The organism is Candidatus Alcyoniella australis (genome assembly GCA_030765605.1).
Lineage (GTDB): Bacteria > Lernaellota > Lernaellaia > JAVCCG01 > Alcyoniellaceae > Alcyoniella > Alcyoniella australis.
In genome coordinates this window covers 1-57671 of the sequence record JAVCCG010000072.1, presented here as the reverse complement: position 1 = coordinate 57671, position 57671 = coordinate 1, and the positions used below count along the sequence as shown (strand labels likewise).

46 protein-coding genes (1 of these 46 running past the window's edge) are annotated in these 57671 nt (G+C 64.3%); 32 read left to right on the top strand and 14 right to left on the bottom strand.

Annotated features, from left to right (window positions below; all coding sequences use genetic code 11):
- The 3 genes in view from P9M14_08175 to P9M14_08165 are tightly spaced (at most 42 nt apart) and all read right to left on the bottom strand, a layout consistent with a single transcriptional unit that may run on beyond the window.
- On the bottom strand, window positions 1–190 hold the 5' end (the start) of the coding sequence (locus tag P9M14_08175; protein MDP8255710.1) for a glycosyltransferase family 2 protein. Its footprint begins 542 nt before the window's first position; only the first 190 of its 732 coding nucleotides appear in the window; it begins with the start codon at window positions 188–190; its stop codon lies off the left edge, out of view.
- Window positions 187–1602 carry a radical SAM protein gene (locus P9M14_08170; GenBank protein ID MDP8255709.1) on the bottom strand — a complete coding sequence of 472 codons (1416 nt, stop codon included), beginning with the start codon at window positions 1600–1602 and terminating at the stop codon, window positions 187–189. The genes P9M14_08175 and P9M14_08170 overlap by 4 nt, the downstream gene beginning before the upstream one ends.
- 42 nt (window positions 1603–1644) lie before the next feature.
- The gene (locus P9M14_08165) at window positions 1645–3360 is read right to left on the bottom strand and encodes a hypothetical protein (GenBank protein ID MDP8255708.1); all 1716 of its coding nucleotides are present in this window, start codon (window positions 3358–3360) and stop codon (window positions 1645–1647) included.
- A gap of 85 nt (window positions 3361–3445) precedes the next feature.
- Here P9M14_08165 and P9M14_08160 point away from each other — a divergent pair, with 85 nt between their 5' ends.
- Entirely contained in the window at window positions 3446–4768 is a 1323-nt protein-coding gene (locus tag P9M14_08160) for a radical SAM protein (GenBank protein ID MDP8255707.1), read from the top strand.
- Window positions 4769–4770: 2 nt separating this feature from the next.
- A complete protein-coding gene (locus P9M14_08155; protein ID MDP8255706.1) occupies window positions 4771–6234 on the top strand; it encodes a radical SAM protein in 1464 nt (487 codons plus the stop codon).
- Here P9M14_08155 and P9M14_08150 read toward each other — a convergent pair.
- The 7 genes from P9M14_08150 to P9M14_08120 all read right to left on the bottom strand — a co-directional run bounded on the left by P9M14_08150 (window position 6228) and on the right by P9M14_08120 (window position 17171).
- On the bottom strand, window positions 6228–6947 hold the full coding sequence (locus tag P9M14_08150) for a PHP domain-containing protein (protein ID MDP8255705.1): 720 nt from the start codon (window positions 6945–6947) through the stop codon (window positions 6228–6230). The two genes, P9M14_08155 and P9M14_08150, sit on opposite strands and share 7 nt — an antisense overlap.
- Window positions 6948–6963: 16 nt before the next feature.
- The gene (locus tag P9M14_08145) at window positions 6964–8091 is read right to left on the bottom strand and encodes a hypothetical protein (protein ID MDP8255704.1); all 1128 of its coding nucleotides are present in this window, start codon (window positions 8089–8091) and stop codon (window positions 6964–6966) included.
- Window positions 8088–8579, bottom strand: coding sequence for a hypothetical protein (locus P9M14_08140; GenBank protein MDP8255703.1), 492 nt, complete (start codon window positions 8577–8579; stop codon window positions 8088–8090). Before P9M14_08140 ends, P9M14_08145 begins: the two co-directional genes overlap by 4 nt.
- A gap of 21 nt (window positions 8580–8600) precedes the next feature.
- Complete coding sequence (locus P9M14_08135) at window positions 8601–11129, bottom strand: AAA family ATPase (GenBank protein MDP8255702.1); 2529 nt, start codon at window positions 11127–11129, stop codon at window positions 8601–8603.
- A gap of 64 nt (window positions 11130–11193) precedes the next feature.
- Window positions 11194–13212, bottom strand: coding sequence for an alpha-galactosidase (locus P9M14_08130; protein ID MDP8255701.1), 2019 nt, complete (start codon window positions 13210–13212; stop codon window positions 11194–11196).
- A complete protein-coding gene (locus P9M14_08125) occupies window positions 13209–15623 on the bottom strand; it encodes a penicillin acylase family protein (protein MDP8255700.1) in 2415 nt (804 codons plus the stop codon). Before P9M14_08125 ends, P9M14_08130 begins: the two co-directional genes overlap by 4 nt.
- Window positions 15624–15764: 141 nt before the next feature.
- Window positions 15765–17171: a pentapeptide repeat-containing protein gene (locus P9M14_08120; GenBank protein MDP8255699.1), complete on the bottom strand. Its 1407-nt coding sequence runs from the start codon at window positions 17169–17171 to the stop codon at window positions 15765–15767.
- 164 nt (window positions 17172–17335) lie between these two features.
- On the opposite strand from P9M14_08120, the gene P9M14_08115 reads away from it, so the two are divergent.
- The 4 genes from P9M14_08115 (at window position 17336) to P9M14_08100 (ending at window position 21331) form a co-directional block, all read left to right on the top strand.
- Window positions 17336–19456: a glycoside hydrolase family 2 TIM barrel-domain containing protein gene (locus tag P9M14_08115; protein MDP8255698.1), complete on the top strand. Its 2121-nt coding sequence runs from the start codon at window positions 17336–17338 to the stop codon at window positions 19454–19456.
- 56 nt (window positions 19457–19512) lie between these two features.
- The gene (locus P9M14_08110; protein ID MDP8255697.1) at window positions 19513–20262 is read left to right on the top strand and encodes a protein-L-isoaspartate(D-aspartate) O-methyltransferase; all 750 of its coding nucleotides are present in this window, start codon (window positions 19513–19515) and stop codon (window positions 20260–20262) included.
- Window positions 20255–20974, top strand: a complete 720-nt coding sequence (locus P9M14_08105; protein MDP8255696.1) for a DNA alkylation repair protein — start codon at window positions 20255–20257, stop codon at window positions 20972–20974. The genes P9M14_08110 and P9M14_08105 overlap by 8 nt, the downstream gene beginning before the upstream one ends.
- 117 nt (window positions 20975–21091) lie before the next feature.
- Entirely contained in the window at window positions 21092–21331 is a 240-nt protein-coding gene (locus P9M14_08100; protein MDP8255695.1) for a hypothetical protein, read from the top strand.
- A gap of 27 nt (window positions 21332–21358) precedes the next feature.
- On the opposite strand, the gene P9M14_08095 is transcribed toward P9M14_08100, so the two are convergent.
- The 3 genes from P9M14_08095 to P9M14_08085 form a co-directional block, all read right to left on the bottom strand.
- Complete coding sequence (locus tag P9M14_08095) at window positions 21359–22948, bottom strand: glycosyltransferase family 39 protein (GenBank protein ID MDP8255694.1); 1590 nt, start codon at window positions 22946–22948, stop codon at window positions 21359–21361.
- 36 nt (window positions 22949–22984) lie between these two features.
- Window positions 22985–24295, bottom strand: a complete 1311-nt coding sequence (gene pcnB / locus P9M14_08090) for a polynucleotide adenylyltransferase PcnB (GenBank protein MDP8255693.1) — start codon at window positions 24293–24295, stop codon at window positions 22985–22987.
- A gap of 66 nt (window positions 24296–24361) precedes the next feature.
- Window positions 24362–25666, bottom strand: coding sequence for an FAD-dependent oxidoreductase (locus P9M14_08085; protein ID MDP8255692.1), 1305 nt, complete (start codon window positions 25664–25666; stop codon window positions 24362–24364).
- 143 nt (window positions 25667–25809) lie between these two features.
- Here P9M14_08085 and P9M14_08080 point away from each other — a divergent pair, with 143 nt between their 5' ends.
- The 15 genes from P9M14_08080 to P9M14_08010 are packed head-to-tail and all read left to right on the top strand — an operon-like array spanning window position 25810 to window position 43713.
- The gene (locus tag P9M14_08080) at window positions 25810–26523 is read left to right on the top strand and encodes a polyprenol monophosphomannose synthase (protein ID MDP8255691.1); all 714 of its coding nucleotides are present in this window, start codon (window positions 25810–25812) and stop codon (window positions 26521–26523) included.
- Complete coding sequence (locus P9M14_08075) at window positions 26496–27500, top strand: glycosyltransferase family 2 protein (protein ID MDP8255690.1); 1005 nt, start codon at window positions 26496–26498, stop codon at window positions 27498–27500. Before P9M14_08080 ends, P9M14_08075 begins: the two co-directional genes overlap by 28 nt.
- A 55-nt stretch (window positions 27501–27555) precedes the next feature.
- Window positions 27556–29121, top strand: a complete 1566-nt coding sequence (locus P9M14_08070) for a Gfo/Idh/MocA family oxidoreductase (GenBank protein ID MDP8255689.1) — start codon at window positions 27556–27558, stop codon at window positions 29119–29121.
- Window positions 29114–30238 (top strand): UDP-N-acetylglucosamine 2-epimerase (non-hydrolyzing), encoded by a 1125-nt coding sequence (wecB, locus tag P9M14_08065; protein MDP8255688.1) that lies wholly within the window; start codon window positions 29114–29116, stop codon window positions 30236–30238. Before P9M14_08070 ends, wecB begins: the two co-directional genes overlap by 8 nt.
- A complete protein-coding gene (locus P9M14_08060) occupies window positions 30235–31704 on the top strand; it encodes an oligosaccharide flippase family protein (GenBank protein MDP8255687.1) in 1470 nt (489 codons plus the stop codon). Before wecB ends, P9M14_08060 begins: the two co-directional genes overlap by 4 nt.
- Window positions 31701–32486: a phosphotransferase gene (locus tag P9M14_08055; GenBank protein ID MDP8255686.1), complete on the top strand. Its 786-nt coding sequence runs from the start codon at window positions 31701–31703 to the stop codon at window positions 32484–32486. The genes P9M14_08060 and P9M14_08055 overlap by 4 nt, the downstream gene beginning before the upstream one ends.
- On the top strand, window positions 32483–33637 hold the full coding sequence (locus P9M14_08050; protein ID MDP8255685.1) for a glycosyltransferase family 4 protein: 1155 nt from the start codon (window positions 32483–32485) through the stop codon (window positions 33635–33637). The genes P9M14_08055 and P9M14_08050 overlap by 4 nt, the downstream gene beginning before the upstream one ends.
- Entirely contained in the window at window positions 33621–34805 is a 1185-nt protein-coding gene (locus P9M14_08045; protein MDP8255684.1) for a glycosyltransferase, read from the top strand. Before P9M14_08050 ends, P9M14_08045 begins: the two co-directional genes overlap by 17 nt.
- 51 nt (window positions 34806–34856) lie before the next feature.
- Complete coding sequence (locus P9M14_08040) at window positions 34857–36053, top strand: glycosyltransferase (protein MDP8255683.1); 1197 nt, start codon at window positions 34857–34859, stop codon at window positions 36051–36053.
- Window positions 36050–37219 carry a glycosyltransferase gene (locus tag P9M14_08035; protein ID MDP8255682.1) on the top strand — a complete coding sequence of 390 codons (1170 nt, stop codon included), beginning with the start codon at window positions 36050–36052 and terminating at the stop codon, window positions 37217–37219. Before P9M14_08040 ends, P9M14_08035 begins: the two co-directional genes overlap by 4 nt.
- Window positions 37219–38358: a glycosyltransferase family 1 protein gene (locus P9M14_08030; GenBank protein ID MDP8255681.1), complete on the top strand. Its 1140-nt coding sequence runs from the start codon at window positions 37219–37221 to the stop codon at window positions 38356–38358. The genes P9M14_08035 and P9M14_08030 overlap by 1 nt, the downstream gene beginning before the upstream one ends.
- Complete coding sequence (locus tag P9M14_08025) at window positions 38355–39545, top strand: glycosyltransferase (GenBank protein ID MDP8255680.1); 1191 nt, start codon at window positions 38355–38357, stop codon at window positions 39543–39545. Before P9M14_08030 ends, P9M14_08025 begins: the two co-directional genes overlap by 4 nt.
- A gap of 11 nt (window positions 39546–39556) precedes the next feature.
- The gene (locus P9M14_08020; protein ID MDP8255679.1) at window positions 39557–41158 is read left to right on the top strand and encodes an O-antigen ligase family protein; all 1602 of its coding nucleotides are present in this window, start codon (window positions 39557–39559) and stop codon (window positions 41156–41158) included.
- Window positions 41159–41197: 39 nt separating this feature from the next.
- Complete coding sequence (locus P9M14_08015) at window positions 41198–42310, top strand: glycosyltransferase family 1 protein (GenBank protein ID MDP8255678.1); 1113 nt, start codon at window positions 41198–41200, stop codon at window positions 42308–42310.
- On the top strand, window positions 42307–43713 hold the full coding sequence (locus P9M14_08010; protein ID MDP8255677.1) for an undecaprenyl-phosphate glucose phosphotransferase: 1407 nt from the start codon (window positions 42307–42309) through the stop codon (window positions 43711–43713). Before P9M14_08015 ends, P9M14_08010 begins: the two co-directional genes overlap by 4 nt.
- A 19-nt stretch (window positions 43714–43732) precedes the next feature.
- On the opposite strand, the gene P9M14_08005 is transcribed toward P9M14_08010, so the two are convergent.
- Window positions 43733–45019, bottom strand: coding sequence for a CHASE2 domain-containing protein (locus tag P9M14_08005; GenBank protein ID MDP8255676.1), 1287 nt, complete (start codon window positions 45017–45019; stop codon window positions 43733–43735).
- Between the two features lie 89 nt (window positions 45020–45108).
- Between P9M14_08005 and P9M14_08000 the strand changes: the two genes are divergently transcribed.
- The 11 genes from P9M14_08000 to P9M14_07950 form a co-directional block, all read left to right on the top strand.
- Window positions 45109–45990, top strand: a complete 882-nt coding sequence (locus P9M14_08000) for an LEA type 2 family protein (protein ID MDP8255675.1) — start codon at window positions 45109–45111, stop codon at window positions 45988–45990.
- Between the two features lie 125 nt (window positions 45991–46115).
- Window positions 46116–47675 carry an L-glutamate gamma-semialdehyde dehydrogenase gene (locus P9M14_07995; protein ID MDP8255674.1) on the top strand — a complete coding sequence of 520 codons (1560 nt, stop codon included), beginning with the start codon at window positions 46116–46118 and terminating at the stop codon, window positions 47673–47675.
- A gap of 18 nt (window positions 47676–47693) precedes the next feature.
- The gene (locus P9M14_07990; protein MDP8255673.1) at window positions 47694–49115 is read left to right on the top strand and encodes a 2Fe-2S iron-sulfur cluster-binding protein; all 1422 of its coding nucleotides are present in this window, start codon (window positions 47694–47696) and stop codon (window positions 49113–49115) included.
- A 1-nt stretch (window position 49116) separates the two neighbouring features.
- A complete protein-coding gene (locus tag P9M14_07985; protein MDP8255672.1) occupies window positions 49117–49395 on the top strand; it encodes a (2Fe-2S)-binding protein in 279 nt (92 codons plus the stop codon).
- Between the two features lie 30 nt (window positions 49396–49425).
- On the top strand, window positions 49426–51084 hold the full coding sequence (gene hutU, locus P9M14_07980) for a urocanate hydratase (GenBank protein MDP8255671.1): 1659 nt from the start codon (window positions 49426–49428) through the stop codon (window positions 51082–51084).
- 27 nt (window positions 51085–51111) lie between these two features.
- Window positions 51112–51606: a hypothetical protein gene (locus tag P9M14_07975; GenBank protein ID MDP8255670.1), complete on the top strand. Its 495-nt coding sequence runs from the start codon at window positions 51112–51114 to the stop codon at window positions 51604–51606.
- 161 nt (window positions 51607–51767) lie between these two features.
- Complete coding sequence (locus tag P9M14_07970; protein ID MDP8255669.1) at window positions 51768–53315, top strand: hypothetical protein; 1548 nt, start codon at window positions 51768–51770, stop codon at window positions 53313–53315.
- A 149-nt stretch (window positions 53316–53464) separates the two neighbouring features.
- Window positions 53465–55429, top strand: a complete 1965-nt coding sequence (locus P9M14_07965) for a hypothetical protein (GenBank protein MDP8255668.1) — start codon at window positions 53465–53467, stop codon at window positions 55427–55429.
- Window positions 55426–56010 (top strand): aminodeoxychorismate/anthranilate synthase component II, encoded by a 585-nt coding sequence (locus P9M14_07960; GenBank protein MDP8255667.1) that lies wholly within the window; start codon window positions 55426–55428, stop codon window positions 56008–56010. The genes P9M14_07965 and P9M14_07960 overlap by 4 nt, the downstream gene beginning before the upstream one ends.
- On the top strand, window positions 56007–57428 hold the full coding sequence (pabB, locus tag P9M14_07955; protein MDP8255666.1) for an aminodeoxychorismate synthase component I: 1422 nt from the start codon (window positions 56007–56009) through the stop codon (window positions 57426–57428). Before P9M14_07960 ends, pabB begins: the two co-directional genes overlap by 4 nt.
- The coding region (locus tag P9M14_07950) for an aminotransferase class IV (protein ID MDP8255665.1) at window positions 57425–57671 on the top strand (247 nt) is incomplete at its 3' end. The genes pabB and P9M14_07950, both read left to right, overlap by 4 nt.

Below are 57671 nucleotides of genomic sequence, written 5' to 3'. Positions count from 1 at the left end.
GATGCTCGGCGATGAACGCTTCGATCTGCTCCACCGATCCGTCGCTGGAGCCGTCGTCCACGATCAATACCTCGCGTTGCATGTTCGGCTCGTCCAGATCGACGTGGCAGGCGCGGCGCAGCACCTCGTAGACGTAGAGCTGCTCGTTGTAGCAGGGGATGACGATGCTCAGCTTGCGCGGTTCGCTCATCGGCCGCCCCGGCTGGGCATGAATACCGAGAGTAAATTTTTAAACATGATCCGTAGCGAGGGCCCGCGCACCAGCGCGCCGAACAGCACCCGCGGTCGCAGGTAGAAGCGCAAATAGGCCTTGCGCTGAAAGCGCTTGACCTGGAGCGCGGTCTGCGGGTCCATCGCGGTGGTCGGCCGGTCGTAGTCGATGTTGGCCAGGGTCTCCAGCGCCATCGAGCCCAGCATGCGATCGCCGATTACCGAGCCGGGGAAGGGCTGGAAGATCAGGAAGTCGGCGTAGTCCAGCCGACTGCGCAACGAGCCGCGCAGGGTCTGCTCGCGCTCCTGCTCGGTCTCGCCGGGGAAGCCCAGCACGTGGAAGCCGCAGACGCGGATCGAGCTGACGCGTCGCACCATCGCGATCTTCTCGTAGAGGGTTTGCACGTCGACCCGGCGTTTCATCAGCTCGAGTACCCGCGGCGCGCCGGACTCGATGCCCACCGAGATAAAGCGGCAGCCCGAGCGCTCCATGGCGCGCACCAGCTCCTCGCTGAGCATCTCAGCGCGCACGCCGTTGGACGCGCACTGCCAGCGCAGGCCGATCTGTTCATCGACCAGCCGGTTGCAGAACGCCAGGGCGAACTGCGACTCGGCCAGGAAGTGGTCGTCGATCAGCGAGAAGCTCGACGCGCCGTAGTCGTCGCGCACGCGGCGCAGGTATTCGAGCAGATAGTCCAGCCCGTGCACCCGGCGTTGCCTGCCGCTGATCAGCCGCGCCGCGCAGTAGGTGCAGGGCATGGGGCAGCCGCGGCCGGTCATCAGCGGGATGTACTGGCCGAAGAAGCACGCCGGATGCTTGACGAACCAGCGCAGGTTCATCGCCTCGAAGTCGGGCAGGCCCAGGCTGTCCAGGTCCTCGACCAGCGCGCGCTCGTTGGCCTGCGCTCCGTTGTCGCTGCGATAGACTAGGCCCGGGATCGACGCCAGATCGTCGGCGCGCTCCAGCGCGTCGCGGCCGTGTTCCGCAACCAGGGCGGCCAGCATCGGCAGGCCGCTCTCGGCCTCGCTGACCTGCGCCAGGTCGAGCTGCGGGAATTGCTCGAGCACGCGCACGCCCATTCCCGAGGGATGCGGACCGCCGAGGATACTCACGCTTTGCGGGCTGAGGCTTTTCACGGTTTGCAGACAGTCGACCACGTGCGGGGTCTCGTTGCTAAAGGCCTTGATCCCGACAAGGTCGAAGCACTCCGAGCGCAGTACGTTGGCCAGGGCGTCGGGGCCTAATCCCGGAGCATTGAGATCGACGAAGCACACCCGGTGCTCGTGAGCCTTGAGCGTCGAGCTCAAATAGCCGATGCCCAGGTCGGGCACGAACTTGCGTCGCGACGCAAGTTTGTCGGGACCGGGTCGGAGTAGCAGGACGTTGGCCATCTATCCCCTAATATATCCCAAATCGATTGCCCGGGATGTGTCTCAGGGAGATCGGCCGTCGAACGGGTCGTTGTCGGCGCGCACGCCGACGAAAAAGTCCGGGCCGGGCAATACGTAGTAGCGATAATCGCGGGCCAGAAAATCGGCCACCGTGGGCCAGGCGTTGAGCAGGTTCTCGGCATAGCGATCGTAGATCACCAAGTCAGGCGGGAACAGCTCGAGCTCGGCGCGCATCAGCGCCTCGCCGCCCGGGTCCTCGCCCAGCGCTCGCAGCCGGTCGGAGCACGGCAGTCCGACCTGAGGTTGCAGCAGGCGGCGCGCAGCCACGCTCATACACAGGTCCACGTACTGGACGGTGTTCATGTAAAAGCTGTGCTGGTAGTGCAGCGGCGGTCGGAGGTAGGGCGCGTAGCCCGTGCTGTCCCAGGCGCGCGCGTCAGTGCCGAACGTCTCCAGGCTCCAGCCGACAACCGCCTGCTGATCGGCCTTGGAGTAGGGTACGAAGAAGCTGAACGGCGATGCCTGTGCGCCGCGCTCGGGCTCGGTCAGATCGCGCAGCTGGTTGAGTGTGAACGGACCGCGCATGCCGGGGCTGAAGCTTTCCTGTATCTGCTGATGGTACTTGCCGTTGGCGAACTCGACCTCGCCCAGGCGCTCCATAATCAGCCGCGGTCCGCACAGGCAGATCGTGGTCAGCAGGGCCAGCGAGGCCAGGGCGCCGATCCAACTGCGTGCCAGGCGCGTCAGCAGCCAGCCGGCCCAGAGGCTCGCGGCGAGCATCGGCGTGATGAAGGTGTGCTCCCAGACCTCGGTGCGGCCGAAAATCTGCAGCGGCGAGAGCAAGGTGAAGATCAGCAACAGCCCGGCGCCCGGCAGATCGCGTCGGCCCCGGGCCGCGTACCAGAACCAGATCAGCCCCACCGCGGCCGCGGCCCAGGCCACGAAATCGTACCAGGCGGTGTCGAACACCTCGGGTACCTGGAGCGGCGCGGACGTGACGTAGCTCAGGCCCGAGACGAACATCGCGTGCAGCATCAGCCGTGTGCCGTGGGGAAAGCCGTAGGAGAGCGGCCCGACCATGAACGCGGCCAGCGAGCCCGCGGCCAGACAGGCGATGCGCGCGGCGAATGCTCCAAAGCTGCGGCGGCCGCGCAACAGCAGCGTGATCTCGTACAGCCCTAGAGCCAGGCCGATCAGGCCCGCGTCGTAGTGATGAAACAGCGCCGTGCCCAGCACCAGCCCGATCAGGCCGAAGCGTCGCGGCGTGTCCGGCCGTTCACCGGCGTAAGTTTGGGCTGCCAGCCACAGGCCGATCAGCCCCAGCACCAGGGCCGGAATCACCTGGCGCGCCTCGACGGTTTTCCACAGCAGGTAGCTGAATCCCGAGCCCACGGCCAACGCGGCCCAGCCGCTGCCGCGTCCGAGCAGCAGGTCGGCAATGCGCTTGAGCGCCCAGCCCGCGGGGATCAGCGAAAGCACCCAGGCCAAGCGCAGCAGCCACATCAAATCGTCGCGTGGCCCGAGCAGCCAGTACAGTGCGGCCCCGTAGTAGTACAGTGCGGAGTTGACCGTGGTGTAGAGCAGGACCGGCCACAGCGTGCAATCGGCCCCGAGGCGGGCCACGCCGACCCAGTTGCGCAGCTCGTCCTCGTTTAGCGGCGTTTCCCAGGCCAGGTAAAAACGGACCCCTAGACCAACCAGGGCCACTGCCGCCCAGAGGACGACCAGCAATCGTTTGGGCGCGTGCTGCTCGTTCATATCGAGCAAGCATGGTAGCACGCGCAAGAGGGCCGGGGCACGTGCGCGGTTATCATGCGCCGCGACACTCTGCTAGAATTCGTGCATGTCCAGAGACAGGCTGCTGCTGCTCAATCCACCGGCCGACAGGCCGACCATGCGCGATTACTATTGCTCGTCCTCGAGCAAAGGACGCACGGTCTGGCAGCCGCTGGACCTAGTGGTGCAAAGCGGCTGGCTGCGCGGCGCGCGTGAACTGACGTTGATCGACGCGGCAATCAGCGGACAAACCGCGCAAAAGGTGCTCCGGGAGATCGAGCGCCTCAAACCGCAGGCCACGTTGGGATTGATCGGTGCGGCGGCGCTGGACTCGGACGTGCAATTTTACAACGAGTTGGGCGCGGCCGCGGGCAGGCTGTTTCTCTCGGGTGACGTGGCGCGCTTTCGGCCCCAGGAGGTGTTTACCGCAATCCCCACGGCCGAGGGGATCCTGCGCGACCTGGCCTCCGATGGCCTGGCGCGAAGGCTCGCCGACGAAGAGCCGGGCCAGGGGCTGTGGCTGCGAGGGGGACCGTTGGACGATGGTCCGCTCAAAGGAGAGTTTCGCTATCCGTTGCCCCTGCACGAACTGTTCTGGCCGCTGCCCTATCGACATCCGTTCCTTGGTTGGCCCTTCGCCTCGCTGCTGACCGATCATGGCTGCCCCTTTGGCTGCGCGTTTTGCAACTCGGGTCGCCCGGGCTGGATGCAACGCGAACCCGACGATCTGTTTGCCGAGCTCGAGGCCCTGGCCGAGCGCGGATTGCGCTGGCTGTTCATCAAGGACATGACGTTCAACGCCGATCCCAAGCGTTGCGCTGATCTGTTGCAGCGGATGATTGCCGGCAACTACGGTTTTCGTTTCGCCGCGTATCTGCGCCCCGACCGCATCGACGACGGGCTGGCGCGGCTGCTCCGGAAGGCCGGATGCGTTGTGGCCCAGCTCGGGATCGAGAGCGGGTCGGACGAGCTGCTCGCGGGCCAGGGCAAGGGGATCGACTTGGCGGCGATCAGGCGCGGCTGTGCGCAGTTGGATCGCGCGGGCGTGCCTATCGGCGGGCACTTCGTGGTCGGACTGCCCGGCGAGAGCGACGCCCAGCGCGCGGCCACGTTGCGGCTGGCGCTGGAGTTGCCCCTGGTCTACGCCTCGTTCAACCTGGCCACGCCGCGCTACGGCTCGCGGCTCGAGCCCGGCGGAGGACTGGAACAGATGGACGGATCGCACGCAGTGCAACCCATGTTGCCGCAGGTGCTCGAGTTCGTGCGCCGGGCCAATCGACGCTTCTATTTACGGCCGCGGACCTGGCGCCGTGCGGCCGCGACATCACCCGCCGGAGCGCGGGGGCTGCTGCGCGGCGGCCTGGCGCTGCTGACAGGCAAGGGGGCTTGACCGTGGCCGAGCGCTTCGTGCTGATCTTCCCGCGTACCACGCTGCTCGACCGTTTCAAGCAGGCGCCCACGGTTCCGTTGCCGATTCTCGCGGCCTGCCGCGGGTTGCCGCCGGACGTGGAGCCGCTGCTGATCGACCAGCGTTTCGAGCCCGACTGGCGCGCCCGGCTGGCCGCAATCCTCGAGCGTGGGGACGTGATCGGCGTGGGGCTTTCGGTGCTCACCGGTCATCCGATTGCGCCGGCGCTGGAGATCTCGCGCTTTGTGCGTCAACGCGCGCCGGGCGTAAGCGTAGTCTGGGGTGGCAAGCATCCCACGCTGTTCCCCGAGCAGACCGCGCGTTCCCCGCACGTGGACGTGGCCGTGCGCAGGGAGGCCGAGGCCGTGCTCCCCTCGCTGATCGAGGCGCTGCGCGGACAATGCGATTTGGCCGACGTGCCCGGCGTGGCGTTCAAGCGAGGCAACGAGGTGGTGCGCAACCCCGACGCGCCCTACGTCGATCTGAACGAGCTGCCCCAGGTGCCCTACAACCTTCTGGATAAGGCGATCTACAGCCCGCCGGGCAAGAGCACCACGGTGTTTGTCGAGACCAGCCGCGGCTGTCTCAAGCGCTGCGGCTATTGCTACCACTCAGGCGCGGGCACCACCAAGTGGCGCGCGCTGGAGCCCGAGCGCGCGGTGGAGCAGATGCTGGCGGTGCAGCGCGAGTTTCCAAACCTCGGTCTGCTCGAGGTGGTCGACGATTCGTTTTTCCACGATCTGCAGCGCGGGCTGCGGATCATGGAACTCAAGATAGAGCGCGGGCCGCAGGTGCCGATGCAACTGCAAGGGGTCGAGGTGCGCAACGTTGCGCTCATGAATGACGAGCAGCTGGCGCTGCTGGCGCGCGCCGGGGTCAGGCGCGTGGACCTCGGAGTCGAGAGCGGCTCGGACCGCGTGCAGAAGCTGATCAACAAGGGAGTCGACCTGGAGTCGGCCCGAACGCAACTTGTCCGTCTGCGGCGCGCCGGGATTATCCCCTGGTGCAACTTGATCCTCGGCTTTCCCGACGAGACCGCGCAGGAGCGACGCTCCACCGTGCTCTTTGCTCGCGACGCGCTACGGATCAACCCGCAGACCCAGATCAGCCCGATCTACTCCTACACGCCATACCCCGGCACCAAGCTCTTTGAGCGTGCGCGCGAGCTCGGCGCGAGCTACCCCGAGGACATCGAGGGGATGGCCGGATTCCACTGGTCCAACCCCCAGGTTCCCTGGATCGACGAGCGCACGCGGCGCGAGTTGGGACGGCTGTACTTCTATTCGATCTTCATCGACGGCAAAATTGCCCACTACCATTCCAACACGCTGGTGCGCCTGGCCGCGCGCCTGTTTCGGCCCGTGGCGCGCTATAGGCTGTTTCGCCACCGGCTGGGACTGCCGCTGGCCAAGTGGGCCTTTGAGCTGGCGTTCGGCAAAGATTACTGAGGCGGGGGCGTCTCGGGCCTGACCGGCGAGCGGCCGTAAAGCATGCGATAGAGCCTGCGGTACCACAGGTTGGGGTAGAGGTAGAGCACGGTCAGCGCCGTGTACAACGGGTTGGCGCGACGCTCGATCACCAGCTGGGCTCGCTGCATTTTATCGAGAAAATCGGCCGGACCCTCGAAGGGCTCGATGCGCTGGTAGATCCGGCCCAATGCGTTGGACGTGTGGGCGTCGGTGGACGCGGCGAGAGCCTTTTGTGCGGCCGCGCCCCAGGCCCAGGCCATGGCGTCGTGGCGCGGGATGAAGTTGCGGCCGTTGACCGCTTCGACAATGTCGACCAGGTCGATGATCCGACCGTGGTCGCGGCGCTTGACCCGGTCCCAGGCCAGCATTGCCATCGGGTGCGGCAGATAGACTAGGCCGCCCTGTTCGCGGATTAGCTCGGCTGTGTCTCGCAGCTCAAGGCCGGAGGGCACCTCTTGCTGGAGGAACAGCCCGAGCAGCTCGCCTTGGCGCGTGCTGGTCTCCTGGCCGACGATCAGCCGCAAGCGGCCATCGGCCCAGGCCGCGGCCTCCAGCGCGCCGTCGATAGTGTTGTGGTCGGTGATTGCCAGGCCGCCCAGTCCGGCTGCAAGCGCCTGCTCCACACGCTGACGCGGGCTGGTCCAGCAATCGGGGCTGTGGTGCGTGTGGCAGTGAAGGTCGACTTTAATCATTAGTGCCGAAACGGGATCAGGGTAAATCGGTTTGATAGACGCGCCAGGTGCGATAGCGACGGCCGCCCATCAGGATGATCGCGCGGTTCATCGCGTCGTTGTCCTCGATAATCCAGCCCATGTCTCCCCATTGGTAGCCTAGGCGGCGTCCTGCCTCAAGGGTGCGCAGGTAAAATACGGCGCCGATGCCCAGCCGTCTGTAAGGCCGTTTGACCCCGAGGGTTGTCACGCGGCACGAGCGGACGCGGTGGCCTTTGATCATCCAGAGCATGGTCAGCCAACCCAGTGGGAACAGCCGCCCGCGGTTGCGGATCAGCACCTCGTTGATGTTGGGGATCGTCAGCGCGGCTCCGGCCAACTCGCCGTCGACATGGGCGAACATCATCAACTCGGGGTCGATCACGTATTTGAGCAGCGCCGCGTGGTGCCGGAACTCTTTGGGGGTCATCGGCGAGAAGCCCCAGTTGCGCGCCCAGGCCTCGTTGTAGACCTCGACCCAACGATCTAGCTCGTTGTTCCAGTCGCGCAGGTTCACCGGCCGCACCACGACCTCGGGCCGCGCCAGGCACTCTTCGGCGACCTGATGCACGATCTCCGGCGCCTGAGCCGTGGTGTCCATGCGATAGCCGTAGACGTCCCGGGCCTTGGTCAGGCCACAGCCCTCGAGCAGGTCGGCGTACCACGGCGGGTTGTAGCTGTACATCATTACCGGCGGGCCGTCGAAGCCGTCGATCAGGCAGCCGTAGTCGTTGTCGTTGCCGTTGTAGGCCAGCGGACCCGTGGCGCGTTCCATGCCCTGATCGCGCAGCCAGTTGCGGGCCGCCTCGATTAGCGCCGCGGCCACTTGTGGATCGCGGATCGACTCGAAAAAGCCGAACTGGCCGGTCTTGGTCTGCTGGAACTCGACGAAGTTATCGTCGACCGAGGCACTGATGCGGCCCAGGACCATGTCGTGGCGCCGGGCGAGGAAATACGCGGTGCGGCCGTGGTCGAGGAACGGATTTTTTTTCGGATCGATCCGCTCGCGCATCTCCATCAGTAGCGGCGGCACCCAGTGCGGATCGTCGCGGTAAAAATCGAAAGGCAGGCGGATGAAAGCCCGGCGCTGGGCGCAGGTGCGCACCGGAACGATTTCGACGCTCACCCTGCGTCGGTCCTGAACAGACGGCGCGTCAACAGCAGCGCGGCCAGGCCGATCAGCAGAGCTCCGAGCTCGAGGCTCAAACTCCGCGGGGGCAGGGCGACCGCCGAGGTCAGCCCCAGCGCCGCGTCGCCGTCGCGGCAGGCGTCGCCCACGCCATCGCCCAGCGAGTCGGCCTGATCCTGGTTGGCAATCCGCGGGCAGTTGTCGTCGGCGTCGGGAACGCCGTCGTTGTCGTCGTCCGGATCGTCGATGTCGGGCAGGCCGTCGCCGTCGTTGTCCAGCTGAACCAGCATCATGCTGTAGTCGTAGGCCTGTTCGCCGCAGGCGATCTCACCATCGTCGTCGTCATCGTCGTCGTCGCCAAGGTCGTCGGAGGGCTCGCCCACAGGGTACTCGATCACCTCGGCGGGCTCCCCCTCCTCGCAGGCCAGGCCCAGCAGCAGGCCCAGCAGCCCGAGCATCAGGAAGATTGTCAGTGTACGCCTCACTCGATCCCTCCGTGCCGGTGGCTATTCGGCGTTGTCCTTACTCTGATTGTTGTCGGCGTTTGATTTGGATTTATTGTTCTTGCCCGACTTGGTGCGCTCGAAATCGCGCAGCCCGCGCGCCAGTTTAACCAGCCGTTGGTCGACCTTGGCCATGATCGAACCGTTGGTCCACGAGCCGTCGCGTTCGCGTTTGCCCGCGGGTACGCCGGTGAGGATCTCGATCCCCTGGTCGACGTGCTCCACCGGCCAAATGTGGAAGCGGCCCTTGGCCACCGCGTCGACCACCTGCTGCTTGAGCATCAGGTCGCCGGCGTTGCTACGCGGGATCATCACCCCCTGGCGACCGCTGAGTCCGCGGGCCTTACAGGTGTCGAAGAAGCCCTCGATCTTCTCGTTGGCCCCGCCGATCGCCTGGACGTTGCCGTATTGATCGACCGAGCCGGTGACCGCGATCGATTGCTTGATCGACCTGCCGGACAGCGCGGAGAGCAGGGCGTAGAGCTCGGTGCTGCTCGCCGAGTCGCCGTCGATGTGCGAGTAGCTCTGCTCGAAGCAGATCGAGGCGCTGATCGCCAGCGGCTTGTCCTGGCAGAAGCGGCTGCGCAGGAACCCGGAGAGGATCAGCACGCCCTTGTCGTGCGTGCTGCCCGAGAGCTTGGCCTCGCGCTCAATGTTGGTCAGGCCGCCGCGCCCCATTCCGACCTGGGCCGTGACCCGGCCGGGCTTGCCGAAGCGCATGCTGCCCACCTGGTAGACCGCCAGGCTGTTGACCTGCCCCGCGACCTTGCCCTTGACCTCGACGCGGATGATCCCTTCGTCGATGTACTCCTGCATCTTTTCCTCGATCAGCGAGGATCGAAAGCGTCGAGCCTCGATCGCCGTTTCTAGGTGTTTGGTGCTCACGACTTTGCTGCGTGCGCGCGCGGCAAAGGCGTCGGCCTCGCGGATGATGTCGGCCAGCACGGTGAAGCGCGCGGTCATCTTCTTTTGGCGTCCGGACATCCGCACGCCTTCCTCGACCAACAGGGCCACGGCCTGGCGGTTAAAGTGCCGCAGCTCCTCGTCCTCGACGATTTTCTTGACAAAGCCGGCGTACTTGGCGATCTCGATTTTGGAGCGGTCGAGCTCGTGGTCGAACTCGGCCTTGATCTTGAAGATCTTCTTAAAATCTTCGTCCCAGGCGTAGAATTGGTTGTACAGGTGGTTGTCGCCCACGACCACGATTTTGAGGTCGATTCCCAGCGGCTCGGGCTTCATCGCCGAGGCCGAGAGGAAATAGTAGGGGTCGTATCCCTCGATTTCGAGCTTGCGTGTCTTGAGCGTGCGTTTGAGGCTCTTCCATACTCCGGGCTCGGTCACGGCGTCGAGCAGATTGATCACCAGGTAGCCGCCGTCGGCCTTGAGGATGCTGCCGGCGCGGATCTTGGTGAAGTCGGTCATCCAGATCCCGCCGCGTGAGATCGTCTTTTCGATCGTGCCGAACAGGTTGCTGTAGGTCGGCACGTTCTCGACGATCACCGGCGGACCGCTCTCGCCGTCGCGGTCCACGAGTACGTTGACCGCGAACTCGGTGAACAGATCCTCGGCCGCCTGCCCCTGCATCATCATCGCGGCCATCGGGTTGGCCGGGGTCTGCTGCTCGCCCTCGCGGAAGCGGTCGAGGTTGTCCAGGATGAACTCGAACGCCGCGTCGAGGTACTGCTTGATCTGGCCGTTGACGAACTTCTCTGCGATTTCCGCGATCAGCCGCTGGATCATCTCGTGCATGTACGAGCGTTCGAGGGTTTTAAGGTCGGTCTTGATCTGTTTCTCGATGTTGCGCGCCTGGGTCATCACGGTCTCGAGATGGACGTGCAGCTCCTGGTGCTTGTTCTTGAGCTCGTCGAATTTTTTTCTGGGGAAGTTCCCCTGCTCGACCAGCGATTCGAGCTTGTCAAAGGCAACTGGCTGTTCCTCGATTACCGGCATCACCATCGGCTGGACCATCGTTCCCATCTGTACCTGGACCAGCACGAAGTTCTCGGCCTTGATTTTGGTCTCCAGCTCTTTAAAAAGCTGCTTCTGCGCCTCGCGGTGGGCCGAGACCAGGCCGTCGCGTTTGGTCTTGAAGTCGTCCGACTCGAAGATCTCGGGCACGGTCTTTTTAAGGAAGTCCACCAGCTCGGCCATCTCGCGCTTGAGCAGCTTGCCCTTGCCCGCCGGGAGCTTGAGTACGCAGGGCTTGTTCTGGTCCTTGAAGTTGTTGACGTAGCAGATGTCCTGCAGGTTCACGTCGGATCGCGCACGATTGGCCAGCAGCGCGCGGATCGTGGTCATCTTGCCGGTGCCGGCCATGCCCGCGACGTAGATGTTGTATCCCGGGCTCCACAGGTCCAGCCCCAGATCGAGAGCCTCCACCGCGCGCTTCTGACCGAGGATCCCGTCCAGCGGCTCGGCCTTGGCCGTGGTGGTGAAATCCAGGCAAGTGTGATCGCAGCGCCAGCGCAACTGTTCGGTGGTCAGCTCGGGATGATCGACGGACGGCTTTTTGGAAACTTTTTTGCCCGGCATGAATACCTCCGGTTCAGTTGAAGATGACCGCACTCATTCTAGCTGCGCCCCCCAAGCCGTACAACTAGCGATCAAATACCACGGCCAGGCAGGCGTGCGGCTCGAGCTTTGCGCGCAGCACTCCGCCCGGCGCGCGGACCTCGCGGCCGTCGAACAACTCGCGACCGCAAAGCTCGCGCCCGGAGCAGCCCAGCTGGGTCGCCACATCGAAACTCAGCTCGCGGCTGCGCTCCTCGAAGTTGGCCAGCACGGCCAGCGGACCCTCGGGAGTTTGCGCCAACATCAGCTCGGGTCTGCGACGTGCGAACAGGTCGACCGCGAGGAAGTTCTCGCTTTGCAGTGCAGCCGCGGCAATCGCCAGCTCGAGACGGTCGGGATCGACCTTGGACATGTTGTCCGAGACCAGCAGCATTCCGCCCGAGGCGGCGATGATCGCGGCCAGGGTCCGCGTTTCGTCCTCGCTCAGTTTGTTGTCCACGCGGCGGATCATCAGGCAGTCCGGGTCGTTGAACCACAGGCGGCGATGCATGAACGCGCGCGTGATCGTGTTGCGCAGCGCGTTGTTGGCCGAGAGCATGTGTCGGTCGCTGAGCAGTCTGCGCACCAGCGGCCGGTCCCACAGCGGCGTGACGTCCGGGCCGATGCGCATGCAGTCGACAATCCCCACCGCGGGCAGCAGCGGGCAGCCGCAGCCGAGCAGAAATCCGTCGCCAATGGCGCGTCGCACTGCCTCGAGACCGCGACGTAGGGCGTCGGCGCGCGTGCTGGTCGGGTCGTGGCGCACTCCGTCGAGGCAGGCGCAGAACAGGAAGTCGATCTTGAAGAAGCGGAATCCCCATTGCCGCATCTGCCCCAGGCAGCGCTCCACGTACTCCAGCGCGCCGGGATGGGTCATGTCCAGGCCGTAGTAGCGCCCGCCCCACATTGGGTTGATCCCGCCGCTGATCGGTTTGCCGCGCGCGTCGCGCAGCACCCATTCGGGATGCTCGCGGAACACGCGGCTTTTACGCATGCACGAGAAGGGCGCGGTCCAGATGCCCGGCGTGAACCCGGCCTGGTCGATGCGTTGCGCCAGATCGTCGAGGCCTGCGGGGAACTTGTCGTTGATCTCCAGCCAGTCGCCCAGGCGGTCCTGGTAGCCGTCGTCGAGCTGAATGATCTCGATCGGCAGCCGGTCGCGCAACGCGGCGATACGTTCGATGTTCAGCCGCATCTCTTGCTCGTCGATATTGCGAAAATAGTGGTACCACGAGCACCAGCCCACGGGTTTACGCTTAGGCACGCGCGCCGCCATCCGCTCGCCGCACAGCTCGGCCCACAGCTCCAGCGGCTGCGCGCCCGGGCCGAAAAACCCGAGCATCAGCGTCTCGGAGCGCACGCTGCGCCCTGGCTCGAGCAGCATGCCGTCGAAACGCAACGTGGCCCTCAGCCGTTTGAGCAGCAGCCGCGGACGCCCCAGCTCGAGCAGCATGTCGCCGAACTGGCGCGCACCGCTGATAAAGCCCAGCAGCAGGCCGCAGCCGCTTTGGCGATCGACGATTGCGGTCACGCCGTCCGAGCGCACACGCCCGGGCTTGGCCGCGCCGGGGTTGAGGTAGTCCTCCTCCTGTACGCGGATCAGGCCGATGCGCGGGCTGGTGTCCGCGTCATCCATGGAGAGCGTCTCGGACGCGGACCACGACTGCCAGCCGTTTTGGAACACGGCCCAATCATTGCGCGATTCGCCGAGCACCAGGTCGGCCCCGTGATCGCCGTCCAGGTGCAGCAGGTCAAGGCTTTGCAGGCGCAGGGACGCGTCGGAATCGTTGTGTACCTGGGCTTCGATCAGCAGGCAGTTGCGCTGTTCGTCGATGCGCAGTTTGGCGTCCACCCGCACTCCGCAATTCTCGAAACACCAGCGCTGCATGCCATCGATCGGGTCCTGGGCCGCGTCCGGACTGCGCAACTCCACGCGGCCGTGTTCGGTCTGGTAGGTCAGCCTGATCTGCGGGAACTGGATGTAGGCTGCCCGATCGCCGTCAGCCTCAATGCGCCACGGGCCGTTGTCCGGGCGGCGCAGGACCTTCAGCGGAAGCAGGCTCACTGAGCTTCTTCAACGGGCCGCAGCAGCAGGCGTCTGGACTTGCTCGCCTGCTCGATCTCCTCGCGATTCCACAATTGGGTCTTGTAGCTCACCTCGGCCCACAACGGAGCTTGGTCCGAGTAGTGCTCGTTGCCTGGATGGCCCGACTGGCCGGTGGTGATCGCGCTGCGCGGATGGTCCGGGTCGGCCGCGTCGAACAGGAAGCGCAGGCTCGGGTAGTGCGCCACGCGCCAGCCGCTGCCGATCGACCAGGCGTTGGCGTTGATCGTGTGAGCGTCGCCGCCCACGATCAGCGGGCCGAAGTCCAGCAGCCGTCCGGCCAGTCCGCCCGCGCCCGCCGGGTGCTGGAAGATCGCACCGTGGATCGCGCCCCAGCTCCACTTGGACATATCCGGACCCAGCAGCGCGCTGAGTTCGTCATTGGTCTGCATCAGGGCCGCGCGCACGATCTCGCGGCGGGTCTCCACCACGCCCTCGGTGTTGCGGTCGTCCCAGAACTGATTGGACGGATCGCCCACCAGCGCGTCCAGCGGGCTGTCCAGCGGCATCTTGCGCCGGGCGAACGGTTCGAACAGCTCGCCGAGCTCATCGCCGATCCACAGCCGCCACAGTTTGCCTAGGAACACCTCGTACACCGCGGCTGCCGCCGAGTCCGGTGCCAGGTTGCGGTCCCACTGCTCGAGCAGCTCGACCATCCCGCTGAGCTGCGGATCGTCGCCCGCCTCGGCGAACACGACCGCGAGGTAGACCGGCGCCTGTAGGCTCTGCGTATCGCCCTGGATTTTGGCCATCGCCTCGAGGTCGAGCTGGTGGCCGCTGTCGAGCAGCTCGTTGATTCGGTTATAGCGATAGGGCCGCACGAAGCTGTGGCTGATGGTGTAGTCCAGGCCATCGTCCGAGTCGGTGTTGGCCGAGAGCACGTAGCCCCGGCCCGGATCGCGTTCGTGCGGCAGCATCTCGAACGGCACGTAGCCGGTCCAGCGCTTGGTGTCCGACTCCCAGCCCGGCACCGGATACTTGCCCGAGTATCCCGTGCGCCGCGGCACGCTGCCAAACGGCTGCCAGCCGTAGTGGCTCTCGAGATCGACGTAGACCAGGTTCTGGCTCAGGCCCTGGAACAGCCGCACGGCCTGGATCAACTCCGCGGAGTTGCGCGAACGGACCATTGCCTCGAACGCCGCCAGGCTGTCGCGCTCATCCTGGCCGACCCAGCGCAGGGCATAGGCGATGCCCATGCCCTCGGCGTCCAGATTCTCTTGCTTTGGCATGCGCACGATCGGACCGTTGGGCCCACGATACATCTTGCGCACCAAGGTCTCGCCGCCGCGCACCTCAAAGGATTCGCTCCGCTGCTCCAGCGCCTGCCAGCCATCGGGGGTCAGCACCTCGCCTGTTTCGAGCCGAACTTTTTCGAGCACCAGGTCGGCGTTGTCGGTCATCACGTTGGTGAAGCCCCAGGCCACACCCGCGTTGCGGCCGATGGCAACGAACGGCGCGCCCGGGATCGAGAACCCGGCAAAGCGAAACTGCGGGCACTGGATATGCACCTCATACCAGATGCAGGGCAGGGTCAGCCCCAAATGCGGGTCGTTGGCCAAAATCGGCTCGCCGCTCTTGGTCTTGCCCATGCCCGCGGCCCAGTTGTTGCTCGCCGCGGGCCCGGAGAAGCGCAACAGGGTTTCAAGCGCGGCCAGCTCCTGTTGATCGGGCGGCGCGCCGGGCTCGATGGCGCCGGGTTCCTCAAAGCCGAACAACAGCTCGATCTCCTGCTGGGTCAGCGTGGCCGAGAGGTCGGCGGCGAGGCGCTCCTCCGGGAAGTTCAGCGAGAGGTACCAGCAGTTGAGCAGGAACACGCCGACCACGTCCTCGGGCGTCCAGGGCGCGGGTTGGGCGTCCATCATGCGAAATTCCAGCGGCAGGCGCGTCGGATCGTCCGCGAGCACCGCGTTGACCCCGTCGCAATAGGCCTGCATGCCCTCGCGCAGCCGCTCGGGCATTTCCCCAACCACTCGTCGCGCAATGCCGCGCATGTCGTAGGAGCGGAAAATCTTGTCCTGCTCCAGAGCGATGGGCCCGGCCAGGGCCGAGAGTTCGCCGAACACCGTGCGGCTGATTCCCTCCATCTGGAAGCGGCGGTCCTGGGCGTGGACCACGCCCTGGGCGAACAGCGCGTCGTGCTCGTTTTGCGCGTAGACGTGCGGTACGCCCCACTGGTCGCGCAATACCTCGACCTCGGCCAGCAATCCCGGCAGCTCGAAGGTTCCGCTGGTCTGCGGGTAGCCGCGAGCCACGTAAAGCCGCATGCCGAAGAACAGCGCCACGATCAGCAGACAAGTGCCGATCGCAACACGCCAGACGAACTTCCTGCGCCGCGGCTGAGCCTGCTGCACGCCCTTTTCCGCTGAGCCCATGGGACACCCCCTAGTTTGAGGAATCATCCTATCCAATGCCATGGACGGGGTAAACAATTATTAGGATTTTAGGTGTTTAATACGACTCAAAACCTGCGTACGAATTTGATGGTTGGAGAATAAATAGACGAGGACTGTCCATCATTCTCCTTCTTGATTTTGATTTTTAAATTCTATCGACATAAATGGAACTTTGCTAACAGCCGTATTAATCATTTGATGTGTCTTTGGATCGAAACCGTCAGGAAACTTTGTGTCAGTATTATATATAGCACTAGACCATAATGTCTCCTCTGATATTTGAGCGTTGCTAATATCTGCTCCTCCTAGACGTGTTCCAACAAAACGGGCTCCGTATAGTATGGCATCTCTGAGGTTAACTTTATTAAGGTTGGCATTTTGAAGATTGGCAAGACCAAGATCCGCGTTTTGGAGGTCGGCTCTTGAGAGATTTGCGTTTTGGAGACTGGCGTCAACAAGAAACGCCTCTTGGAGGTTGGCCTCTTGGAGGTTCGAGCCTTGGAGCTGGGCTCCTTCAAGAGTCGCCTCTTGTAGATTGGCTCTTAATAGCCTAGCCCCCCGGAAATTGGTGTATGTAAGGCTTGCATTATATAAGTTTGCTCCGGATAATATTGCCTTTTCGAGATCGGACCCTTCAAGGGTTGCTTCTTGTAAATCGGCAACCGAAAGGTTCGCATTTTGGAGATTAGCGGCGATAAGATACGCATTGTTGACTTTCGCCCTGACGAGGGATGCATTTATTAGATTGGTTTTACACAAAGACGCATTCTTTAAATTAGATTGATAAAAAGTCGCGCTATTAAACATACCATTATCGAAATTATATCCTTCTAAACATACATGAGAGAGATTTATCACATAGTTCGTACGATCGAATTTAACGTTTCGCCTTCCTATTACTGTCAGTGCTGCTTGAATATCCGTGCGAATGTTTGAAGATCGGTTCTCTAGATGCCCTTCCTCGTCTTTTTTGTCTTTTCCATCGATTGGGGGATATGGTGCGTTTCGGCGGATAAAATCTGAAAGAGTCTCGATTATTGTTGGTTGATAACTCGGGGCATCTCTCATTAAAAGCTCAAGTGCATAAATGGCCCCCCGTTGTGTATCTTCATTATCTTTACCTAATAAATCTATGGCAATTAAGAAACGGTCGTTAAACTGTCTCTTGAGGTCATTAGTGTTACGTTCTCTGTCAAGTACAATTTGCTCTTGAGTATTACAAAGATTGGCCCGACTATGCACTGTGCGCCAATACCAAAGCAGAATCAAAGCAGGGGCAGTAACAAGGGCAGTAATAACGGTCCAGGGCGGATTCTCTTTGACCATCATTGGGATCGCGCACAGATTAAAATATTTCGGAAGCGCTGAGCAATCGCAAAGAAGACTTAAATCCCAAATAGCGAATAAAAGGTCAATAACAAGGCCGACACCAATAATAACCCCAAGGCCGATAGTCTTGGCGATTATTTTTTGATCGAGTTCAATTCGACCCCTCCGGGCCTGTTCTGATTTATTTTCATTGGACATTGGGCAGCTCTCATTTTTCATTCAAGAGTATAAACGTATTATCTACTACGCCCTGATAATGTTTGCAAGCCCCGGAATAAATAGGGAGGTTTGACATTTCTGCGCTGCGGACACGATAATTCCCTTCCCGACTTCTGTTCAAGACCCATCAATGGAGCCATGGCATGATCGATCTTAGCGGCGAATGGGAAGTCCTGCCCGTCGAGGGTTTTAACCCAAGCTACAGCGAGCAGCAGGGCTGGGTCGCGGCGCAGGTGCCTGGGCACTGGCAGCTATGCGAGGGGCTCGAGCGCCACGCGGGCAAGGCGGTCTATCGCAAGCGTTTCAAGCATAAAAAGGCCAAGGGCAGTCAATATCTGCTGCGGCTTGGGGGAGTCTTCTACTACTCGCGGGTGCTGCTCAACGGCGCGGACCAGGGCTCGGACCAGGGCTACTTTACGCCGCGCGAGTATGTGGTGACCGATCTGCTCAAGGCTGACAACGAGCTGATCGTGGAGCTCGATTGCCCGGACGAGAAGGTCAAGGTCGGCAAGAAGCTGATCACCGGCGTGTTCAGCCACTGGGACTGCCTCGACCCGCTGACCAACCCCGGCGGGATCTGGCTGCCGGTGACCATCGAGCCGTTCAAGGCCGCGCGGATTTCGGAGCTGATGCTGGCCACGCGCAACTTTGACGAGCAGCAAGCCACGATCGAGGTTTCGGCGCGGATCGACGCGCTGGAGCCCGGCGCGGCCAAGCTGGCGCTCGATTTCGCGCCGGAGAATTTCAAGGGCGAGGCGCAGCGCTTCGAGTTCGACGTGGCGCTGCACCAGGGCGAGAACGTGGTGCGCCAGACCGTGCAGCTTGCGCCCTACAAGCTGTGGTGGCCCCACGACGTGGGCGAGCCCAACCTCTACAGCGCCAAGCTCAAGCTCAGTCGCGGCCGCACCAAGTGCGACGAGCGCTCGACCCTGTTCGGCGTGCGCACGTTCGAGATGAACGACCTGATCGCCTACATCAACGGCCACCGCTATTTCCTGCGCGGCAACAACTATCCGCCGTCGGACACGCGCCTGGCCACGACCACGGCCGAGCGCGTGCAGACCGACATGGAGCTGGCCAAGCGCGCCAACCTCAATCTGCTGCGCGTGCATGCCCATATCGATCACCCGCTGCTCTACGATGCGGCCGACCGCGCGGGGATTTTGCTGTGGCAGGACTTCCCCCTGCAGTGGCTCTACGACAAGTCGATCATGCCCGAGTGCCTGCGCCAGTCCGAGCAGATGGTGCGGCTGCTCTACAACCACCCGAGCATCGTGATCTGGTGCTGCCACAACGAGCCGGTGCACATCGTCGATACCAAGGACGAGGACACCTGGAGCAAGCTGCGGCTGAGTTTCTCGGCCACGGTCTACTCGTGGAACCGCGATGTGATGGACAGCGCCATGGCCGACAAGCTGCGGCGGATTGACCCCACGCGCGAGACGTTCCGCTCATCGGGCGATTTGGATTTGCTCAAACGCGGTGGCGACACGCATTTCTATTTCGGCTGGTACCGCGCCATGGGCAAGAGCATGTGGACCTTTGACAAGGTGCGCAAATACGCGCCGCGCAACCTGCGGCTGATCTCGGAGTTCGGCGCCCAGAGCCTGCCCAACCGCGAGTCGGCGCTGAAGTTCATCGCGCCCGACGGCGACGCGTCCAAGATCGACTGGGACCATCTGGAACTGCGCCACAGCGCCCAGCCCGAGCTGCTGCGGCACTGGCTTGGCGATGCACCGTTTGCCGACCTCGACCGCTTGATCGAGGCCAGTCAGGACTACCAGTCCAAGCTCAATCGTTTCTACATCGACCGCATCCGCCTGGCCAAATACGAGCCCGCCGGCGGCCTGGTGCCGTTCATGTTCAGCGATCCCAACCCGGCGATCCTCTGGTCGATCGTCGACTATTGGCGCGTGCCCAAGGGCAGCTTCGAGCCCTTTGCCCGCGCGATGAGTCCGCAGTACGCCTTCACCGTGTTCGAGCGCCCGGCGTTCAATCGTGGCCAGATCGCGCCGCTGCCGGTCTACGCGGTCAACGATAAGTTCGAGCCGATGGTTGGCGAGGTCGACGTGCGTTTCAGCGATCCGGCGGGGAACGAGCTGTGGTCCCAGACGCTCAAGGTTGACTTGCCTGCCGACAGCAAGGCCGTGCGCCTGGCGCTGTTCGACGGTAAGGTCGAGCGTATCGGCGACTACAAGTTCGAGATCGTGCTGCGTATCGGCGATTCGAAGCTGGTCAACAACTACGATCTGACCGTGGTCTGATTTGCGCGTCGATTAAAGCGGCTTGTCATCAGCCGCCGATCTGAAATAATCGTCCCATGCGTCCTCGAATTGTAATCGTTGCTCTGGCCGCGGCTTGTCTGCTGTGGGGACTGTGCTGCGCCGGTTCGCCGCGCACGGTCGAGAACTGGCAGCAGCAGCGCCTACAGATGGTCAAGTTTCAGATCGAGGACCGCGGCGTGCGCGACGGTCGTGTGCTCGCGGCGATGCGCGAGGTGCCGCGCCACGAGTTAGTGCCCGCCAACGTGCGCGCCATGGCCTATTGGGACACGCCGCTGCCCATCGGTTTGGAACAGACCATCAGCCAGCCGTACATCGTGGCTTACATGACCCAGGCGCTTGGACTGCGCGGCCACGAGCGGGTGCTGGAGATCGGCACCGGCTCGGGTTATCAGGCGGCCGTGCTCTCGCGCCTGGTTCCGCAGGTCTACACCATCGAGATCCTCTGCCAGCTGGCCGACCGCGCCCGGGCCGACCTGACGCGCCTGGGATACGACAACGTCAATGTCAGGTGCGGCGACGGCTATCTGGGCTGGCCTGAGCGCGCGCCATTCGACGCGATCATCGTTACAGCCGCGCCGCCTACGATCCCCGCGCCGTTGATCGAGCAGCTGGCAGTGGGCGGCACCATGGTGCTGCCCGTGGGCGAGGGATTTCAAAAGCTGGTGCTGGTGCGTAAGGGCGCGGACGGCGTGGTCACGCGCGATCTGATTCCCGTGAGCTTCGTGCCGATGACCGGACCCCTGGGATCGCAAACGCCAACGCCGCAGCAGGAATCAGATGAATAGTCAGGGCAGGGCGCTGATCCGCGAGATTCGTGAGGAGTTTAAGCGCAACGCTGGAGAGAAATACCGGGAGAGTGCACAGCGATTCTTTAAGGAGCAGGTCAAGGTTCACGGCCTGGAAACGGCTGCCGTGAGAAAGATCGCCAAGGAGCGCTTCAAGGTTCTCAAGGAACGGTCCAAGACGGAGGTCTTCGCGCTGTGCGAAGAGCTTTGGCGCTCGGGATATTTAGAGGAGGCGGCGATTGCCTGCCAGTGGTCCTACGCCCTGCGCAAGCGCTACGAGCCCGCGGACTTTGCGCTGTTCGAACGCTGGGTCGAGCGCTACGTCGGCAACTGGGCGGCCTGCGACACCCTTTGCAACCATACGGTGGGCGCGTTTTTGCAAACCTTCCCCGAGTATCTGCCCCAGCTTGGACGCTGGGCAAGATCGTCCAACCGCTGGATGCGCCGCGCCGCGGCCGTGTCGCTGATCGTTCCGGCCAAGGGCGGGGACTTCCTGAGCACGGTCTTCCAGATCGCCGACATCCTGCTTACCGACCAGGACGATATGGTGCGCAAAGGCTACGGCTGGATGCTTAAGGCGGCCAGCCGGGAGCATCAGCGCGAGGTCTTTGATTACGTCATGGCCCATAAAGCGAAGATGCCCCGCACGGCCCTGCGCTACGCTATCGAGAAAATGCCCAAGGAACTCAAAGCACAGGCAATGCGGAAGTAGGGCATTGGTTCGGATTCCAGTGAAGGGAGAATCGATGCGCGCCTTTACCGGAAGATTGGCTGTCTTGCTGCCGATCTGCGAATCAATACACGAATCGAAAAAGCACCTGAGAAACAAGTGAGGGTTCGCGTCGCGCACGCCCAAACCCACAGCGCGGGCGACCTGCATCGCATTCCGTTGCGCTTCACTATCGAGGACGAACAGCGCGAATATTTGGTGTCCAAGGTGCTCGGCTCGTGGATCGAGCGCGACGAGGGCGGCGTGGAGCGTCGGAAATTCCGCGTTGATACTGATTGCGGCCTGCGGGCGCTGTTGATCTACGATGCAACCGCCGATTGCTGGACTGTTGAAATATAGGGCGGCGGCAGGGCTGTGGCCCCGGGGCTACTCGACCGGGGTCAGCTTGGGCGCATCGATCCCGCGTTCGGACAGGCGGGTCAGGGCGTCGTCCGGGTATTGGCTGTAGTTCACCAGGAACCCGACGAAGCCCGGCGTGGTGGGCACGCGGCGCAAATGGAAGTAGTCGTCGGCGCGCTGCCACTCCAGGCTCGGCAACGGCTTGTCGCCAAGTTCGATGAAGATCGCGCGCACCGGGTTGGGCTCGACCAGCAAAGCGATCCAGTAGCGGAACTGTTGCTCGTCAAAGCAGCACTGCTGGCTGTGGAAGCCGTTGCCCGCCTCGATCAGGTAGTGGTGGACGTTGGTCAGCAGCAGGCCATCGCCCGCGTGCGGCCTGCGCCACTGCTCGTCAAACTCGATGAAGGCGGCCAGTGCGGGCCGCGCCTGGCTTTCGCGCCAGGTGAGGAACTGCCGGGCGTTGAACACCAGCAGCCCCAGGGTCAAGGCTGCCAACAGCAGGCCAGCAACCATCGGCTGACCAGCGCCGGGTACGGCTCGACCCAAACGGGAAAGCGCGCGGTCGGCCGCCTGGCCGAACAGGCCCAGCAGCAGCGGCAGCAGCAGCAGGAAACTGCGCCGCAGATCCCAGGCCGAGCCGCGGAACAATCCCAGACCGACGAACATTCCCAGACAGACCACCAGCAGCAGCCGCCGCTGGTCGTCGGCCGGAACGCGTCGCGAACGCGCGCTGAACAGCCAGGCCAGTCCCACCAGCGCCAGCAGGTCGCCGGCCTGGACGAGCTTGAGAAACGACTGGCCATAGGAGCGTAAAATGTTCAGTACGAATCCCAGCGCCCCGAACTCGGCCCAGCGTTGGGGCTCGCCCAGGTTGATCGAGACCGTGGCCAGCCCCAGGGCGTCCAGCGGCTGCACTCCGCCCAGGCGCACCATGGGCAGCACCAGGGGCACGAACAACAACGCGAAACCCTCGATCAAGGCTCCGGCGTGGCGCAGCCGTTCCCGCAGATTGATCTCGCGGCGCAGCAACAGCCACAGCAGCAGGCACGCCAGCAGCACGTAGCCCTGAAAGCGCGCGGCCGTGGCCAGCCCCAGCAGGCAGCCCGCGCCGAAGCTGCGGCCCGTGGCCGGGACCTCGTCGGGCCTGCCCGATGCGGCAAGCAGCGCGCCCGCGGCCAATGCGGCGAACAGCATGTCGGTACAGTTGGATCCGGCGTACTCGAAGATCGTGGAGTTGACCGCGCACAGCGCCAGGGCAACGGCTGCCGCGCGTGTGCCGAGCAACCGGCGCACCAGCAGCGTGCTTAGCAGCAGCAGCAGCCCGGCGCTGATCGCACTGATCAGTTGTCCGCCGCGAAACGTACTGCCGCAACCCAGGGAAGCGGCGATCGACAGATAGTAGTAAAGAGGCGGCCGATTGGGGTCGAGCAGCGGATGGCCGTGGGACAGCCAGTAGGCGTTGCGGAAGTGTAAGTCCTCCTCGCAGTTGGCCCACACCAGATCGTGGTTGCCCAGGTTGAACAGCAGCACCAGCGCGACGTATCCCAGACACAACGCGGCCAGCGCGATTATTGGGCCGCGCCTGCCGCTGCTTGGGCTTTGAGGTTCAGCGTTCATCGGATCGATCAATGGTCAATGTAATCGGACGTGGGGTCAAGAATCCTGGGGCGTTGCGGGGTTGCGTCTGCGCGGACGCCTGCGCCTGCGCCGACTGCGCTGGGGCGAGCTCCCGTCCGGCCCGCTGCTCTGTGTCGAGATCGCCGCGTAACGCGGTTGGGACGTCGGGGGGTGGGCCGGCTCCCCGGCCGCGGAGTAGGGCTCGTCTGCGCCCTGGGCGCGCTTCTCGATCTCAAAAAATTGCATTCCGGCGTTGAAGTACTGCTTGGCGCGCAGGCGTGAGGGGATGCCGCCGCTGTCGATGGCGCTGTGAATCTGGTGCTGGGCGAACAGGATCTGACAGGCCTGCTCGGTGACCCTCTTGGGCATGTTCAGCTTCTGCGACAGCGGTTTGACCAGATCGCGGATCAGCACGTTGACCCGGCCGGCGCGGCTTGGATTTTCGGGCAGCCTGGCCCGACCCAGGGTCTGCAGCACCAGCGGTGCGAGCAGCGCCGCGACTAAAATCGAATCGCTGACGTCGCGCCCCTCGCGCATCATGCGGTCGGTTACGCGTAGGTTGGCCAAGGCCGACTCGGGCATCTCCGGCTCGGGCTCGTCGCCCACCAGCGAGCGCATTTCGGGGATCAGCTCGAACAACAGTCCGCTACGCGACATCAGCCGGATCGCCACGGCTGCTGCGCCGCCGCGCAGATCGCGCAGGAACTCTTCGCGCAGTCGCGATTCGGGGCAGTTGTTGATCAAGGCGTGCTCGGCCTTAATCGCCTCCCAGGTCTTGGCGTGAATCACGAAGTTGCTGCGCGCCGCATGCCGGATGGCCCTGATCATCCGCACCGGGTCCTCGACGATGCTTGCGTAAGGATCGTTGATCATCCGCACCACGCCATCGCGCAAATCGCGCAGGCCGTTGACGTAGTCGATCACCGTGTGGTCGGCGATGTTATAGAACAATCCGTTGATCGTCAGGTCGCGGCGGAACGCGTCTTCCTCGGGAGTGCCAAAAGTATTCTCGGTCTGCACGCCGCCGACTTGTGCCGCGTCGAACTCCGCCTTGCGGCGGAAGGTGCTGACCTCGATGATCTTGTTCTGGGCGAAGAACACGTGGGCCAGCCGGAAGCGGCGGCCGACGATGCGACAGTTGCGAAACAGCTTCTTGACCTCGTACGGGTGAGCGTCGGTGCTCATGTCGAAGTCCTTGGGCCGCTTGCTCAGCAGCATGTCGCGCACGCTGCCGCCGACAAGGTAGGCTTTAAAGCCGTAACGGTGCAGCCGATAGAGAACCTTCAGGGCGTCGGGATCAATGTTTTTTCTGGAGATCGGATGTTCGGAGCGGGGGATGATGCGCAAGTTGACTGTCCTCTTACCCTCTTTGCATCGAATTTCTATAACGTTTTACAGGAGTTTACAAGAGAATCAGCAGGATCGGAGAAATTCGGCCGCGATCTTGTCGGCCCGGATCGCCGAGTCAAAGGCGATATCGCCCGAGCAGCCATCGCCGCAGGTCGTGTCGCCGGCGAAGAAAAGATTGTCCACTCCCGGCGCACGAAGACCCGGTCGATCCCAGCGCGATTGGCCCGGCCGCAAGAGTGCGCCGTCGAGGATCGGCACCACCAGGCGGCGCTCCCATTCGACCGCTTCGAAGAATCCTGGGAACTCGCTGCGGATGTGTTCGCGCAGTCGGTGCTCGGCCTCGGCCACGGCTTGCCGGCTGCGGATCTGTTGCGCCGGGATCACGATCAGGAACGTGGCGAGTTGCTTATCCGGGGGGGCCAGACTCGGATCGGAGTTGCTGGGGAACTTGCCGAAGCTCGGCAGGTCCAGGTCGATAACCGTGCCGCACAGATCGCTGACCTTGTGCTTGAGCCCGAAGTCGATGCTCACGCCGGCCGTGGGCTCGATCATCGAGGCGCGCTCCACGAATTGTGCATCGAGCGCCCCCTGGGGCAGGTATTTGTGAAGCTGCTGCAACGGCGGGGTGAAGACCACAGCCCGCGGCTCGAGTTCGCGCTTGCCGGTCAGCGCCCTGGTTACGCGGCCGTTCTGGATCTCCAAGCTTTTCAGCGGTTCGGAGAGTTTGATTTTGCCCCCGGCATGCTCGATGGCCCCTCGCAGCTTGCCGATCAGCTGGGCGTCGCCGCCCACGGGCGTGCCCAGCCGTTGCTCGACCGGCGTGCGGATCATTCGTCGCACGAAGTCGACCAGCTCGCCCAGGCTCGCTCGCTCCAGTTCGGGCGCGATCATGCCAAAGCACAGGAAACGCATCAGGCCGCGCACCTGCTCGTCGCTGTGCCAGCGCAGGAAGTGCGCCACGTTGCGCCCGGAGTTGCGCTGAGGATCGATGGCCAGCAGATGGGCGAAGACCCCGGCCACGGAGAGTTTTTGCAGCGTGCTGTAGTCCTCGCCGAGCAAGAACGGGCCGATGCCGTGGAACTGCTGTTGCCGATTGTCTCCGAATTTAATGTAGCTGTCGTGGACCGTTTCCTCGATCCACTCGATGCATTCGCCCGCCAGATTAAGGGCCTGGGCCGCGGATCCGCTCTGGCCCAGCCGATGGCCGTGGATGCCGTAATCGACAATCCAGCCGTCGCGCTGGATTGCCCGAGCGCGGCCGCCGCAGACCCGCGAACGTTCGATCAACTCGACTTCCAGACCGCGCCGCGCAAGCAGTGCCGCGGCCGTGAGTCCCGCGTATCCGGAGCCGACAACCAGCACGTCCATCTAATGCCCCTGTTGTTAAAGGTCGTCGGGAAAGTAATGTATACTCAGTAGCGGAAGACTGACAAGTAAAATACGTAAAATCTGGTCGCCGACGTGCATTATCGCTACAATCGCGGGCCGAACGCAGGGGAAGCCGACATTTGATGAGAATTATCGCGGTAGTGCCGACTTATAATGAGGCCCAGAACGTCGGCGAGCTGATCGATCGCCTGCGCGGACTGCCCCAGGGCGTTGAGGTGCTGGTGGCTGACGATAATTCGCCCGACGGCACGGCGCAGGTCGTACGCGAGCGAGCGCAGAGCGATCCGGGCGTTCACCTGTTGCTGCGCACCCAGCGCAAGGGGCGCGGTTATGCGGGGGCCGAGGGTCTGGCCGAGGCGTTCGAGATGGGGGCCGAGCTGATCATCGAGATGGACGGCGACCTGAGCCACCGTCCCGAGGACGCGCCGACGTTGATCGCGGCCGCGGGGCAAGCCGACGTGATAATCGGCAGCCGCACCGTGCGCGGCGGTCGCGACGAGGGCCGGCCGTGGTTCAGACGGATGCTCACGGCGCTGTCTTGTTTTTACGCGCGCAGCGTGCTGCGCGTGCCGGTGGGCGACATCAACTCGGGCTATCGGCTGTTCAACAGGCGGGTCTTCCAGCGGGTCGATCCGCGTGCGCTGTTCTCGGCCGGGCCGAGCATCGTGCACGAGATCAACTATCGCGCCCGGCTGGCCGGACTGAGCTTCGCCGAGGTGCCGATCCGCTTTGTCGAGCGTCGGCGCGGCAGCAGCGAACTGACCGTCGGCAGACTGATCGACGGCTATCTGAAGGTACTTACGCTTTGGTGGATGCACAGGACAGGCAAGCTCTAGACGCGCCGCCGAAAGTTTCGGTGGTGATCGTCAACCTCAACGGCGGCGACATGCTGCCGCGTTGCCTGGACTTCGTCTACGGTCAGCGTCTGGACGAGGATTTCGACATCACGGTCGTGGACAACGGCAGCTTTGATCATTCGATCCGCAAGGTGCAGGCGCACTACCCCCAGACGCGGGTGATCTTGCTCAAGAACAACATCGGGTACTCGGCCGCGCTCAACCGCGGCATCGATCAGACCGATGGCCAATACGTGCTGGCGCTGAATTTCGACGTCGAGCTCGCGCCGGACTTTCTCGATCGGGCGCTGAGCGCCTTTGACAAGGGACCGAAGATCGGGATGGTCAGCGGCAAGCTGTGGGGCAGTTCTGCGGGAAGCGATCCGCGGATAATCGACACCACCGGCATCGTGATGAACGAGTTGTTCATGGCCGACCGCGGCCAGGGCGAGGAGGACGACGGCCGCTACGACGAGACCGATTACGTGTTCGGCCCCAGCGGCGCGGCGGCGCTCTACAGCCGCGAGATGCTCGAGGATCTGCGCCTGCAAGGCCAGTACGTTGACGAGGACTTCTTCGCGTTTGTCGAGGACGTGGACCTGGCCTGGCGCGCGCGGCTGCGCGGCTGGCGCGCGGTCTACACCCCCGAGGCCACGGGCGTGCACTACCGCGGGGCGACCCGGCACAATAACGCCGAACGCCGTCGGCAGTACCTGATCTGGAGCGTGCGCAACCGCTACTGGATGCTGCTTAAGAACCTCTCCGCGGGCCAGTGGAAAGTCCACCGCGCGCGGATCATCCGTTCGGAACTGCGCGGCTTGGGACGCTTCATCAAACACTACGGCCTGCACGTCGCGCTCTCCGCGCTGTGGCAATCGTTGCGCGGCAGCGGCAAGATCAGGCGCAAGCGGCGCGAGATCCAGTCGCGGATGAGCGCCACGCGCTCGTCCCTCGACGTCTACCTGTTTCCCAAGTAGGCGTTTCAGGGAGCTTGTTGGCCCCCATCGGTATTTCCAATATAATCCGCTCACTATGAAGGTAGCAGTATTCGGCGGGGGGCACTGGGGCAAGAACCTGGTGCGTAACTTCAACGAGCTGGGTGCACTGGCCTGCGTCTGGGACACTGATCCCGAGCGCAGACAGTGGATCGTCGAGCAATTCAACGTGCCGGTGGCGCAAAGCCCCGAGCAGGTATTTGGCGACGATGCGATCGGCGGCGTGGTGATCGCCACGCCGGCTCCGACGCATTTTGAGCTGGCCCGCGCCGCGCTCGAGGCGGGCAAGCACGTGATGGTCGAAAAGCCGCTGTGCCTCGAGCTGGGCCAGGCGCGCGAACTGGCCCGGATAAGCCGGGCCCGCGGCCTGACGCTGATGGTCGGCCACCTGCTGGCCTACCATCCGGGCGTACTTAAGCTCAAGCAGCTGGTGGACGAGGGCGTCCTGGGCAAGCTGAACTACATCTACTCCAACCGGCTGAACCTTGGCCGAATCCGCACCGAGGAGAACATCCTCTGGAGCTTCGCGCCCCACGACCTGTCGGTGATCCTGCTGATGCTGGGCGAGATGCCGCTGAACGTGACCTCGGTCGGCGGCGCCTACCTCGACGACCGCGTGGCCGACGTCACGCTGAGCACGCTGGAGTTCGCCCACGGCGTGCGCGCGCACATCCACGTCAGCTGGCTGCACCCCTACAAGGAACAGCGGCTGGTCGTGATCGGCGATCGGAAGATGGCGGTCTTCGACGATGTGGCCCAGCGCGAGCACAAGCTGATGCTCTACGACAAGGGTGTGGACTGGGTCGATCGCAAACCAGTGCCGCGCTCCAAGGACGTGGTCAGCGTCGAGTTCGGCGAGGACGAGCCACTGCGCAACGAGTGCCTGCACTTTCTCCAGTGCGCCGCCAACGGGACCAAGCCGCGCACCGACGCCGCGTCCGGGATCGAGGTCTTGACCCTGCTCACAGCCTGCCAACGCAGCCTGGAGGCCGGCGGCCGACCGGTGGAGGTCGCGGGCGTGATCGCGCAGGACGCGGGCGTCTTCGTGCATCCCAGCGCGGTGATCGACCCGGATGTGACCATCGGCGCGGGCACGCGGATCTGGCACTTCACCCACGTGCTCGGCGGATCGAGCATCGGCCCGCGCTGCAACGTCGGCCAGAACTGCGTGATCGGACCCGACGTGACCATCGGCGCGAACTGCAAGATCCAGAACAACGTCAGCGTCTACAAGGGCGTGACCCTCGAGGACGACGTTTTTTGCGGACCGAGCATGGTCTTTACCAACGTCACCAATCCGCGCAGCGCCGTGTCGCGGCGCGATGAATTCAAGCCCACGCCCGTGGGGCGCGGAGCGACTTTAGGGGCCAACAGCACGATCCTCTGCGGCTATAAAATAGGCCGCTACGCTTTTATCGCCGCCGGTGCGGTGGTCACCCGCGACGTGCCGGATTTTGCGCTGGTGATGGGCAATCCCGCGCGCCGCGTGGGCTGGACCTGCGCCTGCGGCGTGCGCCTGCCCGAGGGCCTCACGCTGCAGTGCAAGGCCTGCGGTGCGAACTACCAGATCGAGGACGGCCTGCTGTTATTAAAGGATGAGTAACGACAAATCGATTCCGCGGGTCCTGACTGTACTCGGGGCCCGTCCGCAGTTCGTCAAGGCTGCCGCGCTGTGCCATCGACTGCAACTGGCGCAGCAGGAGTCCGGTCCGCTGATCGAGCACGTGATCGTGCACACCGGTCAGCACTTCGACCCCGAGATGAGCCGCACGTTTTTCGACGAGCTGGGCATTCCCGCGCCCGACGTAAACCTGGGAGTGCACAGCGGCGGACACGGCGAGATGACCGGCCGGATGTTGATCGCCCTGGAGGCCGAGCTGCTCGCCAGGCGACCCGACGCGGTACTGGTCTACGGCGACACCAATTCGACACTGGCCGGAGCATTGGCCGCGGCCAAGCTGCGCATCCCCGTGGCCCACGTTGAGGCCGGGCTGCGCTCGTTCGACGATTCGATGCCCGAGGAACTCAACCGCGTGCTGTGCGACCGGCTTTCGGCACTGCTGTTTGCGCCCACCGCGGCCGCGGTGCAAAACCTCGAGCGCGAGGGAATCACCCGCGGCGTAAAGCTGGTGGGCGACGTGATGTACGACGCGATCCGCATTTTCTCCGAGCGCGCGCGGCAGTACGGCGGGCTGATCAGCGAGCTGGGGCTCGAGCCTGGCGGCTACGTGCTGGCCACCTGCCACCGCGCCAAGAACGTGGACGACCCGCTGCGACTGGGCCGGATCTTCCAGGGCCTGGGCAGCGTGGCCCAGCGCATGCCGGTGCTGCTGCCGCTCCATCCGCGCACCAGGCAACGGCTCGACGCGCCCGACGCGCCCGATCTGCGCAGCATGCCCGGCTTGCGGATCGTCAAGCCGCTGGGCTATCTGCAAACCCTGGCGCTGCTGGGAGAGGCCGCGGCGTTGGTCACCGACTCGGGCGGGATGCAGAAGGAGGCCTACGTGCTCGGCGTGCCGTGCGTGACGGTGCGCGGGAACACCGAGTGGGTCGAGACCGTGGACGATCGCGCCAACGTGCTGGCCGATGACGATCCGCAGTTGATCGCGGACCGCGTCCTCGATCAATCGTGGTTCAGTCGCGGCGATCCGCAGCGCCACTACGGCCGGGGCGACGCCTCGCGGCTGATCCTCGAACAGCTGCTGGAGCGGCTTGGATGAGCAGGGCCGCAAGCCTGTTGCGCGGCTCGGGATTTTACGCGCTGGGCAACCTGGCTCCCAAGCTGATGGCCCTGGCGCTGATCCCGATCTACACCTACCTGCTCAGCGAGCGCCAGTACGGGATCGTCACCTACGTCACCTCGCTGGCCGCGATCATGCTGGCGCTGACCGAGCTGGGATTTCGCTCGTCGGTGCTGCGCTTCTATTTCGATTACGAGGGCGATCCGGCGCGTCTCAAGCGCTTTCTGGGGACCAGCGCCGGATTTCTGATCGCGGTCGGTCTGCTGCTGACCGTGGCCGCCCTGGCTACCGGCAAATACTGGGGCCCGCTGCTGGTCAAAGATACGTCCATGGGTTTCTGGCCGTTTCTGGCCCTGGGCGTGCTGATTGCCTTTTGCCAGCTGAGCCACGTGGTGCCGATGGCGATGCTGCGTGCAAGCGAGCGCGCCGGGCTCTACGCAATATTGCAGATCGGCGAATACCTGCTGATCGCCGGGCTGGTGGTGCTGGCGCTGGTTGGAATCGAGCGTTCGGCGCGGGCAGCGCTGTGGGCGCGTTTTATTGCGGTGGCGGTGTTCTTCGTAATCATGAGCGTGCTGATTTGGCGCAAGGCGCGTCCGGCGCTGGATTTGCCGATGCTCAAACGCTCGTTGATCTACGGTCTGCCGCTGACCGCTCACGCCGTGGCCAACTGGTCGCAGACGTTTCTGGACCGCGTGCTGCTCGAACGGATGACGTCGCTGGACCGCGTGGGGCTGTACTCGCTGGGCTACAACATCGGCATGCTGATGTCGGCGATCAACCTGGCTTTCAACCGCGCGTTCCTGCCCTACCACCTGCGCGAGGTCAAGAACAATCCCGATGCCAAGCGGCACCTGGCGCGCGTGGCCGAGGACTACTGGGCCTACCTGGGGCTGGCCGCGGCCTTTGGCGTGCTGTTCGCGCGCGAGGGGATCATGCTGCTCACGCCCGAGCGCTTTTACGAGGCGCACCGCGTGGTGCCCTGGGTCATCGGCGGCTATTTGGCCCACGGCATGTACTACCCGCTGATCAACAACCTGCTGCTGCTCAAACGCACGGGGATGATTCCCCTGGCCACGGCCGCGTCGGCCGGACTCAACGTGCTGCTCAACCTGTATTGGATCCCGCGTTGGAACATTGTCGGCGCGGCGGCCGCCACCTGCGCCAGCTATCTGCTGCTGACGCTGATCGTCTATCTGTGGAGCCAGCGGCTCAACCCAATGCCGTACCGCCTGCGCCGTGTCGCCCTGGTGCTGGGCTCCTACGCGGTCATCGGCCTGGGCGTACACCTGATCCAGCTGCGGCCCGACCAGCTGCTCGCGCCGCTGGCAATTAAGGCCGCGGTGCTGGTCGGCTACTTCTGGTTGCTCAAGGCGTTGGGCGCGATCGATCCGCGCCGGGCGCTGAGCCTGATCCGCGATGCCCTGGGACGCAGCGCCCGATGAGCGAGCAGCGTTTTGAGATCAGTGCGGACGGCCGATATAAAATCCGCGAGTTCGCCTCAGAACGCGACGCGGCCCGGGCCGAGCGCTACCTGTCGGTGCTTAACGTGGCCAAGGTCGGATCGCCGCGATTGATCGAACGCCAAGGCGCGCGTCTGATCATGGAATACGTGGACGCCCAGCCGCTCAGCGGACGTTTGGGACTATCGGGCAGACGCACGTTGGCCGAGCTGATGGCGCAAATCCACGGTCTGCGCGAGCTCGACCTGCCCCTTGAACAGGGGCTGGCGGGCTATCGCGAGCAGAGCGCAAACTATTTGCAGCGCTACATCGAGGCCGGATTGCTCGACCAGTCTGAGGCGGACCAACTGGCGCAACGGCTGATGGCGCTGACGCCTAAGCGAATGTTCGCGGCGTTGGTGCACGACGATCTGCACGCGCGCAACGTGCTGCGCGCGCCCGCGGGCCTGGTGCTGATCGACTACGCCGGGGTCAAGGCGCTGAGCCTGGAGCACGACCTGCTCAACGCCTCGTACTCGCTGCTGACCTCGGTCGGCGCGCGGCTCTACGGCCGCTACTCCCTGCGCGGGTACTTCGTGCGCAGCTACGCGCGGCAGTCAACGCGCTGCGTCGATGTGCTCAAATCCGCGCAGTACGGCCTGCATTTTTATGAGGCGTTCAACCGTCTGCGCAAAGGCTCCAACGCGCTCTCGGCCTGGCGCGGCGCAAAGCTCGAGCCCGCGCAAAGGGCGCTGGAGGTCGTGCGTTTGATGGTGGACCAATGAGGATCTGGGTCGTAGCCCGGGTCGATCTGAGCTCGCGCAAGGGCGGGGCGTCCCACGTGGAGCACTTCGTGCGCGAGGTCTGCGCCCGGGGTCACGAGGTGCGGCTGTTTATGCCGCGGCCCGTGGGCAAACTGCCCGAGCTGCCGTGCGATTGCAGCCTGCTGCCCTCCGGTGGACGCTCGTTTTGGGCCGCGCACCTGCTGTTCGAGCTGGCCGCGTTTTTTACCATGCTGCGGCTGGCGTCCAAGGAGCGGCCGCGGCGCGTCTATCTGCGGCACGGGCTGTTCTGCCTGCTGCCGCTGGTCGCCGCGCGTCTACTGCGCGTGCCCGCGGCAGTGGAACAGAACGGGGTCATCGCCGCCGAGCTGAAGATGGCCGGGCGGCCGCGCTGGGAGATCGCGCTGCAGCGGCGTTTCGAGCGCACGGCCTACTCCCTGGCTCAGTGGATAGTGACCGTGACCCAGGGAATCAAACAACATGTGGTGAATGATTTGAGCGTGCCTGAACCAAAAGTTTTTGTGGTGCCCAACGGCGCGGACCCCCAGAGGTTGCAACCCAGAGACGCGGCCGAGGCCAAGCGTTCGCTGAAGATCGATCCGGACGAGCTGGCGGTGGGCTATTTGGGCAACTTCGAGCCCTACCAAGATCTGGATACCTTGATCGAGGCGCTGGCCCTGCTCAACGGGCGCGGCGTGCGATTTACCGCGCTGATCGTGGGCAGCGGCACGCGCTTTGAGCAGGTCACGGCGCTGGCCCGCGAGCGCGGCGTGTACGAGCGCTGTCTATTCACCGGCGCGGTATCCCACGATTTGGTCGAACAACACATCGCGGCGATGGACGTCTGCGTGGTGCCCAAGCGGCCATTGACCTCGGGCTACTCTCCGATCAAGCTGTTCGAGTACTTGGCCTGCGGACGGCCGGTGGTGGTCTCGGACCTTCCCGGGTTCGAGATCGTGGCCGAGAACGGGCTGGGCTTAACCGCCGCTGCCGAGGATCCGACGGCGTTGGCCGAAGCGCTTGAGCGTCTGCTGGGCGACGAGCAATTGCGTGGGCAAATGGGGCGGCGCGGACGCGCCTACGCCCAGGGGCCGGGAAGCTGGTCCCAGACCGTGCGCAACGTATTGGAGGTTATTGGTGTCCAGGCCGCTTAAGCTGATGGTGGTGAGCAACGACATGCTCATCGGCGGGGTGCAGCGCAACATCCTGGGCTATTTCCGCGGGCTGGACTTCGAGCGCTTTGAGCCGCACCTGGCGTTGGTCTGCGCCGGCGGACCACTGGTCGAGCCGTTGCGCGAGCTGGGCGTGGACGTGCACGTGGTGCGCAGCATCAGCAAGGCCGGGCCGCTGAAGTGGATCAGACCCGGCCGGGTGATCGAGCTGGCGCGGCTGATCGAGAGGCTCGAGATCGACGTGGTGCAGACCCGGCTGTTTCTGGGCAACACCATCGGCAGGCTCGCCGCGGCGCGCGCCGGTGTGCCGGTGGTGGTCGCGGCCGAACATTCGACCTACTACGACAAGACCGTGGTGCACAAGGCGATCGACCGCCGACTGGCCGAGCACTGCCAGCGGATCGTCGCGGTCTCGCAGACGGTCAAGGACTTCACCATCAACCAGGAAAGCCTGCCGCCCGAGCTGCTGACCGTGATCTACAACGGGTTGGAGATCGAGCTGTACCGCAACACGCGGCCGCGCGAACAGGTGCGCGCCGAACTGGGAATCGATCAACAGCGGCCGGTGCTGTTCAGCGCGGCGCGGCTGATCCCGGAGAAGGGCTACGCGGGGTTCATCCATGCGCTGGCGCTACTGGGTATGCGCGTGCCCGACGTGCTGTTCGTGCTCGCCGGAGAAGGGCCCGAGCGCGAGCACATCGAACGCCAAGCCCTGCGCAAGGGGGTCAGCGATCAGCTGATGATGCTCGGCGAGCGCAACGACGTTCACGATCTGCTGGCGGCCTCGGACCTGTTCGTGCTCCCCAGCCGCCGCGAGGGTTTGCCCACGGCGGTGATCGAGGCGCTGGCCGCGGGCTGCCCCGCAGTCTGCCACTACCTGCCGCAATCCGCCGAGGTGGTGGACCAGGATGTAGACGGCCTGCTGCTGGACTTCGACGACCACCGCACCGTGGCCGAGACCATCGCCGCGTTGCTGGCCGACCCCGATCGCCGCCACGCGATGTCAAAGCGGGGGCGGGCCAAGGTCGGCGAGAGTTTTACCCTGCAGCGGATGGTCGGCGGCTACATGGACCTCTACGAGGAGCTTTGGAAAAAAGCCAATAAATCTGCGGAGCCGCTCCGTGGACAGCCTCCACAACCGCCCCTATAATGACCCCCTGATCGACCGACGAACCGCAGCAGCCATCGACCCGGAGCAGTGATGCTAAAGGGCCAGAACATCATCTGTATCGCCAGCAGCAACTGGGAGGCGATGTGGGTCAATTCCCAGCACCTGATGAGCAGGCTGGCCCGTGAAAACAGGGTGTTCTACATCAACAACATGGGCCTGCGCGCGCCGTCGATGGCCAAGAAACGCGACCTCAAACAGGTTTTCAAACGGCTGCGCTCGTGGTTTCGGGGGGTACGCCGGGTCGAGGACTCGCTGTGGGTCTACGACCCGATTTCCCTGCCGTTCTACGAGTCGCCCGTGGCGCGCGCCTTCAACCGCTGGGCCCTGCGCACGACTCTGCGCCGCTACCAGCGACGCCTGGGGTTGCAGCGGCCGATCCTCTGGGCCTTCCTGCCCACGGCCGTCTCGCTGGTCGGCGGCCTGGACGAGAAACTGGTGATCTACCACTGCGTGGACGACTACTCGGCCAACCCCGGGGTGCCCCGCGAACGGATCATCGAGATGGAGCGCCGGATGCTCGGGCAGGCCGACATGGCGTTCGTCACCAGCCCCAAGCTCTACCGCGACAAGTCCGTCTACAACCCGCATACCGAGCTTTACGGCAACGTGGCCAACGTCGGGCACTTTATCGAGGATAGTAAAAGCGCGGACGGGCCGCCGGATGAACTGGCGCAGATTTCCGGACCGATCATCGGCTATCAGGGCAACATCAGCTCCTATAAGACCGACCTGGAGTTGCTGCTGCATGTGGCGCGCAGCCGACCGCAGTGGTCGCTGGTGCTGGTCGGTCCCACGGGCTGGGGCGACCCGGGCACCGACACCCGATTGCTTCAGAGCCTGCCCAACGTCCACCTGCTGGGCCGGATCGACTACGAGCGGCTGCCGCGTTATGTGGCGGCGTTCGACGTGGCGCTGATTCCGTTCCGCGTCTCCGAGAGCACCCAGTCGAGCTTCCCAATGAAGTTCTTCGAATACCTGGCCCTGGGCAAGCCGGTGGTCAGCACGGCGCTGGACGCTCTGGCCGAGTTCGGCCGCGACCCGGACCTGTGCCGGATCGCCGCGAATCACGAGCAGTTCGTCGAGATGATCGAACACAGCTTGCAGGACGCCGGCCGCCAAGACCTGATCGAGAAACGCATCAACGTGGCGCGCGACAACGACTGGGAGCGCCGGGTCGAGCAGATCGGCGATTCCGTACAGCGGCGCATCGAGGAGCTGGGCAGATGAGGGTTGCGATCATCCACGACTGGCTCACCGGAATGCGCGGCGGCGAGAAGTGCCTCGAGGTCTTCTGCGAGCTGTGGCCCGAGGCCGACCTGTACACGCTGCTGCACCTGCCCGGCTCGGTCAGCCCGACCATCGAGCGCCACCGGATTTTCACCAGCGTCGTCCAGCGCCTGCCGATGGCCCGCTGGTGGTACCGCTCGTACCTGCCGCTGTTCCCCACGGCCATGGAACGTTTCGACCTGAGCGACTACGACCTGGTGGTCTCCTCGAGCCACTGCGTGGCCAAGGGCGTGCGCTCGCGGCCCGACCAGCTCCACCTGTGCTACTGCTACACGCCGATGCGCTACGTCTGGGACATGAGCCACATCTACTTCGGCCAGGGCCGGCACTGGCTGACCCGGCCGGTGATCCCGTTCTTCCTGAACTACCTGCGGATGTGGGACGCGCTGTCGTGCAACCGCGTCAACCGCTTCGTCTCGATCTCCGAGCACATCCGGCGGCGGATCTACAAGCACTACCGCTGCGGGTCGGACGTGATCCACCCGCCGGTCTCCACCGACCTGTTCGGCGAGGGTCAACGCGACGAGGGCTACTACCTGATCGTCTCGGCCTTCGCCCCCTACAAGCGGATCGACCTGGCGATCGAGGCCTTCAACCGCCTGGGCCTGCCGCTGAAGCTGGTGGGCGTGGGGCCCGACGCGCGGCGGCTGCGTAAAATGGCCGCGGACAACATCGAGTTCCTCGGCTGGCAACCCGACGAGGCGGTGGCCGAGATCTACTCGCGCTGCCGGGCCTTTGTCTTCCCCGCGGAGGAGGACTTCGGCATCGCGCCGGTGGAGGCCCAGGCCTCGGGCAAGCCGGTGATCGCCTACGGCCGCGGCGGAGTGATCGAGAGCGTCAACGGCGTGCACCTCACGGGCGACCCGGACCGCGCCGTGGAGCAGTTGGCGCGCGGCGACCGCACCGGCGTGTTCTTTGCCGAGCAGTCGGTGCAATCGCTGATCGAGGCGGTGCGCTTTTTCGAGGGCAACGTCGAGCGCTTCGACCCGGCCGTGATCCGCGAGCGCGCCCAGCGCTTCAACCGCGAGCGCTTCAAGCGCGAGTTTGCGGACTACGCCCAAGGGCAGGTCGAGCGTTTTTTCGGTCCGGGAGGCGCGGTCGGCTGATGCGTATCGGGCTCAACTCCGAGAAGGTGCTCGAGCGCACCACCGGCGTGGGCTGCTACGCCTACAACCTGGTGCGCGGCCTGCTCGAGATCGACCGCGACAATCGTTACGTGCTGTTCTTTCACAGCGACGCCGGGTGCTACGCGGGCGAGCCGTGGCTCGCGGGGCCCAACGTCGAGCTCGATCAATACGGCGCAAAGGGCTCGAACCCGCGGCGCATCCTCTGGGAGCAACTGGGGCTGCCCGGCCGCGCGCGCCGCAGCAAGCTCGACGTGTTCCACTACATCGACCACACGCTGAGCATGATTGGCAAACCGGTGCCCACAGCGATCACGGTCCACGACCTGGCATTTTTCCGCCACCCCGAGGCGTACACGCGCAGCCGCCGGATCTACAAGAGCCTGGTCTCGCCGCGCTCGATTCGGCGCGCCGACCGCGTGATCGCGGTCTCGGAATACACGCGGCAGGAGGTGCTCGAGATCACCGGCGCGGACCCGGACAAGGTCAGCGTCGTGTACAACGGGATTGACGGCGAGTTCCGCGTAATTCAGGACCAGAAGCTGCTCTCCGACTTCCGTAGGCAGCACGATTTGCCCCAGCGCTACATCCTGTTCGTGGGAACGCTGCAGCCGCGCAAGAACGTGACCGGCCTGGTGCGCGCCTACGCCGAGCTGGTGCAGCGCAAGGCCGTGGAGCACGACTTGGTGATCTGCGGCGAACGCGGCTGGATCTTCGACGAGATCTTCAGCCAGGTCGAACGCTCGGGGCTTACCGCGCGCGTGCGCTTCATTGAATCGCTGCCCCAGCAGCAGCTTCCGCTGCTCTACAATTGCGCCGAGCTGTTCGTCTTCCCCAGCCTGTTCGAGGGCTTCGGCCTGCCGCTGCTCGAGGCGATGAGCTGCGGCGTGCCGGTGGTCAGCTCCAACACAACCAGCATGCCCGAGGTGGTGGGCGACGCGGCGCTGCTGGTCGACCCCAACGACGTCGACGATATGGCCCTACAGATCCAGCGCGCGTTGTCCGATAGAGAACTGGCCGCGGATCTGCGCAACAGGGGATTGGAACGCAGCCGCGAGTTCAGCTGGCGCAAGTGCGCGCAAAGTACGTTGGAGATCTACAAACAGATGGCACAATCATGAACAAGAACGTGAAAATCGCACTGGTTCACGACTGGTTGACCGGCATGCGCGGCGGCGAGAAGGTGCTCGAATGCCTGTGCGAGCTGTGGCCCGATGCCGACCTGCTGACCCTGCTGCACGTCAAGGGCAAGGTCAGCCCGACCATCGAACGCCACAAAATCAAGACCAGTTTCATCCAGCGCATGCCGCGGGCCGCGCGCTACTACCGCAACTTTCTGCCGCTGTTTCCCGTGGCGATCGAGCAGTTCGACATGCGCGGCTACGACTTGGTGATTTCGACCAGCCATTGCGTGGCCAAGGGGATCATCACGCAGCCCAGCACGTTGCACGTAAGCTACATCCACACCCCGATGCGCTACGTTTGGGAGATGTACGACGTCTACTTCGGGCCCGAGCGGGTCCGCGGATTGCGGCGGTTGGTGATTCCGCCGATCAGCAACTACCTGCGGATGTGGGACGTGGCCTCGGCCCATCGGGTGGACGATTTCATCGCCAACTCCAAGCACGTGGCGCGGCGAATCCAGAAGCACTACGACCGGCCCTCGGTCGTGATCAACCCGCCGGTCGACACCGAGATGTTCGACATCGGCGGCGAACGCGGCGACTACTTCCTGATGGTCTCGGCGCTCACGCCCTACAAGCGGATCGACCTGGCGATCGAGGCCTTCAACGAACTGGGCTGGCCGCTGAAGATCGTCGGCATCGGCGAGGACCTGGAGAAGCTGCGGCGGATCGCCAAGCCCAACGTCGAGATGCTCGGCTGGCAGGAAGACGAACAGATCCGCGAGCTCTACGCGGGCTGCCGTGCGTTCATCTTCCCCGGCGAAGAGGATTTCGGCATTACTCCGCTCGAGGCCCAGGCCTCGGGCCGGCCGGTGATCGCCTTTGGCCGCGGCGGAGCCCTGGAGACGATCCTGGGCCGGCACGTGCCGGCTCCAGGCCGGCCCGATCCCCTTGAGGGCGAAACGGACGCGATCACCGGGTTGTTCTTTGCCGAGCAGAGCAGCGAGCACCTGGTACGAGCTCTGCGTTATTTCGAGGCCCATGAGGGGCGATTCGATCCGCAGGCGATCCGCAAGCACGCGACTTCGTTCAACCGCGAGCGGTTCAAGGACGAGATGGCGCAGCACGTGGAGCAGGTCTGGACGGCGTTTCTCGACCGCAGTAGAACGCCGCTGCCGGTCTGATCAAGGAGAAGATGCCCACGGACTACCAGAGGGTCCACAGAACGAACCGCGGCGGGCGGGCTCTGCGCCGGGCGCTGGGCGCGGCGCTGATTTTGCTCTACGGCCTGTCGTGGTGGGAGTTCGAGCTGTTGCCGGTGGGGCCGGTGCGGCTGACCGACTCCGAGCTGATCATCGGCCTGGTGGTCGGACTCTACGCGCTGAAGCTGCTCTACGAACGACGACTGCCGTGCGTCGATCGACCGATGGCCGCGGCGCTGCTGCTGGTCGGACTGGCGATGGCCGCCTCGAGCCTGGCCGGCGATTATCACCGCGACCTGGCGTTGAAGTACACGGTGCGCTACTTCGCGGTGATGGCGTTGACCGTGGCGCTGTCCGACTTGTTTCGCGACGGCCGCGTCCGGCGGCTGGCTCTGCGTACGCTGTTCGGCGCGACCCTGGTGATCGCAGCGCTGGGCCTGGTCGAGCACTTTTTTTACGAGAACCTCAACGGATTCTTCGCGCTGTTCAAGTCCAGCCGCTTCATCGGCACCGACATCTCGGCCAACCTCAGCTACTCCTCCGGCGCTTTTTGGGAGGACCAGCGGCTGATCGTGCGCGCCTCGAGCGTGTTCGTCTACTGCAACAGCCTGGCCTACTTCCTGGTGATGGTCATTTTCTTCATTCTCTATTTAATCGGCGACGAGCGAGCCAGGCAGCGCACGCCATTCCGGCTGATCGGGCTCGGATTCTGCCTCTACGTGCTGACGCTGACCTTCAGCCGCGGCGCGTTCGCCACGCTACTGATCAGCCTGGCGCTGTGCGGACTGATCGGGTTGGCGCGCTTTCGCTCGACCATCAGCGCCGCGGTTGGGCTGCGTCGGCAACTGGGCTGGACCGCGGCGGTGCTTGCGGCGTTGCTGCTGATCAACCTGGGTTTCTTCGCGCGCATCGGCTCCAACTTCGGCGAGTTGCTGGCGCTGGCGAGCAACGGCGGGATCGAGCATGAGGCACGGGCCGACGCGGATCGGCTGGCGTTGAGTCTTGAGCGCAAGCTGGCGTTACGCGATATCGAGCTGCGCGGCGATCAGGGGTTGAGCCCCACGGCGCAGGACGCGGCGTGGGCCGGACGCTTCGAGCTGCGCTCGCCTGACGCCAGCCCGATGACCTTCGAGACCGGCGGCAGTCTGTTCTCCCGCGTGCAGCTGTGGAAGGCGGCCTGGCGGCTGTTTCTGCGGCACCCCTGGCTCGGGGTGGGGCCGGACAACTACCGCATGCTGTTCCATAGCGAGTTGCAGCGCTTTAACTACGATTTGTACATTAGTAAAGGCATCTACCGGCCGCACAACCTGCTGCTCAACTTTCTCGCCGAGGGCGGGGTGGCCGGCGGCCTGACGCTGCTGCTGTTTTTCGCGGCCCTGGCGCGGCTGGCTTGGCGCATGTGGCGCAGGCCGCTGTTCGAGCCGCGTCACGTGGCTCTGCTCGGCGCGCTGTTCGTCTACCTGATCACCAACACCTTCGACGTGCTGAGCTTCGACTACTACAGCGACAGCGTGCTGATCGCCACGATGATCGCCCTGCTGGGGGTTGAGTCGCGCGGCGAACGCGGCTCGTCCAACTTGAAAAAATCGAGCTGAGGCCGATAATCAGCATTTACCGATGATCACAGGGATGAGATGACGCTGAAGATCGGTATCGACGCGCGTCCGTGCGACGGCAATAAAAGCGGGGTGGGCTTTTGGACCTACAGCCTGATCCGTTCTTTGGCGCGCATCGACCGCGAGAACCTGTACTACCTGTATTCCAACCGACCGATCGACCTGAGCTTCGTGGACCAGCCAAACTTCGTGCAGCGAGTGCAGCCGATGCCGATCAGCAACCTTTGGCTGCAAACCCGGCTGCCGCGGACCCTCAAACGCGATGGCGTGGACCTGTTTCACGGCACCAACTTCATCGTGCCGCTGTGGGGACGCACGCCGAGCGTAACCACGATCTACGACATCTCCTCGGCGCTGATGCCGCGCGTGCACAAGCGGGCCAACAACATCATCCAGCGCCTGGTGCCGGCCGCGGCGCGCAAGGCGCGGGGCGTGATCGCGGTAAGCGAGCACACCAAGGCCGACATCGTGCGCCACATCGGCCTGCCGCCGGAGAAGGTGCACGTGATCTACGGCGCGCCCGGCGACGTGTTCCAGCCGATCGACGACCGCGAGGGGCTTGAACGCCTGCGCCTTGAGCTGGGGCTGCCCGAGCGCTTCTGCCTGTTCGTCGGCACGCTCGAGCCGCGCAAGAACATCGGCCTGCTGCTCGACGCGTTTCGGCTGCTGCTCGACGCGGGCTTTGACTCGCACAAGTTGGTGATCGCCGGCGAGCCGGGCTGGAACTACGAGCAGATCTTCCAGCGCCACGAGCAGCTGGGCTTGGGCGAACACGTGAAGTTCATCGGCTACGTGGGCTGGGAACGGCTGCCGATGTTGTACAATCTGACCGACGTGTTTCTGTTCCCCAGCCTCTACGAGGGCTTCGGCCTGCCGCCGCTGGAGGCGATGGCCTGCGGCACCCCGGCGATCGTCTCGGACAGCTCGAGCCTGCCCGAGGTGGTCGGCGAGCAGGGGATCAAGGTCGGGGCCCACGACGCGGCCGCGCTGGCCGCGGCCATCGAGCACTTGCTGGGCGATGGCGAGTACTACCGGCAACAGGTGGAATACAGCCTGCAACGCGCGGCGCAGTTTAGCTGGGACGACGTGGCGCGCCGCACGCGCGAGGTTTATATGGAGCTGGCACAGTGATTCGTCGCGAGCGTCAGTTTCTGCTGTCGATTAAGTTCGTCAGCGACCTGCTGTTGCTGGTGCTGCTGTGGATCGCCAGCTACTACATCCGCTTTAATTTGCTGGCCGGAGTACTCCCCCCGCCGCACGTGCCGCGGCTGGACAAGTTCCTGCCGCTGACCCTCGCCGTGGCCCTGGTCTGGCCCGCGGTCTTCTGGTGGGTCAACATCTACCAGCCCGCCGAGACCCCGAGCCTGACGCGTGAGGTGTTCCGCGTATTGCGCGCGCACATCCTGGCGATGTTGCTGTTTATCGTGGTCACGTTTTTTATCGCCGAGTATCGCCCCTCGCGCGTGGTCTACGCCCTGTTCTTCGCGCTTTCCGGCGTGATGCTGTGGCTCTCGCGGGTGATCTTCCGCCAGGTGCTGGTGACCCTGACGCGGCGCGGCGTGATCAGCTCGCGCGTGCTGATCGTCGGCGCGGGCGAACTGGGCCGCGAGTTGGCGCGGCGTTTCGGCCGCCATCGCGAGCTGGGCAAAATTATCGTCGGCTTTATCACCGACGAGCCGCTCGTCGAGGCGCAGACGGGCGATGGGCCGCCGATCCTGGGCGCGATCGAGGACGTGCAGCGCGTGTGCGACGAGCTGCACGTGGACCAGGTCTACGTGGCGCTGCCGCTGCACGCCGCGGGGCGCGTGGACGCGGTGCTCAAGCACCTCTCCGGCGAGCTGGTGGACGTCAAGATCGTGCCGGACATCGTGCAGTACATCACCCTGCGCGGCGGGGTCGAGGAGTTCGAGGGGCTGCCGATCATCAGCCTCAAGGTCTCGCCGCTCTACGGCTGGCGCGCGGTGGGCAAGCGGCTGTTCGACGTCGCCTTCGCGTTGCTGACGCTGGCGATGATCTCGCCGCTGCTGCTGCTGATCGCCGTGCTGATCAAGCTCACCAGCCCCGGCCCGGTGTTCTACGGCCAGGAGCGAATGGGCCTGGACGGCCGGACGTTCGCGATGCTCAAGTTTCGCTCGATGGGAGTGAACGCCGAGGCCCAGACCGGCGCGGTCTGGGCCAAGAAAGACGATCCGCGGCGCACGCGCTTCGGCGCGCTGCTGCGCTCCACGAGCCTGGACGAGCTGCCGCAGTTCATCAACGTGCTGCTGGGGCATATGAGCGTTGTCGGGCCGCGACCCGAGCGCCCGGTGTTCATCGAGAAGTTCCGCCACGAGGTGCCCAGCTACATGCTGCGCCACAGCGTCAAGGCCGGGATCACCGGCTGGGCCCAGGTCAACGGCTGGCGCGGCGACACCGACCTGAACAAGCGCATCGAGTGCGACCTGTACTACATCGAGAACTGGTCGTTCGGCCTGGACCTGAGGATTATCTTTCTCACCGTCTGGAAGGGTTTAATCGCTAAAAACGCTTATTAGCCGGCATGAAGAATGCGGGCTATGCCGAGTTTTCTCGCTCCTGGCCGCAGCGGATGATCTTGTCGGCCACGGCCAGCCGCGCGCCGAGGATCACGATCTGCGCGCTGAACAGCGCCACTACGGCGTAGCTGGTCAGGAACCATAGGCCCCATCGTTCTAAAAACAGCTGCGCCATGTAGATCAGCGCCATGGCGATTATCGGCGGCAGCAGCAGGGCGAAGATCGGTCTGACTTGGGCAATGAGCAGCCCCAGGATAATAGGCAGCAGCAGCATTATCAGGGTCTCGGCGCGTCTGATCGGCAGATCGCGCCTGAGGAACCGGCCGTCGAGCATGTTGTGCACGGCCTCGGCGTGCACGTACACACCGGGAGTGTTTGGGCCGTAGCTGGTGGTGAAGTTGTCGTGTCCGCCCATGGCCGAGACGCCGATCAGCACGATGCCGTCTTTGAGGCGGTAGGAGGGGATCTCTCCGGCCAATGCGCTGATGAAGTCGTAGGTCTGGATCGAAGAGGGCGGACCTGGCGGCAGCAGGAGCAAGCGTCCGGCCATGTCCACGGGCAGCTCGCGATCTCCCAGGACGATCTTCTGGACCACGCCATCCTCGGCCTGGACCACGAATTCTTCGTTGTCGCGGAATTTGCGCACGATGCTTACCGAGAACGGCGGTAGGAAATGCTGCTGCATCGAGATCGCCATCGGGACCGTACGCACCGACAGGTCGAGTCCGGCGATCACCGAGACATAGCCCTGGGAACAGGCGGACCTGACAATGCGCATGTCGCTGATGAGTGCGCGCTTGGGAGTAGGATAGACCGCCTGCGGGATATTCTCACGGTAGCCGTAGCGCCATCCATGCTCGCCGAGCACCACGCGTAGCCGCTCGGCTCGTTCCAGGTTGTTGAACGGCTCAATGAAGCCCGGGATGTCCCAACGGTATCCGAGCACAACGCATTGGGCGTTGTGAATCGCGAGGCTGAGTCGATCGGAGGAGCTCGATTCGTTATCGCGCGGAGTGGGGAAAATGATGTCCAGGGCGATCACCTTGACACCCTCGGAGGTCAGTTCCTCGATCAGCTCGGCCAGGGCAAACTTGAACTTCTCACCCAGGCCGTAGCGGCCCATTGCCCGTTCGTCGACCAGGATCACCGAGATCTTCTCCGGGCCCGGCTCCACCGGCCGACTGCGCAGGCGATAATCGAGCAGCTGCAGCTCGAACAGCTCGAAGGCGTTGGGAGCGCTGAAGTAGAACAGGACCATCGCCAGTCCGACGATCGCCCCGAGCAATAGACCTCGGCGGTTTGTCACTCGCCTCCCGTTTCCATGGGACCAGTCTCCATAATATAGGTAAAAACGCAATTTTTTACCGACATTCAACCCTGGATTATCCGCGACCGATGTGCGAAATTGACGCGGATTCGTTCTCCGAGGTGCTGATGTCCGGCCCGATCGATCGACTGCCGACTATCGCGCTGATTTGCATGGCGACCGTAGCGCTGGTGACCCTGGGCGGCTGCGCGTTTCGCAGCCCCTCGGCCGATGTGCAGGACGTCGAGCTTGACAGCGTGGGCTTCGAGCGGATCGACACCACCTTTGTGGTGCAGGTGAACAACCCCAACAGCTACGGATTGCGGGCCGATGGCCTGGACTACGAGCTGTCGGTCAACGGCCGAGGGCTGGCCGACGGCGAGCTTCGGCAGCGCATCGAGGTCGCGGCTCGGGACCGCGTGGAACTAAGGCTGCCCGTGACCTTCGACGTACCCGCGGCGCTGGCGATAATCGAGAACGACACGGATCGCGACGAGCTGCCCTACGTACTCACGGGCGGCATTACCTTCAGTACGCCGCTGGGCGACCTGCGCGTGCCGTTCAAGCGCGAGGGGGAACTGCCGTTGATCCGCCCGCCCCAGGTTCGGCTGGAGGACGTGCGGGTGCGCAAGCTCGACCTGTCCGGCGCGCGTCTGGAGCTTCGGCTGCGGATCGACAATCCGAACAACTTTGATCTGAAGATCCAGCGACTGAGCTGGAAGGTCGGCCTCGAGGGCAGTCGGCTGTTCAGCGGCCGTCGCCTCAAGGGTCGGATTATCCCGGCCAAGGGGCGGGCCGTGGTCGAACTCGAGCTCAAGGTCGGCCTGGACGAGCTGGGCCGGGCCCTGGAGCGCACCCTGCAACGCGGCGACGTACGCTACGACCTTGACCTCGATTTCAGGCTCGAGACCCCCTACGGCGAGCTGCCGTTGCACCTGGATCGTAAGGGTAAATCCGGGGTCTCGCGCTGAGTTGATATCAGACGCGGTGGGCGTATACTGAGTTTAATTAACCCTCATTAATAATGCGGGTTTTGATGTCGCTTTCCTCAGCTTATAAACCGAACCCGGATTAACTGAATCACAAGGAGGCGATAATGCGTCCGCAGTTTAACAACGAGCCGCTGACCGATTTTTCGCTGCCGGCCCAACGCGAATCATTTGCCCTGGCCCTTGAGCAACGCCGGCGCGCCTCGGCAGATTCGTTCTTTCCGTTGCGCATCGGCGGACGCCGGATTAAAACCGACCAGACGTTCTTCTCGTACAACCCCTCGCAGCCCGAGATGGTCCTGGGCGAGTTCGCCAAGGCCGGAGCAGCCGAGGCCAGCAAGGCGCTCGACGCAGCGTGGAAGGCTTTTGACAACTGGAGCAAGCTGGACGTCTCGACGCGGGCGGCGGTGCTGTTTCGCGCGGCGGGCAGGATGCGTCGCGATAAGCACTTGTTCTCGGCGCAGATGGTGCTCGAGGCGGGCAAGAGCTGGGTCGAGGCCGACGCGGACACGGCCGAGGCGATCGACTTTATCGAGTTCTACGCACAGGAGGCGCTACGGCTATCCCAGCCCCAGCCGCTGACCACGCGCGTCGACGAAATGTCCGAGCTGCACTACATTCCTTTGGGAGTAGGCGCTGTGATCCCGCCTTGGAATTTCCCCAACGCGATCCTGGTGGGCATGACCAGCGCAGCGTTGGTGATGGGTAATACGGTTGTACTTAAGCCGGCCTCGGATACTCCGGGCGTGGCCACGATGGTCTACGAGCTGTTCGAGAGCTGCGGCCTGCCCGCCGGAGCGCTGAACCTGCTTTGCGGCCCCGGCGCTTTGGCGGGCGAGGCGCTGGTCGCCGACCAGCGCACGCGCTTCATCTCGTTCACCGGTTCCAAGGCCGTGGGCCTGCGGATCAACGAGCTGGCCGCCAAGCAGGTCAAGGGGCAGCGCTGGATCAAGCGTGTGGTGGCCGAGATGGGCGGCAAGGACACGATCGTGGTCGACGAGACCGCGGACCTCGCCGACGCCGCGCGTATGACCGTGGCTGCGGCCTACGGCTTCGGCGGCCAGAAGTGCTCGGCCTGCTCGCGGGTCGTGGTCACGGAAAAGGCCTACGCCAGGTTCCGCGAGCTGCTGCTCAAGGGCGTGGCCGCGGTCAGTGTGGGCGATCCGCAGCAGGGGCCCGAGATCTACATGGGCCCGGTGATCAACCAGGCCTCGGTGAACAAGGTCGGCCGCTACATCCGCATCGGCCGCGCAGAGGGCAAGCTGATCGCCGGAGGCAAGCGGCTGCGCAGGCCGGGCTACTTTTTCGAGCCTACGGTATTCGAGCAGATCAAACCCGGCGCGCGCCTCGACCAGGAGGAGATTTTCGGCCCGGTGCTGGCGCTGATCAAGGTCAAGGACTTCGACGAGGCGATCAAACGCGCCAACGCCACGGAGTACGGCCTGACCGGCGCGGTGTTCACCATGGACCCGGAGCGTGCCCAGCTCGCCCGACGAGAGTTCTTCGTAGGCAACCTGTACATTAACCGCAAGTGCACCGGCGCGCTGGTCGGCGTCCACCCCTTCGGCGGATTCAACATGAGCGGCACGGACAGCAAGGCCGGCGGCAGGGATTACCTGCTGTTGTTTTCCCAGGCCAAGAGCGTGTCCGAGCGGCTCTACTGGTAGCGGCCGAGCACAACTACGATGAGCAAAGATCTACGAATCTACACGCCGCTGGATGACCTCGAGTTCGACCGCGGCCAAGAGGTGACCCTCGATTTCGAGGGCCGGCCGTTGCGAGGATTTACGCGCGAGCCCGTGGCCGTGGCGCTGTTCGCAGCGGGCCAGCCGCTGCTGGCGCGCAGCCTCAAGTACCACCGTCCGCGCGGCATGTTCTGCGTGCGCGGGGTCTGCGCCTCATGCGTGATGCGCATCGACGGTGTGCCCGGCGTGCGCTCGTGCCAGGTGCTGTGCCGCGAGGGCATGCGCGTCGAACGCCAGGGCGGACTGTCCTCGACCCAAAACGACCTGATGTCCGCCGCGGACCTGCTGCTCTCCGAGCGCTTCGAGTACCACGGCCTGCTGACCCGACCGCGGGCGCTGAACAAGGCGATGCAGTCGATGGTGAGGCGTTTCGTCTCGTCGCAGCGGTTGCCCGACGGCGAGCGCCGACCGCGCGGGATCAAGACCCTCGAGGCCGACGTGGCGATAATCGGCGCGGGACCGGCCGGTCTCAGCGCGGCCCTGGCCGCCCAGGGCGCGGGCGCCGAGGTGCTGCTGGTCGAGTCCGAGCCGCGGGTGGGCGGCAGGTTGGTCCACGACGTGGACGTGCAACCGGCGTTCAGCAACGACTTCGCGGGGCAGCGCGGATTCGAGGTGGCGCACGGCGCACGCAAGATCCTCGAACAAAACGGCGCGCGCATTTTGTGCGACACCACGGCGGTTGGATTCTACGCCGAGGGGCTGATCGGCCTGGCCGGGCCCGAGGGGCTGAGCACCTTGCATGCCGACAAGCTGATTTTCGCCACCGGCGCCTACGACCAGAATCGGACCTTCCCGGGCAACGACCTGCTTGGCGTATTCTCCGCCGCCGGAGTGGCGCGGCTGATCAATCTCTACGGGATCTGCCCGGCGGTGCGCTGTTATATCTACGGCTCGGACGACACCGCGCTGTCGCTGGCGCTACGCCTGCTCAAGATCGGCGTGCGCGTGATGGGTGTGGTCGAGCCCGGCGAGACGATCACGGGCAGCCGCGAGGTTGCGCTGACGGTCCAGGATCACGGCGTGCCGCTGTTCCTCAACTACGGCCTGGAGTCGGCCCGCGGCAGGCTCAAACTCAAGGCGGCGAACTTCGTGCCCCACGGCCCGGGCGGCGAGTCGCTCTACAATCGGGTCGACATGCTGGCCGTGTCCCAGACGCCGGCACCGGCGTTCGAGATCGCGGCAATGGCCGGGGCCGCGGTGAAATACGATCGGGCGGCCGGAGGCTTTGCAGTCCAAGTCGATTCCACGGGGGCCACCAGCGTCGAGGGCTGCTATGCCTGCGGCCAGGTCGTGGGCCTGCACCGCATGGACCAGATCGTCGATAGTGCCCGGCGCGCGGGCCTGGCCGCTGCCGGAGGCTGAGATGTCCAAGACCATTGTCTGCCGCTGCGAGGACGTGACCCAGGCCCAGATCGAACAAGCGATCAAGGACGGCATGCGCGACATCGAGTCGCTCAAGCGCTACTTGGCGATCGGCACCGGCCCCTGTCAGGGCAAGAACTGCCTGGTGATCGTGGCGCGGATGCTCGAGCAGGCCGGGGTGCCGTGCGAGCAGATTCAGCCGATCACGCCGCGACCGCCGCTGATCCCCACGCCGCTCGATTTCTTCATCGGGCAAGACGACGAGGCCGATGGCGGCTGATCCGCGCTTCAATACCGGGAGGTATGGCAGATGCCCCGCATAGTCTCACCTAAACCGGGCATGCCCGCGCCCCACGGCACGCAGCTGCATTGCAAGGGTTGGGCCCAGGAGGCGGCCTTGCGGATGCTGATCAACAACCTCGACGCGGACGTGGCCGAGAAGCCCGAGGAACTCGTGGTCTACGGCGGACGGGGCAAAGCGGCGCGCAACATCGAGGCCTATCACGCCATTGTCGAGGCGCTGCAGGACCTGGAGGACGACGAGACCTTACTAGTGCAATCGGGCAAGGCGGTGGGGATCGTGCGCACCCACCAGGACGCGCCGCGGGTCTTGATCGCCAACTCCAACCTGGTCGGCGCCTGGGCCAATTGGGAACACTTCCGCGAGCTCGAGCGCAAGGGCCTGATGATGTACGGCCAGATGACCGCGGGCTCGTGGATCTACATCGGCACCCAGGGGATCGTCCAGGGGACCTACGAGACGTTCGCCGCGGCCGCGCGTAAACATTTCGACTCGGACCTCAGCGGGCGGCTGGTGCTCTCGGCGGGCCTGGGCGGCATGGGCGGCGCTCAGCCGTTGGCCGCCACGCTCAACGGCGCGGCGTTCCTCGGCGTGGAGGTCGATCGCGAACGGATCGCGCGGCGGATCCAGACCGGGTACTGCGACATGCTGGTCGAGGATCTCGACCGGGCGCTGGAGTTGGTGCTCGAGGCCAAGGCGCAGGGCCGCGCGCTGTCGGTCGGGCTGCTGGGCAACGCGGCCGACGTCTACCCCCAGATCGCACGGCGCGGGATAGTACCCGACCTGGTGACCGATCAGACCAGCGCCCACGACGCGTTGGAGGGGTACGTGCCCAACCAACTGCCCTACGGCGAGGCGCTCGCGTTACGCCGTAGCGACCCCGAGCGCTATCAGCGGTTGGCCTACGAGGCGATCGTCGTCCAGGTGCAAGCGATGTTGGCGATGCTCGATAGCGGCTCGCACGTGTTCGACTACGGCAACGCGATCCGCGCCCAGGCCGCCAAACAAGGGCTCGAACGCGCCTTCGACTTTCCGGGATTCGTGCCGGCCTACATCAGGCCGCTGTTCTGCGAGGGCAAGGGTCCGTTTCGCTGGGCCGCGCTCTCGGGCGACCCCGAGGACATCCGCGCCACGGACCGCGCGTTGCTCGAGGCGTTTCCCGAGGATCAAACCCTGCGGCGCTGGCTCGAGCTGGCCAACGAGAAAGTTCGTTTCCAGGGGCTGCCCTCGCGCATCTGCTGGCTGGGGTACGGAGCCCGGGCCCGGGCCGGAGAGATTTTCAATCGGCTCGTGGCCTCCGGCGAGGTCAAGGCGCCGCTGGTGATCGGCCGCGATCATCTCGACTGCGGTTCCGTGGCCAGCCCGTACCGCGAGACCGAGGCGATGCGCGACGGTTCGGACGCGATCGCCGACTGGCCGATCCTCAACGCGTTGACCAACACCGCCTGCGGAGCGTCGTGGGTCAGCTTCCACCACGGCGGCGGCGTGGGCATCGGACTGAGCCTGCACGCCGGAATGGTGATCGTGGCCGACGGCAGCGAGGCCGCGGGGCGCAGACTGCAACGCGTGTTGACCGCCGACCCGGCCACGGGCGTGATGCGTCATGCGGATGCGGGCTACGAGTTGGCCAAACAGACCGCTCGCGAACGCGGCGTCAAACTCGGCTGAAGAGGGGTTAAATTGAGATCTACCTTATTGTTCATATTGACGCTGCTGGTCGCGCTGACCGCGTGGCCGGCCGCGGCCGAGGATGCCGGCCCCGAGGCGCAGGGCGCGTTGCTGCCGCCGGGGATCGGCACCCTCGATCTGGGGATGCTTGAGTCGGCGTTTCTGTCCTCCAATCCGCTGGCCTACAAGGACGGCAACCGGGTCGGCGACGAGGCCAAGATCTGCGACACGATTTACAGCATCGACCTGCGCCACGAGCTGTGGGGCTCGCCGCGCGTGGGCTTTGCCCACAACAGGTTGAACTACGTCGGCCTGTTCAGCCTTGCGGGACATGGCACGCGCGCGCAGTACTCCGAGCTGTTTCACGAGACCAGCAGACGTCTGGGCCAACCGGCGATGGCCAACGGCGATCCATCGACCGCCGAACAGGCCGCGATCTGGAGCGTTCCGGGACGACTGGTGATTCTCACTTACTTTAACGACAAGGGCAGCGAATCGGTGGCCTATCTGGTAACCCCTTGATCGGCTGAGCCGGACTGCTCCGCAAAACACTGTTTAGTTAAAGGTAAATCAGGAGCCGCAGCGGGAACTTTATCTGTCATCCAGTTGCAAATTGACAAGGTTGGCGGCCTCTGGTAATTTTCCCCAAAGTGATGGATACAAACAAGCAGCCTGTAACCCCCTTGGAATTCAAAGGAAAGTTTGAGGACCTGCATCCGGTTCGACTGCTGTATTCACTTTTCAAGGCCAATAAAAGCGGACTGCTGATCGCCGAGCACAACAATCGGGAATTGGCCGTGCCGATCAAGGACGGCATGCCCGCCTTTGATCCGCTGGCTTACATGGACCAGTTCGAAGTGGCGCGCGTGCTGATCGATCTGGGCAAGCTCAGCGCCCAGGACGCCAATCTCAAACGCAGTTGGGCCGCATCGCGCAAGATGAGCCTGCGCGAGGCGCTGATCGACTCCTCGTTGACAACGGCCGACGAGTGGGAGCGTGCGGCCCGCGAGAGCTTTGATCGTAACATTGAGGAGATATTCAGCTTTACGCACGGAAAATATCGATTCCGCGAGTTGGAGATCAACGCCGTACCGAATAAAAACCGGTTCCCCGAGTTGATCTACCGTGGTGTGCAAAACTACTCCACCACGTTCATCCAGCGGCGCCTTGCGCGGCGTTGGAGCAAGCCCTTAATGCTCAACCGACGTTCGATCTTTTCCATGGACTTGCTGCCCGTGAGCGATACGGACCGGCCGATCCTACAGATGGTCAACCGCGGGATGAGCCCGGAGCAGATCGTCGAATCGACCAAGATCAGCTTTTCGCAGACCCTGCATCTGCTGTTCACCGCCCTGAGCCTGGAGATAATCAAGTTCAGGGTCAGCGACGAAGAGCGGACGTCCAAGAAGAGCAAGAAGGTCAGCCGACGCAAATCCAAGGGTACTTACGGCTACGTCAGCCCGGCACTGGAACGCGCGTTACACGATGCCCAATCCAGCGTGGAGCGCATCCATGAGGAGGCGCATCTCGCCGCGCAGCTGGGATCCATCGAGTACGAGTCGGCCGCGGCCGCCAAGCCGGAGAAGTCCGCTCCCGCGCCGGAACCCGATCTGGATGAGGAGCCGCTGTTCGAGGTCGACGTCGAGCAACAGCCCGAGGAGCCCGTGGCCCAGGTCGAGCCCGACGAGGAAAGTCTCGAGGAGGCCCAGATCGAGCCCGACGTGGACGAGGCGCCCGCGCTCGAGGAACCGGCCCAGGGCGCGGAGGATCCGTTCTCTTTTCTCGAGGAGGAGCAGGACACGCTACTGGATCAGGTCGAGGAGGAAGTGCAGGAGGCTCCCGCAGATCTGGAGTTCACCCAGGAGGACACCCCCGAGGACATCTTCGCCATCGGCATGAGCTATCTGGATCAGGAGTCCTACGACTATGCCCACATCGCCCTGCAGGAGGCCGTCGACCGCGGCCTGAAGACCGCCGAGAGCTACGCCCAACTGGGTTGGGCCATCTACCGCAGCGCCGAGGGGGAAGAGGCCTTTGCCCAAGCCACCGAGCTGATGCGGCAGGGGATCGCGGTCGACACCAGCAATTTTCTGCCCTACCTGATCCTCGGACGGATCTATAAAAACGAGGGCGACGTTCCGATGGCCGAGCTGTATTTCATCAAGTCCTTGGAGCTCAACCGCGACTGTGCCGAGGCCAGGGAGGCGGTTCGCGCCCAGCACCAGACATGAGCCGCAAGACCCCCCTCGATCCATTCCACGGTCGGATTGCGTTGATACATTCTTGATACGCCGGGAACGGCAGTGATACACTTGAATCGATCCTCTGGGGTATACGGCCGTTTGGATTGTGAACGACCGGGGCCGGGGAGTATATCGCGGTGAAAACGCTTGTTGTGCGCGTCAAGGGCCATAGTACGATTCGTTGGGCCCCAGCCCTTGTGGCCCTGGTGTTCCTGTGGGGAGCGGCGCCGGCCTTCGCCGCCACCGGCGGTCCGGATACATTTGGTTATACCTGGTCCGACGAGTGCGCCTACGAATGGACCGACACCAGCTTGGCCACCGAGGTCGAGTTGCCGGACGACGGCTACGAGGGCCCGTTGCCGATGGGTTTCAGCTTTCTGTTTTACGCCGAGCTCTACCAGCAGTTCTACATCGGCAGCAACGGTATAATCAGCTTCGAACAGGGAGTGAACACCGAGTTCAACCAGTGCCCGCTGCCCAACGCCGCCGAGCCCAACAACCTGATCGCCGCGGTGTGGGACGACCTCGATCCCTCGTCCGCCGGCAAAGTCAGCTATGAGGTCATGGGCGAGGATCCGGGACGCAAGCTGATCATCAGCTACGAGGACGTCCCGTTCTACGGCACTTCGGACTTGGTCTCAGTGCAGCTGATCCTCTATGAACCGGGCAACCGCATCAGAATTCAAGTCCAGACCACCGGCGGCGCCCAGGGCGCCGCGTCGACCACGGGTATCGAGGGCCCGCAGGGCGTCTCCGGGCTGAGCTATGCGTGCAACAGCGCAGGGTCGATTCCCGATTCGACCTGCGTCGAGTTCTCCTACCCCTCGTCGATCTCGGTGCTGCCCGACCTGTTCCACGGCAACGCCCGCTCGGGCCAGACCGTGAGCTACGATGTGCGGTTGCAGAACCTGACCGGCGTAGCCGAGGACTTCGAGCTGAGCTTCGATGGCGCGGATTGGCCGACCAGCGTTGACAGCGAGCAGGTCCAGCTGCCCGAAGGCGAGCAGCGCACCGTGACGATCGAGGTCCAGATCCCCGCTGACGCGTTGCTCTGGTCGCTGGACAAGTCGACATTGCAGGTGCAGGGCCTCAACTCGGGTCAGTCGGCCCAGGCCGAGGTCGTGACGATCTTCTCGGACCAGTGGGTCGACGCATCGTCGCTGCTGCGCCCGCGCCAGGATCACTGCGTGGCCGCGGTGGACGACAAACTCTACGTCATCGGCCACAACTCGTTTGTCAGTGGAGTCGAGGGCACGGTCGAGGTGCTGAGCCTCGAGCGTCGGGGCTCGTGGTCTTCCGGGCCGGAGATGCCGGTTCCAGTGGCATTGGCCGACGCGGCGGTGATCGAGGGCCGAATCATGATTCCCGGTGGGTTCGATGGCGAGGGATTGCTGCCCACGCTGTTCGTGTTCGATACCGCTGACGACGATTGGAGCGAGTCGACGCCCGCGCCGGCCGCGCGCTATGCCTACGAGGCTGTAGTCGACGGCGGCCTGCTGTACATGATCGGCGGCAGGGGGTTGGATCGCACGAGTACCGACACGCTGTTCTCCTACGATCCCGAGCGCGACGTGTGGTCGGCCCTGGCGTCGATGAACGTGCCGCGCGCCTTCCACTATGCCTGGGCCCGCGACGGCCTGATCTACGTGGCGGGCGGTTTGGACACATCGGAGACCATGCTCAGTTCCAGCGAGGTCTACGATGTCGACGCCGACGCTTGGTTCGACTTGGAGATGGCCGATCTGCCCCAGCCGTTGTGGGGCGGCGGAAGCGTGGTGCAGAACGGGCAGCTGCTGCTGATCGGCGGCATGAATTTCGAAGGCCCCACCGGCTCCGCGCTGACCTACGACTCGATCGAGAATCTCTGGATCGAGATCCCCGGCCTGGAGACGCCGCGGTTTCGTTTCGACGCGGCGCTGCTCGGCGATTGGATCTTCGCGCCGGGCGGAATGGTCGATTCCTCGGGCACGCCAACCGACGTGGTCGAGGCGGTTGCTCTAACCGGCGACGATGATGACGACGACGAGCCTCACAGCGAGGACGCGTGGGACGACAGCTCAGGCGACGACGACGATGATGACCACTGCGGATGCGGGTGTTGAGCCGGCCACTGATCCTGATCGATAACTACGATTCGTTTAGCTTTAACTTGGTCCAGGCGTTTGGCGCCATGGGTGCGCGGGTCGTTGTTTTCCGCAACGACCGGATCACGGTCGGCAAAGTCCTCGACCTCGATCCGTCGCGGATCGTGATCTCCCCCGGACCGGGTCGACCGCAAGGCGCCGGAATCAGCATGCCGCTGATCGAGGCTGCGGCCGGACGCGTTCCGCTGCTCGGCGTCTGTTTGGGCCATCAATGCCTGGCGCAGCTCTACGGCGGCACAATCGTCCACGCGCCGCGGATGGTCCACGGCAAGACGGTCAGGATCGAGCATTGCGGCAAGGGGTTGTTCGATGGCCTTGATCAAAATTTTACGGCCGGCTGCTACAACAGCCTTATGGTCCGGGACGCCGAGCTACCCGCCGAACTGGAGGTGAGCGCGCGTTGCGCCGATGACACGCGTTCAATCATGGGCCTGCGACACCTGGAGCACCCGCTGTTCGGCGTGCAGTTTCATCCGGAGAGCTTCCTCACCGAAGACGGCGGTCGGTTGTTGCGCAACTTCCTGGAGGGTTGCTGGTGAGTCCTCGGATCGATGCGCTGCTCAGAGGCGTTTTCAGCGCTGGGTTGGCAATCCACGAGGTGGGGCTGATGCTCGAACCGGAGGAGGCCTTCGGCCGCATCTGCCGTCGGCCGGGCAGCTTCTTTCTCGACTCGTCACTCAGCGCCGGCCCGCACTCGGGGCTGAGCTTCATTGGTTGCGATCCCGCGGCGCTGCTGACTGCCGACGGCTCGGGCGCGCGACTGCACAACGATAGCGGCATCCTGGCGCAAAGCGACAATCCGTTCGAGCTGCTGCGCGCGCTCACGCGTCGCTTCGACGCCCAGCGGGTCTCCGACCAGATTCCGTTCTGCGGCGGGTTGGTCGGCTATCTGGGGTACGAATTGGGCGGATGGATCGAGAGGCTGCCGCTGACCCGCATGGACGACATGGCGGTCCCCTGGATGTGTCTGGGGCTCTATCCCGAGGTGCTGGCCGTGGACCACGACAGCGGACACTGGCACTTGGTCGGACCGGGGGCCGACCCGCAACACTCGACGCTGCTCGAACGGGTCGTGGGCGGCCGCTCGTCGTTGCCCGATCCGGCCTTGCCCCGGCTGGCCGCTGATCGTCCGCACGTCTTGTGGAACTTCACCCAGGAACAGTACCTCGACGCCGTGGCCGCGGCGCTGCACTACATCCGCGAGGGGGAGATCTACCAGGTCAACATCTCGCAACGGCTCGAGGCGCCGCTGCTCGAGCACCCCTGGCATGTCTACTCCCGGCTGCGCCGCATCAATCCCGCGCCGTTTTCGTGCTATTTGAACATGCCCGATGCGGTGATCTGCAGCTCGAGCCCCGAGCGTTTTCTCAAGGTCGACGGCCGTCAAGTGCAGACCAGGCCGATCAAGGGCACGCGCCCCCGCGGCTCCGATCCGCTGTCGGACGAGCTGCTACGCGACGAGCTGGCGGCCAGCGCCAAGGACCGCGCCGAGCTGGCGATGATCGTCGATCTGGAGCGCAACGACCTGGGACGGGTTTGCGAGTACGGCTCGGTGCGCGTGGTCGAGCACGCGGCGATCGAGGAATACGCCACGGTGTTTCACTCGGTTTCGACCGTCGAGGGCACCCTGCGCCCTGACGTTGATCTGGTCGACCTGCTGCTTGCCACGTTCCCCGGCGGCTCGATCAGCGGCGCGCCCAAGATCCGCGCGATGCAGATTATCGACGAGCTCGAGCCGACACTGCGCGGCCCCTACACCGGCTCGATCGGCTACCTCGGGTTCGACGGCCGCGCGGATTTGAACATCGCCATTCGCACGATGGTGATTGCCGACGACAAGATCTATGCCCAGGTCGGCGGCGCGATTGTCGCCGACTCCGAGCCCCAGGCCGAGTTCGACGAGACGTTGGACAAGGCTGCGGCCTTGATCCAGACCATCGAGCGCGTCGGTCGGTGAGCGGAGCGCAGCGCGTGGTGTTTCTCGACGGGCAGTTCCTGCCCGCGGCCTGGGCGAGGGTGCGGGCCGACGACCGCGGACTGCTGTTCGGCGACGGGCTGTTCGAGACCTTCTGCGCTTTTAACCAGCGGGTCTATTTGCTCGAACGGCACATTCGACGCCTGCGCGACAGCGCCGCGGCCCTGGGCATCGCCTTTCCGGCCTACCTGGATTCGGCGGACGAGCTGGTGGCACAGCTGTGCC

Coding starts and splice junctions, on each gene's coding strand:
- P9M14_08110 (MDP8255697.1), top strand. CDS start 19,513: ATGCGTCCTCGAATTGTAATCGTTGCTCTGGCCGCGGCTTGTCTGCTG.
- P9M14_08080 (MDP8255691.1), top strand. CDS start 25,810: ATGAGAATTATCGCGGTAGTGCCGACTTATAATGAGGCCCAGAACGTC.
- P9M14_08015 (MDP8255678.1), top strand. CDS start 41,198: ATGACGCTGAAGATCGGTATCGACGCGCGTCCGTGCGACGGCAATAAA.
- P9M14_07985 (MDP8255672.1), top strand. CDS start 49,117: ATGTCCAAGACCATTGTCTGCCGCTGCGAGGACGTGACCCAGGCCCAG.
- P9M14_08030 (MDP8255681.1), top strand. CDS start 37,219: ATGCGTATCGGGCTCAACTCCGAGAAGGTGCTCGAGCGCACCACCGGC.
- P9M14_08035 (MDP8255682.1), top strand. CDS start 36,050: ATGAGGGTTGCGATCATCCACGACTGGCTCACCGGAATGCGCGGCGGC.
- P9M14_08040 (MDP8255683.1), top strand. CDS start 34,857: ATGCTAAAGGGCCAGAACATCATCTGTATCGCCAGCAGCAACTGGGAG.
- P9M14_08120 (MDP8255699.1), bottom strand. CDS start 17,171: ATGTCCAATGAAAATAAATCAGAACAGGCCCGGAGGGGTCGAATTGAA.
- P9M14_08160 (MDP8255707.1), top strand. CDS start 3,446: ATGTCCAGAGACAGGCTGCTGCTGCTCAATCCACCGGCCGACAGGCCG.
- P9M14_08025 (MDP8255680.1), top strand. CDS start 38,355: ATGAACAAGAACGTGAAAATCGCACTGGTTCACGACTGGTTGACCGGC.
- P9M14_08060 (MDP8255687.1), top strand. CDS start 30,235: ATGAGCAGGGCCGCAAGCCTGTTGCGCGGCTCGGGATTTTACGCGCTG.
- P9M14_08070 (MDP8255689.1), top strand. CDS start 27,556: ATGAAGGTAGCAGTATTCGGCGGGGGGCACTGGGGCAAGAACCTGGTG.
- P9M14_08125 (MDP8255700.1), bottom strand. CDS start 15,623: ATGGGCTCAGCGGAAAAGGGCGTGCAGCAGGCTCAGCCGCGGCGCAGG.
- hutU (MDP8255671.1), top strand. CDS start 49,426: ATGCCCCGCATAGTCTCACCTAAACCGGGCATGCCCGCGCCCCACGGC.
- P9M14_07995 (MDP8255674.1), top strand. CDS start 46,116: ATGCGTCCGCAGTTTAACAACGAGCCGCTGACCGATTTTTCGCTGCCG.
- P9M14_08095 (MDP8255694.1), bottom strand. CDS start 22,948: ATGAACGCTGAACCTCAAAGCCCAAGCAGCGGCAGGCGCGGCCCAATA.
- P9M14_08115 (MDP8255698.1), top strand. CDS start 17,336: ATGATCGATCTTAGCGGCGAATGGGAAGTCCTGCCCGTCGAGGGTTTT.
- P9M14_08085 (MDP8255692.1), bottom strand. CDS start 25,666: ATGGACGTGCTGGTTGTCGGCTCCGGATACGCGGGACTCACGGCCGCG.
- P9M14_08170 (MDP8255709.1), bottom strand. CDS start 1,602: ATGGCCAACGTCCTGCTACTCCGACCCGGTCCCGACAAACTTGCGTCG.
- P9M14_08050 (MDP8255685.1), top strand. CDS start 32,483: ATGAGGATCTGGGTCGTAGCCCGGGTCGATCTGAGCTCGCGCAAGGGC.
- P9M14_08105 (MDP8255696.1), top strand. CDS start 20,255: ATGAATAGTCAGGGCAGGGCGCTGATCCGCGAGATTCGTGAGGAGTTT.
- P9M14_08055 (MDP8255686.1), top strand. CDS start 31,701: ATGAGCGAGCAGCGTTTTGAGATCAGTGCGGACGGCCGATATAAAATC.
- P9M14_08150 (MDP8255705.1), bottom strand. CDS start 6,947: ATGATTAAAGTCGACCTTCACTGCCACACGCACCACAGCCCCGATTGC.
- P9M14_08135 (MDP8255702.1), bottom strand. CDS start 11,129: ATGCCGGGCAAAAAAGTTTCCAAAAAGCCGTCCGTCGATCATCCCGAG.
- P9M14_07990 (MDP8255673.1), top strand. CDS start 47,694: ATGAGCAAAGATCTACGAATCTACACGCCGCTGGATGACCTCGAGTTC.
- P9M14_08000 (MDP8255675.1), top strand. CDS start 45,109: ATGTGCGAAATTGACGCGGATTCGTTCTCCGAGGTGCTGATGTCCGGC.
- wecB (MDP8255688.1), top strand. CDS start 29,114: ATGAGTAACGACAAATCGATTCCGCGGGTCCTGACTGTACTCGGGGCC.
- P9M14_08020 (MDP8255679.1), top strand. CDS start 39,557: ATGCCCACGGACTACCAGAGGGTCCACAGAACGAACCGCGGCGGGCGG.
- P9M14_08165 (MDP8255708.1), bottom strand. CDS start 3,360: ATGAACGAGCAGCACGCGCCCAAACGATTGCTGGTCGTCCTCTGGGCG.